Origin of the sequence: Klebsiella sp. CN_Kp073 (genome assembly GCF_040065495.2) — a bacterium.
Lineage (GTDB): Bacteria > Pseudomonadota > Gammaproteobacteria > Enterobacterales > Enterobacteriaceae > Klebsiella > Klebsiella aerogenes.
The window spans coordinates 4116165-4173379 of record NZ_CM198051.1 but is presented as its reverse complement, the minus strand read 5'-3'; the positions used below and the strand labels follow the sequence as shown (position 1 = coordinate 4173379).

The following is a 57215-nucleotide window of genomic DNA, read 5'->3' as shown; positions in this document are numbered from 1 at the left end:
GTTTCGGAGCAACTCGCCCGGCGCCCACAGGAAACCGTTTTTCCAACGGTAGGCCAGCATTTTAAAGGTCGGCATGGTGTAAGAGGCGTGGCTAAAGTAGGGCGCCGCCAGGCGATGCAGCTTGTAACCTGCGGCCTGTAAACGAATGCCCAGCTCCGCTTCTTCGTAGCCGTGCAGGTTGAGGTTGGTCAAATAGCCGATTTTCTCGATCGCTTCACGACGATACAGGCCGCCGCCGCCCAGATGATCGGTGTCGCCCTGCGGATAGATCAGATGCAGGCGCTGCTTGCGCGATTTGAACTCGTAGTTCGAGGCATCATCCATCTCGACGCTGCCGGCGACTCCGGCGTACTCCGGATGCGTCTCCAGGAATTCGACCGCGGTATCGAGAAAACCCGGCTCCAGCTCCATATCGCCATCCAGCAGCAGCAGATAATCGCCTTCGCTATAGAGCCAGCCCAGCTGGTGGCCGATACCGCAGCAGCGGTCGGCGGCGTTATCCAGGCACACCACCATCGCGCCTTTCGCGATAGCCAGTTCGCGGGTGTTATCCGTTGATAAGCTGTCGGCGACGATGATTTGATGTGGGTACGGTTGCAGCTGTTTGCGCACGCTATCGATGGTTTTTTCGATGCCCTGCGCTTCATTCAGAGTCTTGATGCTGACGGTAATTGATGGCGTTTTATTCATAGTGGGTACCGGAGTTAAGACGGACAGCGCGGTGGATGACAATCAGCGCCCCGAGGGCTAACCATAATAAAAACTGTAGCATGGGAATGATCATCAGGATCTGGCTGTACGGCAGGCTGAGCAGACAGCCGATGACAAAAACGTAGAACGCCGGCGCCGAGCTAAGGAGTTGCAGATCCTCAAGCTTGAGATCGTGGCGCGAAAAGGTCTCTTTCGGCCGCATGGCGACCAGGATGGAGGCGATGGTGCCAATGAACAGAATGATGCCGATAATCCCCACTTCCCACAGCAGCATGCTTAAAGCGGTGGAGTCGAGGATCAGGTGATACCAGGCGCCGATATAGCCCGGCGAGACGGTACTGCCGCTGTTGGTGGCGTTAAGGCCGTAACCAAACAGCATGCCGCCCGGGCCGAACAGTTCGTTATGCTGCAGCCAGAAGAAGAGGGTGGTAAAACGCCCCAGTTCGCCGCTTGGCATAATGTAGTTAGTATCAAAAATATAGCCCAGCGAATCGATAAATACCGATAGCGCGCTTTTGGTCGGGTCGCCGCCGAAGGCCGAGGAATAGTTGGAGGCCAGCACGGTAATGGCGACAAAAATTAATAGCGCCATGCCGGCGGCGATGATCAGCAGCGATCGCAGGCTAACTTTACTCACGCCGCTTACGTAGCCTGGCAGGATCCACAGGAGGGCCAGCAGGAACGGCGACAGCAGAATGACGAATTTTACTTCCCCCACCACGCAGAGGAAGAAACCCAGCGCGATGTGGATCACCAGCGATTTAAATGAGCAGATGCCGTGCTTAAACTCCGATACTTTCATGAGCATGATCAGCAGACAGAACATCCCCATCGCCGCGGTGTTGCCGCCGCCCATCGGGTCGCCGCCGAAAGTGCCGACCACCGAGTCCCATTTCTCATCTTCGCCGCGAAACGCCACCCGTTTAGGCACCACGAAAATCACCTGATAGATAGCGACCGGGATCTGCACATAGTAGATCCAGTAGAAAAGCCGCGTCAGACGATACAGTTGTGATTCACTAAACATCCCCAGCAGCATGCAAAACATCAGTAGCGACAGCGCCAGCTCGTTTTTAAAGCCGACGATGGCGGTGACGACCCCTGACTGCAGTACCGTTGAGACCAGCCCGAGTACGATAAAGGTCAGATACAGCGCCAGAATCAGCTTTTCCCGCCCGGTGAGCGCCAGCGGCTGCGGGCGGCTCTGCATCAGGAGCAGCACCGCCATCACCAGCACCAGAAAGAAAGGCAGCCACAGCACGGCCGCGATACCGGTGAAATACTGGACCGTACCGCAGAACACCAGCGTCATCAGGGCATAGGCTTCGAGATAGCGGCCGGTGTTTAGCTGCATATTTTCTGCTCCTGCAGCGAAAGCGTTTTCGCCCGCTGATTCATTTTGAGCAAAATGAATAAGTAACGCGCGAAGGTCAGGAACGAGAAGGCCAGCAGGGCGATTTCATAACTGACGCCAAAGTACGGCAAGGCGATGAAGGCGATGACGATAATCAGTAACTGCTCAATCTGAATGCGCAGGAAGTAGCGCCGGGAGCCGAAGATCAGTTCGATCACCGTCAGCGGGCTGACCGCCAGCGCGGCGAACAGATAAGGCAGCATGTAGCGCGAGGTGGGGATCGAATTCAGCCACTCCTCGCTAAAGCCAAGGCGCATCACCAGCGGATAGAAAATCCAGATACCAAGGATGCACACCGCGGCGGCGCCCAGCAGCAGCAGGCGAACCTTTTTATATTCCGGATAGTTAAAGGTGTGGTTACGAAAATCCATCGACCATTTAGAAAAGATGGAGTTGCGCACGGCGTTACCGATAATCATCACCGGCGACAGGCAGAAACGGCTGACCACCGAAAAGTAGCCGGCGACCAGCGGCGAGAACCAGATGTTAATCAGCATCGTCGGCAGGTTATTACTGGCCATCGCCAGCACCTCGGCGCTGCCGACGCGGCTAATATGCTGCCAGTGCTCGCGTAAAAAACGCAGATTCGTGGCAATCGAAAAGTGGCGCAGCGTTAAGCTTTTGAAGTTAAACAGGCGAATCAGGCAGGCGATCAATAGCAGCAGGATCCCGACCATCCACGCCAGATAAAACAGCGTTGGGTTGGGCATTACCAGCAGCGCAATGGCCACGACCAGCGACACCGCAATGCGCTGGAAAGTCAGGAAAGGATAGTTGCCGCCGCGCAGGGAAAGGTTTTCCGCCACCAGCACTAGCGCATAGCCAAAAGTCAGCAAATAGAGAAACGCAATGTTAAGTTCGAAGATAAGCCCGGTAATGACCGCCCAGGGGAGGGCCATCACCAGGCTCTGCAGCAGGCAGAACACCACGTTTTGCCCAAGCTCGTGATCCTCCTGACGGGGGATTAGCAACTGCGAGGCAAAGGTACAAACCTGCGCGCCGATCAGCACATTGCTGTAGATCATCGCGTAATGGCCGACCTCCGCCATCCCGTAGCGATGAGAGATAAGCCAGACCGAAAAGGCGCCGATCAGCTGCGAAAGCACCGATGAACTGGCGATGGATGAAATACTCTTAATCAGATTCATAGGCGCTATTTCGGAGCAATGAGTTCGCGCATCTGGCGCTCAAGCAGGCGTTTACCTTCCTGCGTTTCCAGATGTTCTTCGCGCACCTGGTTGAGCACGTTTGCCACCCGGCTATTGCCCGCGCTCTGCAGACGTTGTTCCGCTTTACGGATCCGCGGAGCCAGCTCGCCGGCCTTCACCACCAGCAGAGTCATATCGCTTTGTGCCGCCAGCAGCAGACTATCCTGCGCCTGATTGAGCGCCGGAGCGTCGATGATTAGCGTATCGTAAGTCTGATGCAACGTTGCCAGCAGCGCCGGCAGGCGTTCAGAGGTGAGCAACAGCAGCGAAGAGTCGCTGAGTTTGCCGCGAGGCATAAAGTCCAGCTGATCATCCAGTTTGACGACGGACTGCTCCGGCAAGCACTCGCCGTTCAACAGTTGGCTGAAGCCCGCTGTATGCAGAGGAAATTTCGCCGATAATCCCTGAGTGGCCAGGTAGTCGAGGTCAATCAGCAGCGTTTTACGCGATTTGCTGGCTGAGCAGGCCAGCAGTTCGGCAATAAACGAACTGCCGGAACGGGATTGCACCGAAGTCACCAGGATGGTGGCGGGTTTATCGCGCTGATTGAGCAACGCCAGCCGTAGGCTGTGGATCATATCGGCGTAGAGCACGTTATGGAAAATCTGCTGCGCGTTTTCCAGATGCGTCAGGAGCGGAAATTCGCCGCTGGCCTCGAGGGCGGTTTTCGCTTTGAGCTCGCTGAGGCTATTCACCGTTTTATCCAGCGCGGTACTGACGATCAGGTACATGATATACAGCGCCAGCGCCATCAGGGTAATCATCACGATCAACAGGCCGCGCTGGGGTTTAGACGGACGGTCCGGCGGCACGGCGGCGTCGTAAATGACTTCATCCGCTACCGAGAAGGTCTCCGACAATTTCTGCTCGTTAGCGCGCTGGTACAGCGACTTATAAAGCTCTTCGGTTTTATTCAGCGCGGTGGTCATGGTGTTGTACTGGTCGCGCTTGGCGCCGAGCGCCTGGAAATCAGCCTTCTGATCGTTGAGCATTTTTTGGTATTGCTGCTCATCGTCGAGGGCAATTTGATACTGCTGGCGCAGGCCGTTAAACAGCTCGCCCAGCACCTGGCCAAGCTGGGCATTGACCGCCTGCAGCTGCGCCTGAGCCTGCAGATATTTCGGATGCTGCGGGCCGTAGTGTTTGGCCGCTTCGGAAAGATTGCGCCGCGTCTGGATGAGCGCAATGCGTAAATCCTGCACCTGCGGATGGCCAGAGATTTCCGGCAGCGAGATAATCTGTTCTACCGGTTTACCCTGCTGGCGACGGACCTTGTCCCATACCGTCTGCGCTTTCAGACGACGCTGGGTGGCGTCGGCCAGATGGTTAATCACAATCCCCAGCCGCTCGGTCTCATAACCATCCATGCTGCGGAAGGTTAGTAATCCGTTCTGCTTGAGGAAGTTATCGATGTCCGCCTTCTGCTGATCCATTTTGGTTTTCAGGTCGTCCATCATTTTTTCGTTCCAGCCCTGCGCCTGAAGCAAGGTATTTTGCTTCTGCTGCAGGCTGTAATCGATGAAGGCCTGGGCGACGCCGTTGGCGATATCGGCGGCTTTCTGCGGTGATTTCGCTTCCATCGATACGGCAACCAGCTGGGTGGTGCGCACGCCGGAAATGGTCAGGTTTTTTTGCAGCGCCTGAATGGCATTATTGATGCGCGCGGCTTCATCAAGATTATCGCCGCCGTTAAATTCGCTATCTTGCTCCAGCTTTAATTTACGCACCGCGGCATCGAGCACTACTCGTGACCCCATTAACGCATACTTGGTCTCGTAGTAATCGCTGCGCGTGGAATCGTAGTTTTCCAGCCGCGGCAGAGGAGAGACGTCCTGCGACTGCGCTTTGAACAGCACGGTAGCGGTCGCCGTGTAGCTGGAGGACATAAAGCGCGTCAGAATAAATGACGCCACGGCGGCGACAATCACCACCGCCAGGCACCAGATAAGCTTGTGCTTAATTTTGTTGAAATAAGGCGTGAAGTCGATAAAGCCTTCTTTCTTTTTCGCGTTTTCGACCAGTGAAATTGCCATATCAGAAGAAACTCATGCCAATAATGATGGTATCTCCTGCCTGCACGGAGGAGTCGGCGGCGACATTATCCAGCAGCCTTCCGCCGCGGGCCTGTCGAATTTGAATATCATGACGGTCGGCACGGTCGGTAAAACCGCCGGCCAGGGCGATGGCTTTTTCCGCCGTTAAACCCGGCTCCCAGGCATATCCATCCGGTTTTTTCACTTCACCGAGCAGATAAACTTTGCGGTATTCGGCGATGCTCACCGTGACCATCGGCGCCTGTAGGTAGTTACCGCGCAGTTTATCGGCGATTTCATTACTCACCTGTTCAGGCGTTTTGCCTTTTAACAGCAGCGATCCGATATAGGGGTAATCAATGCTGCCGCTATTATCGATTTTTACCCGCATCGTCAGATCCTGCTCCCCCGAGACCGCGATATTCACTTCATCGCCCTGGTCCAAAAGGTAGACGGCGTCCGGCGGCGTTTTAATGGTCTGCGGCGGCGTCGAACAGCCCGCCAGCAGTAGCGCCAGCAGTGGAAGCATCGCCAGGGTCCTGTTTAAAAAGGTCATAGTTGTACCTGCGTCATAAAAATAATGGCCGAATCGTCGTAGCCCAGGGTGCGGTCAACCGCATGCGAGTAGTCCGGGCCAATATAAAAAGTGTCCGTATCTTTATTTGAGTGCATGGTGTTCCATTGCAGCTTCAGCTTAAAGTTAACCGATGGTCGGAAATCATAGTTAAAGGTCAGCGACAGCAGATTGGACTTATCTTTGCGCTTATTACTCTGATGCTTATAGTCTTCGGTGATATATGAATAATCGACCAGAGTTGAGAAACGATCCACCAGCCAGTGATGTTCATAGCCGACGCCGAAATTCGACACCAGGATATAGCCGCCGGAGTCGGTGGGGTCTTTGATGCGCTGGGAGCTGTGTAGATTAACTTTCATTTGCTCCAGCGGTTTCCAGTCGGCGTTGATATCCCAGTTCAGGCCGTTAAAACCCTGCGAGTCCGGGTTATGGATAAAGTCTTTGTAGAGCCAGGCGACGTTACCGTTAATCTCCGTTTTACCCGACAGGCGATTCTTCATGCCGACTAGCAGATAATACTCATTGCTGTCTTTTAACGGGTTCAGCTCGTAGCGGCGCTGGTTGGTGATAAAGCTATAGCGATAGCGCAGCGTTTTGGCTTTCTGGTCGAACAGTTCGGCCACCAGGCTGTTTTCATGCCACTCCTGATCGTGCATGTAATAATTAAAGTCATCGCTGGCGTCTTTGATGCTGTCGAGGTTGCGAAAGCGCAATTGTTTATGCAATAGCGCGACTTCAACTTTACCGCGGCCTTCCGGCGCGCCGTAGCTGTAACGCAGCTCGCTGTTAAAGAAACGGGTGCCGATCGGCTTGTTGATGCCAAACTCTTTAAACTGCTCGGGCAAAAAGCCTTCGGTGGTGTCGCGGCCGCGCTCTTCATGACCCAGCGTCTCATTGAGATCCAGCGACAGCCCGTGCATGCTGCCAAATCGCCATTTGCCGTTAAACATAAAAAAATGGTTGTTGCGATTATCCGCGCTATCGTTGCCATAGTTGCGGTAATCGCCGGAATACATCAACAGGTAGCAGTCTTCATAACGTTCGCCGATGGCTTTGACGATAGGTTTAATATTCTGGTAGCTGGAACCGATTTTATTTTGGTCGTAGCGCTGCCAGGTCACGTTGTCATCGTAACCGATGTCATAACCCAACTGGCTCTCGAAATCGATGCCGGCAACCCCGGTATGCGGTTTTGCCTGCAGGTCGGCGTGTGCGTAAGGCACAGACAGCAAACCGGCCAGAACGGCGAACCTAGAACGCATTTTTGCCAACAAAGCCCCGGAAGAAAGTCAAAAAGACGATTTTGAGATCGAGGAACAGCGACCACGACTGGATGTAGGCCAGATCGTACTGAATTCGCTTCTCCATTTTGTCCAGCGTGTCGGTCTCGCCGCGGAAGCCGTTAATCTGCGCAAGCCCCGTGATCCCTGGTTTAACCTTATGGCGAATCATGTAGTTCTCCACCAGCACGCGATACTGCTCGTTATGCGCCACCGCGTGCGGGCGCGGGCCGACGATCGACATCCGCCCCTGAAGCACGTTGAAAAACTGCGGCAGTTCATCCAGTGAGGTTTTACGCAAAAAAGCGCCGAATTTGGTGATGCGCGGATCGTTGCGGGTCGCCTGAGTGACCACGGCGCTATTTTCCATGACCCGCATGGTCCTGAATTTCCACACTTCTATTTGCTTGCCGTTGAGGCCATAACGATTCTGTTTAAATAAAATCGGCCCCGGCGAGGTGAGCTTGATACCAATCGCCACGAACAGCATCGCCGGCAGGCTAATTAAGGTAAAGAAAGAGCCGAGAATGATATCTTCGATACGCTTGATGATCGCCCCTTCGCCATCAAAAGGCGAAGTGAAGATACTGATAGTCTGCAGATTGCCGAACATGCGCAGCTGGGAAATATGCGAGCTGTAAGAGAATAGATCCGGTACCAGGAATACATCGACGGTCGTATCAGAGAATTCATTAAGAAACTGCTTAATACGCTGCTGTGCAACCATGGGGAGCGCGATATAAATTTCATCAACGCCGCCTGTCTTCGCCAGGGCCAGCAGATCGCGCGAGTTACCTTTTCTTTCAATACTCATCAACCGGCTATCGCGATGGTTGTTGCGGTCTTCAAAATAGCTGATGATGATACCGCGCTGTGAGTACTCTTTTTGTAAAGCCTGCTCGATGGCCAGGCCTGCGGGCGTAATACCAAGAATCGCCACCCGTAACACCGAGTTAAACAGATAATGGGCAGTGATTGCCCGCACCACGAAGACAATCAGAAATATAAATATTGAGCATTTCGCCAGACTGACGGCCAGCGGGATAAAATTAACCACTGGTTGCGTGTTAATTAACCACTCGGCAACGACGAAAAATAAAAATGAAACAATACTGCTTAGGCATACGCTTAATATGAGCGCGGCTGATTTTGCGAAATAGTGGCCTTTAAATTGCCCGGAGTACAATTGAAAATACTCATTAATTCTTATGAATACTAATGAATAGATAATTCCAACGAGCGCGGAAGCGGTAGAGGGTTCGGTGTAAAAATACTTTAAATAGATGAAAATCAAAATGTTGACGGTAAGGAAGTCCAGTAGTTTTATCAACTTGCTATAACGGGAGTGATAAATTTTTATATTGTTATCTGCCATTTTTTGCTCGTTTAAAATGAGTTATTTAAACATCGTTATGCTATTGTTTTTAACTAACTGGAAAGCCTGATAATCATTCACATTTGCAATAAATGGTTATCAATCATCATTGTAGACTATGAGTTGAGTAGTGTCGACAAATCTCAGTTTAAAAATAAAACTGCTTTTTAATGTTCTTTATGAGACTTATTTAAGCGGCAGAGAAAAGTATTACTACCGAAGTATTATGTGTTGTTGAGCGTAAAAGCAGAGAGAAATGCAGGGTGTAGGGTTAATTGCAGGTGAAACAATCGAAAGCGGGAGAGTGAGAATTCTTAGCCCCCGGCCAACTCAAAATGCTGAGTCGCCGGGGCTCTGAAGGGGACCCGACTTTACTTGTACAGTTCCGCGCTCATCGTCACCTTATTCCCCATATGGGCACTGGTGATTTTATAATCAGTCGCATTTAGCTCTTTCGCTTTTTTGGCAATCACCGCTTCAGCGGAGTCAAGCGTATTACCGGTCGCAGTGACGCTATGCGCGGAAGCAGTAAAGGCAAAAAGTGAAAGTGCGGCTGCGGAAAAAAGAGTCGATACGGTTTTCATGTTCATAATCCTGGTAAGTTGTTTCGTTAACGTTGCCCGTTGCAACGTGATGGCGTAAAGGATAGGCCCCGCCCGTTGTCTGAAAAAGACGGCAACGGGCAATAGACTTTTCTTCTTTTGTTCATAAAAGGAATGGCCTGGCCATTCCTAGCAACAATCAGGCGCTAAAGTTATTTTTCAACGCCTGCAGGCCGTCGCGATAAATACCGCTGAACAGCGCTTCGGCATCCGCGTCGCTGACGTTAACCGGCGTGAAGCTGCCGGACCACTCAACGCGGGTGATATTGCTATCGGCAGTTGCCACTACCGCGATCGTGGAGAGGTAATCCACTACCGGGAACGGCGCCTGGATTATCGAGTAGCTATAGCTGCGCTGGCGGTTATCAAACGCCTCCAGACGTTCAATGACCGTGCCGCCATCGGAAGTGGTCAGCGTACGCACGCGTCCTCCTTCGCTCACTACGCTTTTCGGGATGAACGGCAGCCAGTCGGGCAGCGAGTCAAAGCCGCCCATCAGTTGCCAGACCTGGTCGACAGAAGCCGGGATTTCGATAGATACAGTGGTATTAGCCATTTTATTTCTCTCTTTATTGCAGATGATTAGAATTACATTGCCAGGGTGTCGACGACGCCGCCATCGACGCGCAGCGCAGCGCCGGTGGTGGCCGACGAGAGCGGCGAGGCGAGATACACCGCCAGGTTCGCCACTTCGTCGACGTCCGCCGCCCGCTGGATAATCGAGCTTGGACGCGCGATCTTCACAAATTCATCAGCCTGTTCACGCGGGCTGCGGCCAGACTGCGCGGCGGCCTCCGCCAGCATCTCCTGCAAACCTTCGGTGAAGGTGGGGCCGGGCAGAATGGCGTTAACGGTGACGCCGGTACCGGCCAGACGTTTCGCCAGCCCGTGGGAGACCGCAAGGTTGGCGCTTTTGGTCACGCCGTAGTTGATCATGTCGGCAGGAATCGCGACGCCGGATTCCGAGGAGACGAAAATAATGCGTCCCCAGCCGTTGTCGATCATCCCCCGGGCGTAGTGGCGCGACAGCCGCACGCCGGAAAGCACGTTGACGTTATAAAAGTGCATCCACTCGCTATCCGGTACGCTAAAGAAATCTTTATCGTTAAAGATGCCGAGGTTGTTAACCACCACATCAGCATGCGGCTCGGCGGCGAGCAGCGCGCTGACGCCCTCCTCGGTGCTGAGGTCGGCGACCACCCCGCGCAGTTGCGCATCCGGGAGTTCGGCATTAATCGCCGCCATGGCGGTATCAACACCGCGCCGTTGACGGCCGACGATGACCACGGTCGCGCCCGCCTGAGCAAGACCTTTAGCGATGCCAAGCCCGATGCCGGAAGTGGAGCCGCTCACCACGGCGACTTTATGAGTTAGATCCAGTTTCATGGTGTCTCTCTTGTTTTAAGAGGGGCCCTGCGGCCCCGCTAAAATTAACGAATCGGCAGCGGCGCGTTATCCGCCACCAGATTCTGGCTGCGCATCTCTTCCCAGAAAGCGGCTGGGATGGTTGCTTTCAGCGCGGCCAGATCTTCCGCCATACGGCCCGGACGGCTGGAGCCCGGGATCACGGCGGCCACCGCCGGGTGAGCCAGGGCAAACTGCAGCGCCGCGGCTTTCACATCCACCTGATGACGAGCGGCAACGGCCTTGATCTGCGCCACCTGCTGGTGGATCGCCGCAGAGGCTTTCTGGTATTCGAAGTGTTCACCGCCGGCGAGAACGCCCGAGCTGTAAGGGCCGCCGACAACGATATCGACATTCTGTTCCAGCGCTTCCGGCATCAGGCGCTGCAGGGCGCGTTTGTGGTCCAGCAGCGAGTAGCGGCCAGCCAGCAGGAACGCATCCGGCTTCGGCTCGTCGAGCGCTAAGGTCAGTTCGCAAGGTTCGACGCGGTTCACGCCCAGACCCCATGCTTTAATGACGCCTTCTTCACGCAGGCGGGTCAGCGCGCGGAAGGCGCCGGTACGGGCGATGTTGAACTGCTCCAGCCAGCTGTCGCCGTAGAAATCCTGCGCTGGATCGTGGATCCATACGATGTCGAGATGGTCGGTTTTCAGCCGTTTTAAACTGTCTTCAATAGAACGCAGGGTGGCGTCGGCCGAGTAATCGTTGAGGATTTTGTTTTTCAGGCCGTATTCGAAAAGACCGCCTTTCTCACCGAAATCACGCGCGGCCGGGTCTTCCATTTCATCAAGCATGATGCGGCCGACTTTGCTGCTCAGAACGAACTGGTCGCGAGGGTACTGTGAGAGCGCTTCGCCCATCCGGATTTCAGAAAGACCGGACCCGTACAGCGGCGCGGTATCGAAGTAACGAACGCCCAGATCCCAGGCGGAGGCGACGGTGGCGTGCGCCTCGTCTTCCGGGATGTTACGGAACATGTTGCCCAGCGGCGCGCCGCCTAAACCGATGTTGCCTGGCAGAATATGTTTGATGCTCATCTAAGATGTCCTCGATATAGGGTTCCCGTTTTGGGAAGGGTTCTTTGCGAGCGACTTGTGCTGTCGCCCTGTGACGGAGATCACAATACCTTGCGGTGTTATGACTTGATAGGACATAATTCGTCTGACTTAAGTCCTTTGAGGTCTCATATGATTGATTTACGCCAGTTGAAATATTTTGTGGTGGTGGCGGAAGAGGAGCACGTTGGCCGTGCCGCCGAACGCTTACATATTTCGCAGTCGCCGCTCAGCCGCCAGATAGCCCAGCTGGAGGAGCGCCTTGGGCTGATGTTGTTTGAACGTAACCAGCAGCGTATTCGCCTGACGGCGGACGGGCAGACGTTTCTGGCCGAAACGCGCTCGTTGCTGACCCACGCCAATCGTCTCGAATCATTAGGTAAACGACTCGGGCGCGGCGAAGATGGCGGGTTGTGTATCGGTTATATCGAAAACGCCATGCACTCCGGCGTGCTTTCTACCGCGCTGCGCACCCTGCGAACGTCGCGCCCGGACGTGCATATCGCGCTGTATAGCCAGCCGCCCGCTACGCAGATTGAGGGCCTGCGCCAGCGCAGCCTGGATTTCTCGCTGGTAGACATGCCGCCTTCGGCGGGCGAACAGGATCTGGAGTACACCCAGGTGCTTGATGACCGGATGCTGCTGGCATTACCGCAGAATCACCCGCTGGCCGCTGCGGAAAACTTGCAGCCGGCGCAGCTGGCCGATCAGCAGTGGATCGCGGTTATCCATAACGACGATGCCCATTCACGCGATGAGTTCGTCGCCGCCTGCGTACGTGCGGGCTTTAATCCGGATATTCGTCTGGAAGCCGGAGAGCCATTAACGGCTCTGGGGCTGGTGGCGGCGGGGCTGGGCGTGGCGCTGATCCAGCACAGCCTGCGGCATAACGCCCCTGAGGGGGTCGTGCTGCGGGAAATTCCGTGGATGAGCTATTCGACCCAGCTGTGGGCGGTATGGCACAAAGCTAACCAGCGCCCGCTGGTGATGCACTTTCGCGAGGTGTTACGCGGCGAGAATAATTAGGAATATTCCTGGAGTCGGGCGCGGTGGGAAGAAAATCCGCCGCGATCCCTGTTTGAACGGCCAATTCATGTTACCGTTAAATAATTGACCCTAAAATTATAAGACCTTCATGAAATTTGTATTATCTATCAGTTTATTAAGCTTCTTCCTTTCTCCGGCTTTCGCCGGCACAGCGGTAAAATTGTCCTGCTCTTTACGTAAAAACGTGACTATCTCACGTTTCCATTACCAGCTATCAACCATGAAGTGGGACGACCATTTCCAGGTGGCTTCCGGTATGCGTCAGGCGCACACTAAAAATAATATTCCCTATCGGGTGACCAGCTTTCGTAACGGCGACGATCTGGTCTTTTTCCCGGACAGTCAGGAGTACTTTTTCTTCTATTCGGGAATGGCGACGCCGGACCGCTGCGTGGTGGAGGAACACTACGAGTATCCGGTCAAGCAACTGCCGTATTATAAAAAGCCCGCGGCCTGAATCAGGATTGCTGCGCCTGCAGTTTGCCGGCCATCGCCTGTTGGATAATCGGGATGGGAGTCAGTAAGTGCTCGCGCATAAGCGCGCTGGCTCGCTCGGCGTCGCGCGCCAGAATGGCTTCCAGCAGCGTCTGGTGCTGGACATGTTTATCTTCCAGCATTTCTACCGACAGCACGGTGGTGCGCAGCCAGATGAAGCGGTAGCGCGCCGCCAGATCGAACAGCCGTTCGCGCATCTGCAGTAAATACTGCGAACCACAGCCAGCGACGATGGCGGTATGAAACGCCTGATGGCGCTGATCCCATTCATCGAGTAAGCGCTCGCTTGCTTCGCTGGATTCCAGCTTATTAAGCAGATGGGCGCGAGCCAGCAGTTCGGCTTCCCACTCATCGCCGCCGCGCTCAATGGCGAGGCGCACCAGCATGGCTTCCATGTTGGCGCGGGCATCGAAGATATCGAGGAGTTCCGCCTCGGACATCGAGGCGACGCGATAGCCTTTTTGGTTGACCACCGTCACCAGCCGCTCGGCCACCAGTTGCGAGAGCGCTTCCCGCAGCGGCCCGACGCCAAGCTCATAGCGCGACGTCAGCAGGCTCATACGCAGTTTTTCATCAGGCTGATAAACGCCGCGGATGATGTCGTTTTTCAACCAGCGGTATCCATCAATGGCCGTCGCTTGGGGAATGGCGGTCATAGTCATGCTCCTGAATACATTTCCCGGCTTGCGCCGGGAACAGGGTTAACGCGTATTTTGCAGCGGCAGTTTTTGCCACAATAGCAGCTTTTTCCAGCGTGACATAATCGGCACCGTGCAGATGATAGCGATCGCCAGCACGCCGGTGGAAATCACCTCCAGCTGCTGCGCCGGGCGGAACAGCATCACCACCAGTACGAAGGTGATAAAGGCGATAACCAGCCAGGTGAGCCACGGATAGAGCCACATCTTAAGGCGAATTTCTCCGCCTTTCGCCAGCAGGATTTTGCGCATCCGCAACTGAGATACGGCGATGACCAGATAGACCAGCAGGGCGATGGCGCCGGAGCTATCGATGAGGAATTTAAAGACCTTTGCCGGGGCATAGTAGTTCACCACCACGGTTAAGAAGGCCGCGCCGGTGGAGAGCAGCACTGCCACATACGGCGTTTTACTGCGGTTGGTTTTGCCCATTATGGCTGGCGCATCGCCGCGGCGGCTCAGGGAATAGAGCATTCGCGAAGCGGTATACAGCGCCGAGTTCAGGCAACTGGTCACCGACAGCAGGATCACGCCGTCCATAATCAGTTTGGCGTAGGGGATATGCAGTAACTCCAGTACCGAACGGTATGAACCGACGTTCTTCAGCCCCGGCATGTTCCACGGGATCAGCGAGACGACCACGAAAATGGAGCACAGATAGAAGATAGAGATGCGCCAGATTACGGAATTCGTGGCGCGAACGATGTGCTTATCCGGGGTATCCGATTCGGCGGCGGCAATGGTGACGATCTCGGCGCCCATAAACGAGAACATAGTAATGAGCATTGCGCTGAGCACCGCGCCGAAGCCGTTAGGCATAAAGCCGCCGTGATCCCACAGGCGCGAAATCCCGCTCACTTCGGCATACGGATAGAAGCCGGTGATGGCCACCGCGCCCAGTACGATAAAGGCCAGAATGGCGATAACTTTACAGATAGCCAGCCAGAACTCGAATTCACCGTAGTTCTTGACGCTCAGCAGATTACTGCCGGTGAGGGCGAGGGTGATGACCAGCGAGAATAGCCATACCGGTACGCCGGGGATCCATGAGTTGAGAATAATGGCGGCGATATTGGCTTCCAGGGGGATAACCAGTACCCAGAACCACCAGTACAGCCAGCCGATGGTATAACCCGCCCAGCGGCCGATCGCTTTGTCGGCGTAGGTCGAAAAGGAGCCCGTATCCGGGGTGGCGACGGCCATTTCGGCCAGCATACGCATAATCATCACCACCAATAACCCGGCGAACAGGTAGGAGAGCAGCACCGCCGGGCCCGCTTCGGCAATGGCGACGCTGGAACCGACAAACAAACTTGCGCCGATCACGCCGGCAATAGATAACATGGTGACGTGGCGTGATTTCAGCCCGCCCCCTAAATCATGTGATTGCGACAGTTGCCCCATCATTAACCCCTTTTATTGTTTTTTGGCGCCGTTTGCCGGATGGCGGTTGCTCCCCATCCGGCCGACAGGCAACCGGACGGGACGCGCGAGCATCGCCATCCGGTGCAGGAGTGTTAGCGTTGTTTAGCTTCGTTAAAACAGTCGGCGATAATCTGCAGCCCCTGCGCGATCTGCGCATCTTCGATAGTCAGCGGCACCAGAATACGCAGCACGTTGTAGTACGGCCCGCAGGAGAGCAGGATCAGGCCTTTATCCCGCGCGCGGGCGACAATATCCGCCGTCAGTTTGGCGTTGGGTTTGCGGTGATCGCCCTCTTCAAAGAGTTCAATGGCGATCATCGCTCCCAGGCCGCGGACGTCGCCGATTTCAGGATGCGTTTCGGCGATATTGAGCAGGCCCTTACGCAGCTTGTCGCCGAGCTGGTTGGCTTTTTCCAACAGGTTTTCCTGTTCGAAAACCTTGAGTACCGCCAGCGCGGCGGCGCAGGCAATCGGGTTGCCGGCATAGGTGCCGCCCAATCCGCCCGGCGCAATGGCGTCCATGACTTCCGCCCGTCCGGTGACGCCCGCCAGCGGGAAGCCGCCGGCGATGGATTTGGCAAAGGTGGTGATATCCGGCGCCACGCCCATCTGCTCCATCGCGAACAGCGTGCCGGTACGGCCCGCGCCGCTCTGGACTTCATCGGCGATCAGCATGATGCCGTGCTCATCACACAGCGCGCGCAGGCGCTGCATAAAGGCCGGGGAGGCGGCGTAGAAACCGCCTTCGCCCTGGACAGGTTCAATGACGATAGCGGCGATATCTTCCGGCGCGGCGTCATTTTTGAAGATGCGATGGATGCTGGCGATCGCGTCATCATCGCTGATGCCGTGCAGCGCGCACGGGTAGAGCGCGCGATAGACATGGCCCGGCATTAATCCCATGCCCGCGGAGTAAGGGTTCACTTTACCGGTTAACGACAGGGTGTAATGGGTACGGCCATGATAGGCGCCGGTAAAGGCGATGGTGCCGCTACGCCCGGTCGCCGCGCGGGCGATTTTGACCGCGTTTTCCACCGCTTCCGAACCGGTGGTCACCAGCAGGGTTTTCTTGGCGAAATCGCCGGGCACTTTCTGGTTCATCATTTCGCACAGCTGCAGGTAGGGCTCGTAGGCCAGGACCTGGAAGCAGGTGTGGGTCAGCTTCTTCAGCTGGCCTTCCACCGCGGCGATCACCTCAGGGTGCAGGTGGCCGGTGTTCAGCACCGCAATACCGCCGGCGAAATCGAGATATTCACGGCCTTCAACGTCCCATACCCGGCAGTTCTCCGCACGGTCGGCAAAGATAGGGTGAATTTGTCCGACGCCGCGCGGCACCGCGTCGCTACGGCGCTGCATTAACGCTTTATTGCTGGTCATGTCCTGCTCTCCTGTTAAAGGCCGATACACATATATTTGATTTCTAAATAATCTTCGATGCCGTACTTCGAACCTTCACGGCCCAGACCGGAGGCTTTAATGCCGCCGAACGGCGCGACTTCGTTGGAGATAATGCCGGTATTGATACCAACGATGCCGTACTCCAGCGCTTCGCCGACGCGGAAGACGCGGCTCAGGTCGCGGGCGTAGAAATAGGCGGCGAGGCCGAATTCGGTATCGTTGGCCTGGGCAATCACATCGGCTTCATCTTTAAAGCGGAACAGCGGCGCCAGCGGGCCGAAGGTCTCTTCTTTCGCCACTTTGGCGCTGCTCGGGACGTTGACCAGGATGGTGGGCTGGAAGAAGTTGCCGCCCAGCGCGTGCGGTTTACCGCCGGTGACGATGCGCGCGCCTTTCGCAAGGGCGTCGGCAATATGTTCTTCGACTTTAGCTACCGCTTTATCATCGATCAGCGGGCCGGTGGTGACCCCGTCCTGCAGGCCGTCGCCGATGCGCAGCCTTTCCACCGCCTGCTGCAGTTTCTCGGCGAAACGGTCATAGACGCCGTCCTGTACATACAGACGGTTGGCGCAGACGCAGGTCTGCCCGGCGTTGCGGAACTTCGACGCCAGCGCCCCTTCGACGGCTTTATCAAGGTCGGCATCGTCAAAGACGATAAACGGCGCGTTGCCGCCGAGTTCTAACGACACTTTTTTGATGTCTTTCGCACACTGCTCCATCAGCTGGCGGCCAATTTCGGTCGAGCCGGTGAAGGAGAGCTTGCGTACCAGCGGGTTGCTGGTCAGTTCGTTGCCGACGGCCCCGGCGGAACCGGTGACCACGTTAAATACCCCGGCGGGAATACCGGCGCGATTCGCCAGTTCGGCCAGCGCCAGCGCGGAAAACGGCGTCTGGCTGGCGGGTTTCAGCACCATCGTGCAGCCGGCGGCCAGCGCCGGGCCCGCTTTACGGGTGATCATCGCCGCCGGGAAGTTCCACGGAGTGATGGCGGCGGTAACGCCGATGGGCTGCTTAATGACGATCAGGCGCTTGTCGGCCTGATGACCGGGAATGGTATCGCCGTAAATGCGCTTACCTTCTTCGGCGAACCACTCAATAAAGGAGGCGGCGTAGCTGATTTCGCCTTTGGCTTCCGCCAGCGGTTTCCCCTGTTCGAGGGTCATCAGGCGGGCGAGATCGTCCTGGTTCTCCATCATGAGATCGAACCAGCGGCGCAGAAGGGTGGCGCGCTCTTTGGCGGTCAGGGCACGCCAGGCTGGCAGGGCGCGGTTGGCGGCTTCAATGGCTTCGCGGGTTTCGTCGGCGCCCATTTTCGGCACGCTACCTAGCTGCTGGCCGTTGGCGGGATTGGTCACCGCAATCACATCGCCGTTTTGCGCATCGCGCCACTGGCCATCAATTAGCGCCTGCTGGCGAAACAGAGTTGCATCTTTAAGTTGCATAATCGCTTCCTGTCTAAAGGGGTTAACGAGTAAAAGCGGCGTGTAGTGTCTCCACGCTACGTGCCGCACGCAGCGTGCGTCCGGGATTGCTCTGGCTTTCCAGCAGGGTTTGCACCTTGCTGACGATGTGCGCGCCGATCGGGATAGCCGACGTGGCCGCCGGCGACGGCGCGTTACAGGTGTGGATGGAACGCGCGGTAGTGACAAAAAGGAAATCGTCGATCAGCTTGCCCTGCGGCGATACCGCCTGTGCCCGCACGCCGGCAGGCCACGGGCGTAAATCGCTCAATGTCAGGCTGGGGCAGTATTTCTGCACCAGCCGCAGATAGCCGCTTCTGCACAGCGAATTCTTCATTTCGCCAAGCCCGGAGCGCAGGTTGTTTTGTAATACCCGGCGAATGCCGGGCGAGGTCAGGATCTCGAGGGTATCGGTCAGCGAGATATCGCGCTTACGATAGCCTTCGCGCTTCAGCGCCAGCACCGCGTTAGGGCCGACGGTGACGCTACCGTCAATCATGCGGGTCAGGTGGACGCCGAGGAACGGCATCGCCGGATCGGGGATCGGATAGATCAGATGATTAACGATCTGGTTGTGCTGCGGCGCCAGTTGGAAATATTCGCCGCGGAACGGGCAGATGATAAAGCCGGGATCGACGCCGATCATTTTCACCAACCGATCGGCCATCAGCCCGGAGCAGGTAATCAGCGTCGATGCCTCATATTCGCCGCCCTGACGGGTATGGACTACCACACCGCTGGCGTGTTCTTTCAGGGCGCTGACTTCGGCGTCGTAGACGATCGTTCCGCCTTTAGATTCGAAGATCTTCGCCATTGCCGCCGCCACGTCGCGATAGCTGACAATGCCGCTCGAAGGAACGAAGATCCCGCCCAGTCCGCTGATGTTCGGCTCGCGTTCGCGCAGCTCGCCGGCGCTAAGCCACTCGCGCTGCAGGCCGTTAGCGGCGGTGCGATCCCACAGCGCGCGCATCCGCTCCATTTCCAGCGGCGAGGTGGCAACCAGCATCTTGCCGCAGACGTTGTAGCGAATCGCATTCTGCTCGCAAAAGGCTTTGGTGGCGCGGTTGCCGGCGAGGCAAAACTGCGCCTTGAGGCTGCCGGGAGTATAGTAAACGCCGGCGTGGATCACCCCGCTGTTGTGGCCAGTTTGATGGCAGGCCGGACCGGACTCTTTTTCCAGTAGGGCAATGCGGGCGTCCGGGTAAATCTCAATTAACTGCATGGCGGTCGACATGCCGATAATGCCGCCGCCGATAATCACGAAATCATACATCCGCTCAATTCCTTCGCCTGAGAACCCTTATTGATGAGTCTGGTAATGATTCGTGGAATACGCAAAGTAGCCGCGCTGGCGCATCAGTTCGCGACGCAGATCGGGGTGCGGCGTAAAGCGGTCGCGACCGTGCAGCCAGAACAGGTTGTTTATCAACAGGAATTTCCCCACCGGCACCGGCACGGAAAGAATGTTTTTACTGGTTTCCAGCGCGTCGGAGAGGCGGCTCAGCCAGGTGCCTTCTTCGAAATCTTTCGGCTGCACAAACTGGTCGATATAGCGCATTACCGGGCGGCCCTGCTGGTCGACGTCGAAAACCGGATGATAGACATCTTTGCTGACGTTTTTGCTCGGCGGCGCGGCCCAGCGCATCGGACGGCGGGCGAGCGGGTCGCGGAAGAATTCGTCGAGATGTTCCCAGTCATCGAGATGCAACAGCAGTGAATTGCCGCCCTGCATATTTTGCTCATCGATCTTCATCATCAGCACGTAGTCGGTAATTTCTTCGACATAGGTACCGTCATTGTGCAGCTCCATCACGCGGTGCGGCTGGCGCAGGTAGCTATCTGAGTTATCGACGTTTTTCACTACGAAGCGGGCGTAATACTGGCCGCTCATGGCATCAAAGTTGGAACGGCCGATCAAATGCGCCACGGCGGTAGCCAGCTTGACCATCTCATCGGCCTGAGAGACGTTGTCAATGCCGATACCGTTGATCAGCAGCGCGCCCTCCGCGCGATTGAGCAGCGTGTTGATCAGCAGCGGCTGCAGCTGGTTGCCGCACAGATCGTCGAGGATCTTGCCGACCTGAAAGCGCAAGAAGGATTTATATTCCAGCGCCTGCACCGGCCACTGCGCGACCTGTTGAAGAAATTGCGCGGTCGTTTCGGCGGTGAACGTTAGCTCCAGCAGACGCGGCGATTGCGCGGACGGAGCGAAGGAAAAACCGGTGTAGCTGTGGGCCAAATCATCAGCATGGGGTTTTACGGCGGTCAGTGCATTCATCAGAATCATTCCTCGGGTAGAGTCAGAGAGTCGGGGTGATGCTCATTTCGTAGCCATAAATTAAAAATATCTACATTTTTGAAAAATGCGTATGAAATAACCATATTGTTTAATTTTTGTGATCGCTAGCAACAATAAGTTAACAATATGAAAGGCGAGGACAGGCGAGGTGGAAAAAGAAAAACGCCAGAAAATGAATAAGTTGAAGAGAGGACGGACAGCCCGGATAGCGGGGGAGTGGATATCCGGGGAAAAGAGGGGTTATTTTTCGACGCTGGCCACTAAGGCTTCAATGGTTTGTTCCCGCCAGAGGAGCCCCTGCAGGGCAAACCACGGCATGTTTTCCAGCCACTGAAGATGGGCTTCGGTTTCAATACCTTCGACGATCACCTGATACTGGTTCGCCTGAAAATAGTGCAGCAGCGAGTCCATCAACTGCTGGCCGTTTTTCTTTTCCAGCAGGCTCCATAACAGGTTCTTGTCGGTCTTGATAAAACGAAAGGGTTGCGCCGTCAGGGCGGCGAACCCGGCGTAACCGGCGCCAAAATCATCCAGCCAGAAGGAGTATTTGTCCGTCAGGGCGTCGATGGTCGGGGTGCGTTTCACCAGCGTGTTGGAAAATTCATTAACCTCAAAATGCAGGCAGCCGATGGTTTTCACACACTCGGCGATAAAATCATCATGCAGCATATGCAGCGTCGACTCGTCGACGTTGAGGGTAACCATGACTTCGTTGTGGCGGAACCACTGCTGATGCTGCCTGACCAGCTCAATCTGTTCGAGCAGGATGCGGGCGCGCAGTGATTCCGATGCCTCACTGAAAAACCGTTCTATATCTTGCGGACTAGCAGGCTCGTGATGAGCAAACCGGGTCAAACATTCAACCGCGATCATTTTGCCTTCGCGGTTGAACATCGGCTGAAATACATAGCGTAACCCGGTCGGTTCGGTGTTGGTCAGCGGCATTTTGCTTCACTATTTAAAGGTAACGTCGATATTGGCCGTCGCATTAAAGGTGCCGATTTTTGGCTTAACGCTTAGCCATTTCAGGCTGGCCAGGAAGTTGCTTTCTACCACGCTGCCGTTAATCATGCCCAACTGCGTCGGGGTATTCATGGAAAGCCAGGTCGTCGGCGCATCGGCGCGCGAGAGCAGGATACCAAAACCGCTATCGTTGGATGGCAGAATGGTATTGGTGTCCTGGGTCGGCTGCTGGGTGCTGAAGCTGGCCATTAAGGTCTGCCCCTGGCAATCCTGGCCGGCGCCGGTCAGGTCGGCGCGGACGCTGAACGGAACCTGTTTCTCAATGGCGCCGACGACCGCGTTGCGCGCCGGGATGCTGCCGAAGTTTACCGTTGAACCATTGTTCGCCGAGACGGTGATTTTCGGGTTGCAGGCGATAAAGCGGATGTTGCCAAGCCCGTTCACATAGGCTCGGAAGTTACTGCCTTCTTTATTATTCAGCCCGCCCACGCCATCAACCTGAAAGATAGCATAGGTGTTGGTATCGTTAATGGTGCCGTTGGACGGCGGCGGGTTACCGGTCGCCTTAATGTAGACCGAATAGGTCACCGTGAAGGTCTGCGAGATAGCTGGCGGTCGGCAGCGCCCGTTGCGGCGGTCGCAGACTGTGCCAGGGCCGATGTCGGTACGGCTACCTTTCACCGGTTTAATATCCGAACTCAGATAGGTCACCCCGACCTCCAAAGAGTTATGGATGCTCTGCATTCGGCCGAGCGGATCCCAGTACAGATAGGCATCTTCGCCTTCCGGATGGTTCTCGGTATCTTTACAGGTAAACGTCGAAGTAAACGTCGGCGAACGCCACAGCAGGGTTCCCGGCTTCAGGTTAGCGGTCGAAACGTTAATTTGATCGTTCAACGTAATAATCTGGCTGACTTCGGTACCGTTCTTCTTACAGCTCAGCGCGAAGCTGCTGGTGGAGAACAGCGCGCTTGAGAGAACCAGCAGCGTCAGCCCGGTGCGGGATAAGAGGTTAAACTTCGACATAACTAATTGTCCTTTCATGTTATTTACAGGTCAGGGAGACGACCTGATAACCACCGGGTTGATCGGCTTGAATAGCAGGTAGTTCTGGCACCGTCAGGCTGCAGGAGGCGTCGGCATCGTCGCCCCATTTCATCTGCAGACGGTCGCCGCTCTGTACGCCGGAAACGTAGGCTTCGCCGCGGGTACCGACCACGCCGACATGTTCGCCGTTCTGGCCGAAGATGTTGGCGCCAATCACCGGCACGCTGCCGTCCGCCAGTTTGGCGTGGATAAGCAGGCTCTGGCCGAGATGCGTTTCAAAGGTCACGCGGCCGATGGCGCGCTCGGTCGGCACGATATCTTTCGCCGCCAGCGGGATTTCCAGGCCGTTGCCGATATCCGAAGTACGCAGCGCGACGCGGTTGTGGCGATACGGCATCGCAGAAGTGAGCACCGCGTAGCCGAAGCGGTCAATCGCTACCCCAGGCTGGTTTTCCAGACGCACGCCCTGCGCCCCTTTCGCTTTCACCACCACGAAGGTGTTCTGCAGCGGCTGCGACAGGGTGACGCCGCCGGAGTGCGCGACCACGCCGCCGGAGACGTTCAGCGAAGTCTGCTGATAGTTGTTGTTGTAGCTGTAGCCCAGATCGACGTTACCCATGCTGCCCAGATAACCCAGGTTGACCAGGCTGGTATCGCCGCCGTGCTGGGTGTGGCCGCTCTGCACGAAGTAATTCATGCGGTTGTCATCAAGCAGCGTACCGCTCATCCCGGCGCTGTAGCCGCTACCGCTCTGCTTGCTGTTAGAGGCGTTAAAGTTAACCGTGCTTTCGTGGTCCGGGCCAAAGATGTTGATTGGCACCGAGACGTTGAGGTTAACGCTGTTGTCGCTATAGCCGTAGTTACTGCGGCTGTTCTGGTAAAACACGCCGACGCTGACGCGATTCCAGGTGGTGTTGAAACCGGTCTGGATGGTGCGGTCGTAAGCGGAGGTGTTCCAGTAGTTCTGACGAATAAAGGTCGCGTACAACGAAGCGCCGGCGATGTGCTGGTTGACCGTCATCTCGACGCGCTGGCGTTTGTTGTTGTATTGCTGCGAGTCGTAGTAACGACGGCGCTGGTTTTGCGTCGCCCAATCCGGCGCACCGGTTTTATCGTCGCTCTGATCGTAATACTGGGTGTGGTAGAAACCGTTCTGCCAGTTGTTACGTTCAGCTACCGCATCGGAGAAGTCATAGAAGCCTGATGTCGAATAACGGTAGCCGGCGATCTGCACATCGGTACCGAGGGTATTGAGCGATTTGGAATAGAGGAAGCGCACGCTGGCGCCGCGTTTGTTCTCGCCGGAAGCCAGATCGGTATCAGACCATGAGGCGTCAACGGAGGCCGCCCCGTATTCGCCCATGTTTTTACCCAGCCCGACCACGCCGGAGCGATAGTGCTCGGCCATGATAATCCCGCCATATGGCGTATAGTCGGAGCCGGCGCCATGTGCGACGGTACCCTGGATAAATTGCGGCTGATAATTATTGGTGCCGTCGTGATATTTACCCGCCGTCACCTGATACTCCCAGATCCCGTCGCGCAGCATATTCGGCACGGAGGAGTAAGGGAGTGTGAAGCTATGGCGTGAGCCATCCGCCTCGATAACCGTTACGGCTAAGTCGCCGCTGAGGGTGCTTGGCGAAATATCGGTCAGCGCGAACGGCCCCGGCGGCACCACGGTGCTGTATACGGTGTAGCCGTTCTGGCGCACTTCGACGCGGGCGTTGGTGTTGGCGACGCCACGTACGACCGGCGCGTAGCCGCGGCGGCTGTCCGGCAGCATTTCCGGGACGCTGGAAATCTGCGCGCCGCGGAACTGGAAGCTGTCGAAAACGTTATTATTGGTGTTGCTCTGGCCAATCTGAATACGGCTACGCCAGGAGGCGATGTCGGTTTCCGCCCAGGTGGAAATCGGATTCCATTGCTCTTTTTGCCCGGTCTGTTTTGACAGGGAAGAGGTATTGCGAAAACGCCACGCGCCGACGTTTAGGCCGTTATTGAGGCTCAGGAAGTAGTAGTCGCTGTCCTGTTTGCCGCTACCGCTGGCAAAACGGGAATGACTGCCGCTGAAGGCATAGTTAACGAAACCGGCGTTGATACCGTCGTCATAGACCAGCGGCGAAATCTCGCCCTGCGGTCGCGCTTCGAGATCGGTTTGCGGCACGGAGATGTTCAGCTCCTGCAGCGCGGCGTTCCAGCTCACGCTACTGCCCGGAATATTTTTTACCAGATCGTAACAGGCGCTGCTACCGGCAGTGTCCGGCACCAGAACGCCGTATGAACGATAGCTGTCGGCATCTAAACAGAAATAGCCCGGGGTGTTAGGCGAATCTTTTTTAAATTCTATTTCCCGGTGATCGACGCGATTTTTATTCAGGTAAATATCGAAGGCATATTTACCTGGTAAAATATCGTCGCCGGTAGAGAGGTTTTGCACCAGCGAGGCGTTATTCGCCCCGCGGATGAAAGAGGTATTGAATTGCTCTTCGGCATTGACAAATGGTGTCGCCAGTAATGACATTGTCGAGGCGTAAACAGCAAAGCGAACATGCTGCGCCAGACATCCAGGGATCGTCCTTATTTTGTTATGGCTAGCCATTGTATTGCTCTCTTACTGAATGCGGATATCTTTAATTTCCGTATGTCCGCCAAAATCATTGATAAAAGTGAATGACATCTGATCCGCTGCCGCCGCGCCGGCTGGCAATTTGATGTTCAGAGAGTCCATGGGATTAACCATGTCAGCATTCACTTTCCAGGTCTTCGCGCCGCTCTTTAGCGTCAGTACGCCGAAAGTCACGTGCAGCGGACCTTTGTTAGTCACGACCAGCTCATTACCTTGCTTGCGCCAGGTCAGGGCCTGCGCTTCCTTTTGCAAGGTGGTTTTCAGCGTGGTAGGGCGATAGAACAACTTCACGCGGGTGCGGATCGCAATTTGCAGCACGTTTTCTTGCTTCGCCGAAGGCGGAATTTCCTGCACGTTGATCCAGTACACGGATTCGCGGTCGGTTGGTAGTCCGCTGCCGGAATAAACAAAGCGCAAAATAGCGTCTTTATTTCCCGCCAGTTTTAAAATTGGCGGAATAGCCTGCATCGGTAAATTAGTTGGCGTTGCGGTGGCGTCACCGGTATCAAGCCAGGTCTGAACCATCCATGTTTCATCGGTATCATTGTGAATGGATAACGCCGCAGATTTTTCCCCGCCGTTATAAATAACCCGAGTCTGATCGACCTGAATACCCGCAAAAGTATCCAGCGAGACAAATAACAATAAAGCGGTTAATAACTTTTTCATTTCACGTTCCAAATAATGTTACCAGCCATCCATGGCCAAAACGTCTACCCTAAAACGGGATTATCCGTATTATTTGTATTCGATGGTGAAGGTGGCGTTTGCGTTAGCAGAACCAGCAGTCACATCCTTCAGGAAGGATTTGTAGCGAGCTTTCAGGTTGAATACCGCGGTGCCGCTGTTGTCGTCAGACGCTGCAACGTTAACCCACGGGGAATTGTCGTCTGCGCTCTGGTTGATTGGGACGATTTTTTCGTCGTTGGTCAGGATTTCGATACCTACGCCGCCAGCGTTATCAACGGACAGCAGGTTCGGGTTACCGGCAACGGTCGCACCGTCGAAGCGCAGGGAGTAATCACCGGCTTCACATTTTTCCAGGTTGATGGTGAACGCTTTAGAAGCGGTAACATCGCCAACAGCGTTGAACGCGGTAGTCGGGTATTTACCGATGAAAACGTCTTTGTTCTGGTCGGAAGAAGTCACAGTACAGGTTGACTGGATGATTTCACCGGTAAAGTTGACCTTGCCGTTAACTGCGTAAGCACTGGTGGCGGACGCGGACAGGATCAGTGCTACAACAGGCAGTAATTTCTTATTCATTTTAACTCCATGTACTTAAGGGGATAACCATTGTGGTAATCAAACACGGCAAGCGAATACCGTGCAGATGGGTATCCAGATAACCTATGTTGGCGTGTTGATCGCGATGAAATATACAGCAACAGTTTTCGCGGTTTGATTGCTTCGGTGACTTAATTACAGGAAATTAATAGACATAAACGATGCACTTGATCGGACTTATCTGATAACGGCAACGATAATAATTTTATAGCCAGCGGGCGCTGGGGAGGATGCTATGGGGAAAGGTAAATAATTAAGGTGTTGTTTTTAAACTGTTTTATTGTTTTTGTTTCTCAGGGGGGTAAACGTTTCTGCGCAAGCCAGGGCAAATTAAAAACGCTGATTTATCCAGCGCTATGCATAATGTGTAAGCGTTATTTCCAAATATTTCCTGTTTCCTTCGGGAGCGCCTTCTGATGGCGGATTACTCCGCCGAATTAACCCCTTTTAAGGCCTCCGCCAGCCAGCGGGAAAAATGCAGCATCGCGGGCGTTTCCGTGCGTGATTGCAAACGTGTCAGCCAATAGTTGCCGAGATCGATATGAATCTTAAACGGCTGCACAATGCGTTTTTCTTCCAGCAGATGGCTGAACATTTTTACCGGGGCGATAGCTACGCCTAAGCCTGCCTGCGCCGCCTCCAGCATGGTCACTGATGAGTCGAAGACAATAACCCGATGGGTTGGCGAAGGCGGAAGTTCTCCCGCTGCCTGCATCCACGCCGACCATTCGTCGCGGCGATAAGAGCGGAGCAGCGTGAACTGCAAAATATCCTTCGGTGTATTTAGCCGGGCAGCTAACGACGGAGCGCACAGCGCGGAGAGCGGGGCGGCGCACAGATACTGCGCGGCGGTATCGTGCCAGGCGCCGCCGCCGAAGCGAATCACATAATCCAACCCCTCGGCGGCGGGATCGACGCGATTATTATGGGTGGAGATCTGCAAATCGATATGCGGACACTCGCGCCAGAAGGCTGGCAGCAACGGGAACAGCAGGCCCGTAGCGAAAGTGCCGACTACGCCGATCTTGAGCTTCTCCTGCGCCTGGTGACCGGTAAAGCGGTCGAGCATCCCGGCTATCCTTTCAAACGACTCATTGAGTACCGGTAACAGGCCTTCGCCTTCGGTGGTGAGCTTGAGGCCGCGCGACACGCGAACGAACAGCTGGCAGTTAAGGTGTTCCTCCAGCGTCTTCACGTGCTGGCTGATGGCGGAGTGGGTGACGTTGAGCTCAATCGCCGCGCGGGTAAAACTGAGATGCCGGGCGGCCGCTTCAAACGCCCGCAGTGAATTGAGAGGAAGATAGCTGCGTGTCATAACATTATCCGTTAGAAAAACTAAAGCCTGCTGCTAAATTTAACAGTTTGTCAGCGCTGTGCAAAACACCGACACTGAGCGCGTCTGAAGGGCCCGGACGAGAGTGGATATTGAGCGAGAACCGATAATGGAAAAATACTTCATGATGAAAAAATCCCTTACAGGCGTACTGCTGCTGGGCGCCTCATTTTCGACGTTTGCCGCGCCGCAAACGGCGGAGCAGCTGCGCGAACTGGTCAATCAGACCATCACCCCGTTAATGAAAGAACAGGCGATACCGGGGATGGCGGTGGCGGTGATCTATCACGGCAAACCCTACTATTTCACCTGGGGCCAGGCCGATGTCGCCGGGCAGCGTCCGGTGACGCGACAGACGTTGTTTGAGCTGGGCTCTGTTAGTAAGACTTTCACCGGCGTGCTTGGCGGCGATGCGGTGGCGCGCGGTGAAATTAAGCTCAGCGATCCGGCGCAGAAGTACTGGCCGCAACTCACCGGCCAGCAGTGGCAGGGGATTTCGCTGTTGCATCTCGCCACCTATACCGCAGGCGGTCTGCCGCTGCAGGTTCCGGACGAGGTGACGGATGAAGCGGCATTACTGCGTTACTATCAGAACTGGCAACCGCAGTGGGCGCCAGGGAGTAAGCGGCAGTACGCCAATACCAGCATTGGCCTGTTCGGCGCGCTGGCGGTAAAACCTTCCGGCATGAGCTTTGAACAGGCGATGAGCCAGCGGGTATTGCAGCCGTTAAAACTGAGCCACACCTGGATTAACGTACCGTCCGCCCAGAGCAAGGATTACGCCTGGGGTTATCGCGACGGTAAAGCGGTACACGTTTCGCCGGGGCAGCTGGACGCTGAGGCTTACGGCGTGAAGTCGAGCATTGAGGATATGGCGCACTGGGTGCTGGCGAATATGAACCGCGAGACGGTGCAGGATAAAAACCTGCGGCAGGGGATCCAGCTGGCACAGTCGCGCTACTGGCGTGCCGGGGGGATGTATCAGGGACTTGGCTGGGAGATGCTGAACTGGCCGGTGTCGGCCGAGGTAGTAATTAACGGCAGCGATAATAAGGTGGCGCTCGCCGCGACGCCGGTAACGGCGGTCAATCCGCCCGCGCCGCCGGTGAAGGCCTCCTGGGTACATAAGACCGGCTCCACCGGCGGATTCGGCAGCTACGTGGCCTTTATCCCGCAACAGGATCTCGGCATCGTGATGCTGGCGAATAAAAGCTACCCCAACCCGGAGCGGGTGAAGGCGGCGTATCATATTCTTGAGGCGCTGCAGTAAGGACGTTTGCGCTGCGCTGTGCTTAGCGGGGCCAAGGTTGGCGCTAACTGAGAAAAACCCCGGTCGCGCTTACGCTTACCGGGGCTACAAGTTGGCACTAACCGGTAGCCCGGATAAGGCGCAGCGCGCCGCTATCCGGGGGAGGGCCTCTTTATTTTCAAACAACTAACGATACAGCCATCTCCCAGCCTGTGCTGACGCAATGAGCATCGCGAGTGTTAACGGCTCCGGTGTGCGCGGAGAAATGCGTTTGGATTTCGGTAATAGGAAATTAGGGAGGAAACCCTGTTCGGGAGGCCAATAATTAAATAAATCAAATGCATCTTGCTTTACATTAAACTGACGGAAATACGATTGCATGATGTCATCGCCACTTTCTCTGGCCCAGGGATAATCGCCCGTATTGAGTGATAAATCCGCATTCACCTGCTGCTTTTTGCCGGTAAGTGTCGGCTTGTTCCATTGCGTTTCATACCATGCCAGAACGGCTGCTGCGATATTGTCTTGATCTACCATAATTTAATCGTCACCTCTGGCAATGGCGTTGTATCTAGTGGTTGCTTTTATTGATACATAAATTACATCCCCTGTCAGGTAAATAATCCCGAGGATGGGTATCCAGCGTCCAACGAATGCTCCCAGATTGGTGACATAGCTCCATCTAAGATTACGGATGGATTGGTTGGTTAACGTCGGGAGCCTGACTTTTAAGTCATTGTGTAAAACCTTCCGTAACTCATGGCTCAAAATGCTCGTCCCTTTAGTCGCTCCGCCTGGTTTTGTCCGGGTATTTTTTATAGGTTGACCAAGCATGATTAACGCAATGGTCATGATGTCATCTACTCCAAAATGAATGGCTGCAGTATCGAGAAAAACCCAAAAAAGAAGTTCATGGGACGAGAGGTTTGACTTGCCATTGTAATAATATGTTCCATTAATTTGTTCTGTTGTGTCCATTTTTATATCCCAGTAATGCTATTTTTACGCAATGTAGCTGCCTGGTTTATTGGAAACAATAACTGTTGATATAAACGTTTTCTGAAAAATAGCTCTTATTAAATGTTCTGTTAAATCATTTAATCAATTAATAAAAATTTCTTTTCTCATCTATTTTTATTTGTTCAGCTAATATTCCCTGGTGAAGTTAGCACATGATGATTTAAAGCGAACTGCTACTTGCGAATAGACGCAATCTGCTGAAAACTATCAGCGAGATGGTGAACCACAGGGAACGGCAATGGCTGGACGTATTGACTATCAGATTGAAAAATTTCAGTTCATCGAGCGCAACGAATCCCCACGTATTACCCGCCAGTGGGCGGAAGTTATTGCTGAATGTCAGCAGGAAAAGGCGAACAGTGAAACGCGTTTGCGTACTGCATTGCTGAATGTCGACTACGCCACCAGCTTCGAACTGCCGTTTCGTTTATTGCTTATTCGCGCCCCGCAGCTGGTGGATCGCTTACGCCATGCGCTGGCGCTGAATCAAAAGAACGTGGTGATTAATGGTAAGAAGCGCGGCTGCGTTTACAGCCTGAAAGCCGATCTCAGCGCCGTTCCGGATGAGTTTCGTTATCGCTTTGTGAGCCGGATTATTCGCAGCGGGCCGGATGCGGTTTCCGCCGCGCCCTATCAGCAGCTGGCAAAAGAGATAAAGGCGCCGCGCGAGCGGTTACGTTTGGCGCTGGAAAGTGGCCTGCAGGTCAATGCGCTGGATGGGCTGTTCTGGTTTGGTATCCAGCGTATCGCCGCGGATATTTCGGCGCTGCGTTCTGCGGGAATGGCGATTACGACTGCGGAAGTGGAGGTGGCGGATAGCCTGACCAGAACGACGCGAATGATAGCGGCGTATCAGGTGGGGACCTGCTCCCGTTGATTAATACACACCGATGTTAGTAATGTCTTCATAAGCTCCATGAGGATATCCCCATGAAAAAACTAATAAAGGCTCTTGCCTTTATGCCAAAACCTTTAACACGGACGATCAGTCATAGAGCCAGCGCCCGGCTTTAGCACTTTCAATAAACATTTGTACCGTCAATGGTTCTGGTTTGTGGTGGTCTGTTTTGAGGTATTCAGGAAGAATGGCGTTTGGAAGAAACCAAATACCAGTATTGGGAAAATAGCGACGAAAGTTAAAACTTTGGATATCTACATTCAATGATTCAGAGTAGTCATTTAGAAATGAGTCCATATCCTCTGGAAGTACTACATGATCACCATCACTCAGTGATGTATCATTGTCCATCTTCCAAAAGTGCTTTTCGATCAGTCCGTGAACAGTAGCATCAATATCCATGCCTATTTCCCCGTAATTAATCGATAACGGTGAACAACATTAGTAGTAATGACACCAATATCATAAACAGTGACCACAACACCAATCCACGGTACCCAACGTCCAATGTAGCCGCCAATACTGGTAGTGTATGCCCAATCCTTGCGGAGTATCGACTTAATGGTAAGTGTCTTTTTACGTGTTTCAAAAGAGCCTGTGAACACCTTACGGAAAACAAGAGATAGAGGACTTGTGCCTTTGGTTGCACGGCGGTAATCAATCTTACCTCGTACAGGGACTAAAGGCAGACTAAGAATCATTGAGCCCCACGCAAAGTAATCCAGCAAATCACCAAACTGTTTATAACTCTCATCCATGAGTAACCAAAATAACAGTTCGCTTTCGCTTAAATTTGACTTCCCATCAAAATAATATCCGTTTACCTGTTCTGTAGTATCCATCCTACCCCCCATAAACATTAGCCATTCGATGATATTAGAAACAGTTAATAGATGCTTGCGTGATTAATCCTAAATCATGGCTGGTTTTGGACAATACCAGCCATCAAGCCCCGTTAGATAAACTTCCTTGCATCAGAGACAAGTTTTAATACAGCCTCTTCAACCTTCTTCAGTTCTAACCATGCTTTGCAACGTCATCTTGTAAGCACACCTGTTTTAGTTCCACGCACTTTTTGAGAGTTCCGTTTTTTTGACCTTGGCCCAAATTCAGTGCAGTGCTAAATCAGAGATCTTCGTCTTTTTGCAGACTCCGGATAAATTCAGCCGGAGTCATGTCATTTAGTGATAAATGCGTCCTCTCATGATTATATTCCCTGCGCCACTTGTCGAGTTTGTCCTGCGCATCTTCCAGTGACAGGAACCAGTGAATGTTCAGACATTCGTCCCGCAGGCTGCCGTTAAATGACTCAATAAACGGGTTATCGGTCGGTTTCCCGGGACGGGAGAAGTCCATCGTGACACAGTGCTCATACGCCCATTTATCCAGACTTTTCGAGATGAACTCGCTGCCGTTATCCGTCTGGATACGCACCGGCAGGCGTTTATCCAGCACCCGTAATGCTTCCACTATGCTGACCACATCCTCGCCTTTCAGCGATTTTCCGGCATGGATCGCCAGACACTCCCGACTAAAATTATCCACTACGGTCAGCGCCCGAAAACGCCGCCCGTTAAACAGACTATCCGACACGAAATCCATACTCCAGCACTGATCGATATGCGTCAGGGCCGGGCGCTGCTGGCGGCGTGCGGCACTGACATGCCTGCGGGGGCGCTTTCTGCGCAAATTCAGGCCTTCCAGACAATAAATCCGGTGTGTTTTCTTGTGGTTAATCTGCCAGCCTTCCCGCCGCAACTGGATATGAATACGCGGGCAACCGTACCGTATCCGGGTTTCCGCTATTTCCCGGATACGCAGGGTTATCGCCCGATCGTCACGCCGGCTCTGCCAGTGGTAGACAGTTCTGCTCTGCATCAGCAACCCGCATCCCCGGCGGACACTGATATGATAGGCCTCCAGCAGAAAATGCACCGCCAGGCTCTTCTGAGCCGGCCTCAGAACTTTTGTTTCAGTACCTCCTGCAGCATCTCCTTGTCCAGACTCAGGTCTGCCACCAGTTTCTTCAGCCGCTGATTTTCATCCTCCAGTTGCCGCAGACGGCGCAGTTCCGTTACGCCCAGACCGGCGAATTTCTTCTTCCAGTTGTAAAACGTGGCCTCAGAAATGCCCATCTTTCTGCAGACTTCCCTGACGCGGGTGCCGGTTTCGGCCTGTTTCAGCGCAAACGCGATCTGTTCTTCGGTATAACGGGTCTTTTTCATGGCGATGTGCCTCTCTGTGAGATGGAAGAAAGACCGGATACTTCAGTTTAGACTGGTACTGTTTTCAGGGAGGAGATCAATGCAGCTAAGGAAAAAATCAACCCAATTTTATTTAAAATGAAGTTAACAACCCCTGATGTCAACTCAATCATTTCTTAATCTTCTTTTAATCCATGTAAAGAATTCTTAATTTTATTACGGATAAATAAGTTAGCATTTACTGGGGGCGGTGCGCCCCTTATTCGTACAACCATCTTCCGGCTTTAGCTGATTCGATCAGCATACCAACATTGAAATCTGGTACAGGAACAGGCTCTGTTTTCTTAAATGGATTCCATGAAACAGGCTGATCAGGATAGTAAGTTTCTATTTTAAAGTTTCCCCGTTCAACCTTGAACGCATCGAAAAACTTATCCATTAACTCACCAGCTTCAAGCTCATCAAGACTCAAATCAGTATCAAGATCCGTTTCAGGTGTTAGCTCTACTTTCTTGAACTTGAATAGGTACGTGCCAGCGTAAGGCCGTACAAGCTCATAAACGCGCTGCTCAACATTGTTTACCATAACTTATCGTTACCCCGCGCTATAGCGTTGTAGTCTCGGATAGTGCGATAGGTGATTTGAGAGATATCAGAAGCTAAGATAACCCACCCCACGACAGGAATAGCCCTGCCCGTAAAGGTTCCAATGTTAGCTACCGCCCTGATTCTGATTGTAGAAGGTGGATAACCACCAATAACGGAAGGTAGTTTGATACCGAAAGGGAACTGCGCTTTTTTGAACACTTTTCGCGAGGCTTTAGACGCATATGATGTTCCCTTTTCAGCACCGTTTGGTTTTGCCCTTGTAGGGAGAGTATTACGCCCAGATACAATGGCAACTACAGCACCGAAATCAACAAGACCTAAACCAAGTTGATCAACAACATTTTCACAGAAGACCATGAAAAATAGCTCGGAGGCGGTGAGGTTTGAACGCCCCGCATAGAAGTATGTTCCGTTAAGTTCCTCGACTGTATCCACGTCCAAATCCTTTTGACTCTGAATGTATTGCAATCATAACGGCTGCTTTTCATACAGTCACCTCTAAAACATGTTGTTAGCCGCTCGTGCCAGCTTGATTTCCTCTCGCTTTCAAGCCAGGCTTTCCCCTCTGGTGCTGCCCGGAATTTACGAGCGTGAATCTTACGGTTGTTGCGCTTCGTAGCTGCTTTTTGGTTAGCTTTTGACATGATATCTCCTCCGCTGAATCTGCCAGCGCGCAACGTACAGCAGAGAGACAGTACAACGAAAGTTACAATGGTGCAGATAATAGATGACCATTACGTGCCGTGTTGGGCACATAAGAAAAGGCGGCGCGTAGCGCTTCCGCAGGTTGAATCCCTTCGCAGGGAGGATAAAGCCTTAGCATGTTCTCTTATCAGGTGATCGTTATACTCCGGTGATCGAAACCGTGGCAGAGCCGGATTCATTCCCGATCCGGTTAGTCTTCCCAACATTACGCCTGTTTATTCTCTGCGACCTTTCACAAGGTATAGCATCATTGAGCGCCGCACGAAGCGCGGAACGTATCGCTAAGGGTTCAAGTGACGTGTTTAGAGAGTCCGGCAACTCTTTCAGCTTCAAGGGATGGCAAAATTTCTAATGCTGTTCGGGCTTGAGCCTGGTAACTACCCGCCAGTACGTTGTACAATACTTGAGCCGATACAACGCAAAAGCATTTACCAAGAGTTATCAAGGATGATAATTGAAGATACAATCCGTTAGATTTTTTACGCTAAGTGATTGATTTTATTAGATAGTGATAATGGGAACAAAACACACAACACAAGCTACTGTATTATAAGAGATTATCTTGTTTTGTATAAACTAATACCCCCAAAAGTACCCCCACATTCTTTTACGCAGTTTAATTTTTATACAAAAAAATTATCTAAACGCAGTTTAGTTACCGATCACTACTAGTTACTTAATTGATAGGCGATGCTTAAATAAATTTTTAAACCCTCTAATTTTACAGTTAATCAGAGGGTGGGTAACATAGATCGTATATTTCTTATTTTTCAAAGAAATAAATGTCAAGATAAGCTGCACATTCTCGCCAGCTTTCGCTATCTAAACATATTCTTTATCATCAAGCATTGCGGGCAACTTTCTAAATCAGCCTTTCTAAGGAAATCGCTTTTGGCGATAATCACAGAGTTATTCATACCTGAAAATTGAAGCTGTCCAAATAAATTAACCTTGGACTTTTTCTCAGAATACTTTGATGCTCCTTTCCTCTGTTCATTTCCGTCAACGACATGCAATTCCTTTGTCCTTTCGTCGTCTAATACATGTTCAGTCAAAAATTGAGAAACATGTTCTAATAAGTCTTGGTCTTTACTTGCAAAATGACCAATCAAAATATCTTCAAGAACACCTGTATCACTCTGATTAGCATGGTAAATGTAGCACCCGACTTCATAATTACCTTTAGTCGCCACAGCGCCATTTGATAATGGTTCAGTTAATTCTAACTCTTCTCTAATTTGTGTCAGTCGCGTTTGTACACCTATATCATCAGCATCAAAAAAGAATAAGAATCTAAAGTCGTAATTTATATCAACTGAAAAATCATCATCTCCAATCAGACCTGAATACAATGAAATTAATTTACTTCTTTCAACACTGCGACCATCACCGCTAAGGCTATGCAGGAAAACAATTTTCCCATCCATTTCAAGAGCAACTGAGGGCAAAAGAAAATTAGGGCTCTGATACCCTAACTTCCTATCAGCCAATATCATTTTACTCGCTATTCCAGCAAAAAGAGCATTAAAAGGGCTTGGGAAATCTTTAATCTTCCTATTATCCGTTTTAAATCCAGCTGTATGTAGAATTCTACTTATAAACGATATATCGTGTTGTCCCTCGCACACAACCACGACTACTTTATTTTTTATAGTCATATCAACCCCTAATATCCAGAGCAATAGTTTCCACAAGATACTTAAAACGCTCTCCAACTATTCTTTTTGAGATTATTTGATTACCTTGATTCACCATCTGGAAACCAGTAACATCCTGAGTTTTATATCCATTTTCTACAAATGCTTCTATACATTCGCGTGAATGAGAGGTTAAAAAAACTTGGACATTAAATGTTTCTGCAAGCTCTTGGGTTAAGCGTGTAAATTCTTTTAATAGACTGAAGTGGATTGCTGTTTCAAACTCATCGATTAGAATGACTCCGTTTCTACAAGAAGCAAATGCTAAAGCTATGTAAAAAATACGTTGAATACCCTCACCGTAGGTAGTTAGATCAAAACTACGCTCTGAGGAGTATTTCGATTCAACCAAGAAACGTTTTACATCCATGTCCTCGGTATAACGTATGTCAACGACACTTTCTTCTACACGCTTCATAAAGTCGATTACAAGATTGATTGCGGTCTGTGAAAGACCTTCGCTAGATTGAACTTTTAGTTCAACGCTTCGATTGTAATCACTAATAGAATCTTCTATATCATAGAAATATGGACTCTTGAAAGAGGACGAACAAAGATGAGATACCTGATCAGATATTCTTATCATACTTTCATGGACATATGTATGAACTAAGTTCGAAATTACTGTACCATCTATTTGTGAAGTGAGTTTATATGAAGCGATATAATCATCTTTTTTATCAACAGTTGGTTCGTCGAACTTCTCCATCCGAACAGAAACTTCGACATCATTGAAAATCCCATCAATAGCTATTTTATCTTGGAAAACAGCATTTAAAAAGACAGGACTTAATGAATTGAACTTGTTTTTCTGTCTAATAAGTTTGAAATGTGAGGCCATATCATTTCTTTGTGTTAGAAGATATATAGCTTCCAGCAAAGTTGTCTTACCGGTATTATTAAAACCAGCAAATATATTGACCCTATTCAGACCATTAATTTCAAAACCTTTTAACTTCTTATATTTATGGATCTTTATGCTCTCAAAGTGCGATTTCACACCATATTCGAATACTGTAGTAAAATTACCCCCTTCGATATTTAAGCTATTTTTCTTAGGGATGATCTTTGATAAATTATCCTTAGCCTCATCCAAAAACTTTGTGTCATCAGCACTTATCAACGTTCTATAAGTAGCCAAACTACGCAATGACTCAGAAAGACTTGAAAGAGCATTTTGATAATTTTGTTTATCAACTGAACCACTAGATACCAAACCTCTAGCAAGACTTCTTTCATCTTCCATCACTTTCAATGCGTGCTCATTTTCTATGAAAAGAGCAAGATCACGAACCTCAAGTGATTTCGTTATTATCGGCTCGAGTTCTTTATAATCGTCGTCATTGTTGAAATCATTTTCTTCGTCAGCCTCTTGTGGTTCTGCATATACTTCAGTCTTAGAGATCCATGAAAAAAGCCTTTCTAAGTTTGTTTCATTAGTTGCAAAATAACCCGAATCATTCCATCCTAACCAGTTTTTAATAACTGGTTTTTTCATAATCTCTTCAAAAATACCCACCATCTCAGGTGAAAATTGCTCACTAAAATCACTCATCTTGTAAGACTGGATGAGATTATAAACACGCAACATCGATCTTAAACGGTGCTTTGTTATTCCTAGTGAGTTTACTAACTCGTTTTCCTTATTAATATAATCTTCACGAGGAGAGCTTTCATAAGGCTTTAAAAAATCATAGAGTAACTTTGACTGATTAAAAGTAGACCATTTTTTATTCCCACTGATGTGTTTTAAACCCATTACAATGAGATGTTTCTCGTTTTCCTCTTTACTATGAATTTCAAATGGAACGCTTCTGAAGATCGAAGGATCAAGATTGCCAATATCGAAACCGCTTTCATAAAACTCTTGTAAAACCTTAAGGGCTGTTACTCGGCGATTGCCCTCCAATACTAAATATTTATTATCACCTAACTCTCTAACCTGAATAATATCTACATCTAAAAACCCATTTGCTTTGAAACTTGCCAAGAGATCCCGGATATTTTCCTGCCCGCGACCTTCGATAAAAGTGCGAGTTCTCTTCTGCACTTGAGCATCTAGAAGATTATCTTCTCCCACAAATTTGTGATTTTCATTGTCAACAAATCGATAATTATTCGGATCTAAATAAAGATTCTTTAGATTCCTGCTCAGTCGAGTACTTCTCGGTATATCTTTAACTGATTCTGTAGTCATGGTAACCACCTGTTTTCTTTTGATTCAATCTATAATAGCAGCAACAATTGTTCAACTACCGCGCTCTCTCAGTAGCTTACTTCTAAGCAAGGCATTCGCCACGAGTATGCTTTCTTGGGAAGTGCCAAACAACAATCCTGACATTGTACTACTCAAGCACATCAGGCTATTTAAAAAATAGCCCCTAAAATTCCTGACTTAAGCAACTGTAACTTAGAACGCGTCTGGACAAAAATCCCCGTTGGCGGTGCCGGTGAGTGACAAGTTTTGACAGATGCATCCAACGAGCTGCACCTGAAGTTTTCTGAAGGGGGAGCGATTGTCACTTTTCCCTAGTTTTCCCTAGTTTTCCCTAGTAAGGCATAACAAACCATAACAGGCTGACACCTGCCCTGCTTCGCATCAGGATTAACAAAAGCTAACAGCCAAGGCTAAACAAATCTCAACGCCAGCCCTTTACACTTCTGCTGTAGCTGCTGTTCGTAGGCGTCAGGATCCGTTATGTTGGGTTGACACTTTTCCCAGTTTCTCGCGAAAAAGTGTCAAGTTTGAGGGGCTGGGGGTTTACAGTTTTTCGCCGTCCAGCAGGCAGAGTGACATTAAACCAGTTTTGTTCCAGTCATCCAGCGTATCGGGGTGCATTGTGGCAACGTAAGCCAGCTCAGAACGAAGAAACCGTAAAGCGCCTGCTGCACGGTCTTTGCCATAGAAGCTGTGGGTTTCTTCATCTGGCCGGAAGAGAATCAGCAATAGTTCATCGGGCTCGTGCTGAACATCAAAACCCAGCTCAGCGGCTGCGGCCTCTATTCGCAGGCCAGCATCATTATCAGCCGGCAGCTCTTTCCCGCCGTCATGCTTCCATATCTGAAGCATACCCAGCAGACCATTTTTTTAGTTTGTTGCTGTGCCACTCAAGGGCAATATCTTTGAAGGTGTTGTTTAACTGCGTTTCACGGGCGATCTTGTCTTCCCGTTTCGCTTCCATAGGATCGATACCCCCAGCGATACCCCTTTTGGCTTCTTCACGTTTTGCCCGAGCATCGGCCAACGTGACTTCAGGATACACACCCAGCGCTAACAGCTTCTCTTTACCGGCTACACGATACTTGAGCCGCCAGTATTTGCCGCCATTAGGTTTAATCAGGAGATACAAACCACCACAATCAGCCAGCTTGAAAGGCTTATCTTTAGGTTTGGCGGCGTCCACCTGCCGGGCGTTTAGTTTCACTTGGGGGTACCTCCTCTAGACCGAACAGCAAATACCCCCATAAGTACCCCCAAACGACCGTAGATTTCAGGGAACTTTAGTAGACGTAGAAATACTAAAAGGGGCTGCAAAGCGCAGAGTATAAGGGGTTTTAGTGAACTTTAGTAGACTTGGGGAGACGTTAGAATGGTGCCGATAATAGGAGTCGAACCTACGACCTTCGCATTACGAATGCGCTGCTCTACCAACTGAGCTATATCGGCCCTGAAAGGACGCGTTCACCTGCGTGAAGCACGGGGTAGAAGGTTAAAACTAAGTGGGTGATGCGTCAATGCCCTTTCGAATCAAACGGCTACTTTTGCATCACCCGCTTAGCGTTAAGCACGAATGGTATCGTCGCCGAAGCCAATCCACTTATAGGTGGTCAGCGCTTCAAGACCCATCGGCCCGCGGGCGTGCAGCTTCTGGGTGCTGACCGCCACTTCCGCGCCGAGGCCGAACTGGCCGCCGTCGGTGAAGCGGGTAGAAGCGTTAACGTATACCGCCGACGAATCCACTTCATTAATAAAGCGATTCGCATGGCGCAGGGTACGCGTCAGAATGGCATCGGAATGCTGGGTGCCGTGCTCACGAATATGGGCAATCGCCTCATCGAGATCGGCAACAACTTTCACGTTCAGATCCAGCGATAAATACTCATCGTCGTACTGCTCCGCTTTCACCGGCTCCACCTTCGCCGGACCGTGCTGCAGAAGGGGCAGGGCGGCCGGATCGGCATGCAGCGTCACGCCGCTCTCCGCCATCTGTTTGCTCAGCGCAGGCAGGAAGGTATCGGCGATATTACGATGTACCAGCAGCGTCTCGGCGGTATTGCAGGTGCTCGGGCGCTGGGTCTTGGCGTTCACGATGATCTTCAGCGCCGGTGCGATCTCTGCCGAATCGTCGACAAAAATATGGCACACGCCGATACCGCCGGTGATCACCGGGATGGTGGATTGCTCGCGGCACAGCTTATGCAGGCCTGCGCCGCCGCGCGGGATCAGCATATCGATGTATTTATCCATCTTCAGCATTTCGCCGACCAGCGCGCGATCCGGGCTCTCGATTGCCTGCACCGCGGCAGCCGGCAGGCCGCACTCCTGCAGCGCTCGCTGAATCACTTTCACCGTCGCGGCGTTGGTGCGCCAGGTCTCTTTACCGCCGCGCAGAATAGCCGCGTTGCCGGTCTTCAGGCACAGAGAGGCGACATCGACGGTCACGTTCGGCCGCGCTTCATAAATCACGCCGATCACTCCCAGCGGCACGCGACGACGTTCGATACGCAGGCCGCTATCCAGCAGACCGCCGTCAATCACCTGGCCGACCGGATCCGCCAGGCTACACACCTGACGCACGTCATCGGCGATGCCGCGCAGGCGCGCCGGCGTCAGCGCCAGGCGATCGAGCATCGCGTCGCTCAGGCCATTGGCGCGGGCGTCGCTGAGGTCTTCGGCGTTGGCGCGCAGGATCTCTTCGGTCTGCGCTTCCAGATAATCAGCAATCTTGTTCAGAACCTGATTTTTCTCGCGGCTGGAAAGCAGCGCGAGTTGGTAAGAGGCCGCTTTGGCCGCAATGCCCATTTGTTCCAGCATTTTCAGCTCCTTAACGGGTAATCATATCGTCACGATGGACGGCCACCGGGCCGTATTCATAGCCGAGGATGGCATCGATTTGCTGCGAGTGCTGCCCGGCGATCAGGCGCAGGGCGTCACTGTTATAGCGGCTCACGCCGTGGGCGATATCGCGGCCTTCGCTACTGCGGATTCGGATAACTTCGCCGCGGGAGAAATTCCCGCTGACGGTTTTGATGCCTTTTGGCAGCAATGAGCTTCCTCTTTCCAGAATAGCCTGGGTCGCCCCGGCATCGACGGTGATTTCACCGGCCGGCGGCGCGCCGAAGATCCAGCGTTTGCGGTTCTCCAGCGGTGATTCCTGAGCGTGGAAACAGGTGCCCACCGGCAGGCCTTCCATCGCGTGGCCGATAACGTCCGGGCGGTTGCCGGCGGCGATAATAGTATCGATGCCAGCGCGACAGGCGACGTCCGCGGCCTGCAGTTTGGTGCCCATGCCGCCGGTGCCGAGGCCGGAAACGCTATCGCCTGCGATGGCGCGCAGCGCGTCATCGATGCCGTAGACATCTTTAATAAGCTCGGCCTGCGGATTGCTGCGCGGGTCGGCGGTAAAGAGCCCCGGCTGATCGGTCAACAGCAGCAGTTTATCGGCGCCGGCGAGAATGGCCGCCAGGGCGGAAAGATTATCGTTGTCGCCGACTTTGATTTCAGCGGTGGCGACGGCGTCATTCTCATTAATGACCGGCACGATGTTGTTATCCAGCAGCGCGCGCAGGGTATCGCGGGCGTTGAGGAACCGCTCGCGATCTTCCATATCGGCACGGGTCAGCAGCATCTGGCCGACATGAATGCCGTAAATAGAGAAAAGCTGTTCCCACAGCTGGATAAGACGGCTTTGGCCGACTGCCGCCAACAGCTGTTTTGAGGCAATGGTGGCGGGCAGTTCAGGGTAGCCGAGGTGTTCACGTCCGGCGGCGATGGCCCCGGAAGTCACAATCACAATGCGGTGCCCCATGGCATGCAACTGCGCGCACTGGCGCACTAACTCAACGATATGGGCGCGGTTCAGGCGGCGGGATCCGCCCGTTAAAACACTGGTGCCCAGTTTTACCACCAGCGTTTGGCTATCACTCATGATTTTCTGCCGTTCAAAAGGAATATCGAGATCGAGCTGATGTTGTAACAGGAGTCAGGCCGCTTGCCAACTGCTGGCGTATTGGTCAAGCCATTTTATTGCGCGGATCGGGCATTCTGCGCAGGCAAGGTGACATATTTATGACGGAAATATTTAAACATTCTTTTTTATAAAAAGTTCCATTTCGTCATAAATATTTAACACTACAGCGTTAAAAAACCTCCAGTTTTTGACGGGGCCTTCGCCCGGAATTGATTAGCGCGTGTAGATAAATCACCAGGACCACATAATGAAAAAGCGTTCACTGGCATTAATGATGATGGGTTTTGTTGCTTCTTCGGCTTCACAGGCAGCGGAAGTATACAATAAAGACGGCAATAAACTGGACGTGTACGGCAAAGTGAAAGCCATGCACTACTTCAGCGATTATGACAGCAAGGATGGCGACCAGACCTACGTTCGCTTCGGTATCAAAGGCGAAACGCAGATCAACGATCAACTGACCGGTTATGGCCGCTGGGAATCCGAATTCTCCGGCAATAAAACCGAAAGCGATTCTTCGCAGAAAACCCGTCTGGCGTTTGCCGGCGTGAAGTTAAAAGAGTTTGGATCATTTGACTATGGTCGTAACCTCGGCGCGCTGTACGACGTTGAAGCCTGGACCGATATGTTCCCGGAGTTCGGCGGCGACTCTTCCGCGCAGACCGATAACTTCATGACCAAACGCGCTAGCGGCCTGGCGACCTACCGCAACACCGATTTCTTCGGCCTGGTCGATGGTCTGAATATGACCCTGCAATACCAGGGTAAAAACGAAGGCCGCGAAGCGAAAAAACAGAACGGCGACGGCTTCGGTACCTCTTTAAGCTATGATTTCGGCGGCAGTGATTTCGCCGTCAGCGCGGCTTATACCAGTTCTGACCGTACCAACGATCAGAACCTGCTGGCGCGCGGCCAGGGCTCCAAAGCGGAAGCCTGGGCCACCGGTCTGAAATACGACGCCAACAATATCTACCTGGCGACAATGTACTCTGAGACCCGCAAGATGACGCCGATCAGCGGTGGTTTTGCTAATAAAGCGCAGAACTTTGAAGTGGTCGCCCAGTATCAGTTCGATTTCGGCCTGCGTCCGTCTCTGGGTTATGTACTGTCGAAAGGCAAAGATATTGAAGGTGTCGGCAGCGAAGACCTGGTCAACTATATTGACGTCGGCCTGACCTACTACTTCAACAAAAACATGAACGCCTTTGTCGATTACAAAATTAACCAGCTGAAGAGTGATAATAAGCTCGGTATTAACGATGACGACATCGTCGCGCTGGGGATGACCTATCAGTTCTGATAAAACTGAGCGCAAGAAAAATAAAAACCGCGGCCCTGAGCGCCGCGGTTTTTATTTGTCAGGATTAGCGGTTTTTCGCCAGATGCAGATTGTCGTTATTCATAGTGATCTGCGCGTTATATTCCTTCGGCAAGCGCCGCGCCTGATAAAATACGCGGTTCCAGTACGGATTATCCAGCGACGAACGCATGACGCCCTGGCTTGCGGAGGCGTGCAGGAAGTTATGGTCGGTATCGTAGAAACCGACGTGCATGCCGCCGTGAATGCGGAAGAAGACTAAATCGCCAGGCCGCAACTGCTGCTTGCTAACGCGCACGCCCATATGCAGAAGATCGCCGGTGGTCACGCGGTCCATTGGCAGATTGAAGCGGTCCTTCAGCGTACGCCAGACGAAGCCGGAACAGTCAACGCCGCTCTGGTCGGTGCCGCCCCATTCATAAGGGGTGCCGTCCCAGGTATGCATCTGATCGTGCAGGGCGGCCAGCACCGGTATCAGATCGTCGGAGCCGCTGTCGATAGGCTCGTAATGATGCTGCGCCACCGCCTTGGGCGGTTTTTTTGGGGAAGATGAACATCCTGCCAAAATCAATAAAGGAACAAGTAATAAAGCGTGGGTGAGTTTGGGCTTCATGTCGTTATTTTCATGTTAGGGATCGACCGTCGCCATTTATAACGTATTCACGGAAACGTCAGAATGATGAAACGCAAAATTTACGAAAACTTACGTAGCACAGGCATAAATCCGCCGGTGCTGTAATTAGCAAATTTGTCAGACATTGAACGCGGTGATTTTATTTATTAATAAATGTTTGCTATCTAAATCAAAATATAACAGGCCAGAATCAGGATGTTCTTATTTATCTGGCGCGAGAGGCAGGCGTTCCTCCTTTAAGATGGCGGATAAAAGAGGCTGGCGCATAGCCCATCGCTTTGCGAAACATGGCGGTAAACGCCGCCGGATGCTCATAGCCAAGGCTTAATGCCACGTCGGTAATGCTACGGCCTTCGCGCAGGGCGCTGAGGGAGTACATCAGGCAGGCTTTATGACGCCAGTCGCGAAACGCCATCCCGGTCTCCTGCAAAAAGCGGCGGTTGAAGGTGCGCAGGCTTTGACTCATCTTTTTGGCCCACTGCTCCGGCGTACTGTGAATGTCCGGCTGAAGGAGAAACGCGCTGCATAAGTCAGCCAGCCGCGGATGTTGCGGTAACGGGGTGAACAGCGGCAGCGGCGGGGCGGCCTGCAGTTCAAACAGTAATAGGGCGATAAGCGCCGCATCATGCCCGCTCTCTTCATACAACAGCGGCAGCTGGCAGGCGGCCAACAGCAGTTGATGCAGCAGCGGCGAAACCTGCAACACTTCGCAGCGTACCCCGGCGCGCGGCGCATCCTGCGGTTCGATATACAGGCTATGGGTGCTCACGCCCGGCATCCAGACGCGATGCGGTTTGTTAGCGGGTATCCATACGCCGCTGAACGGCGGCACCAGCCACTGACCGTCATCGGTTTCGACTTTCATCAAGCCATTCACGGCATAAAGAAACTGCGCTCGCCGGTGATGATGGCGCGGTAAAAGGGTGTCAGGCGGATAATCGCTCCCCAGACCCAATACCCGGCGCGGCAGATGATCGACTTCGTTAATCGCGATATTACGCATGCATACTCCCCTGGCTGAAAATCGTAATATATTGGCCATTAATCGTAAGTCAGCCATTCCGCTATTCTATATCGTTACCTCCCTGAATGGAGGAACGGTAGATGATATTTGGGCTTTTTGTTTGCGGACTGTTGTCCGGGATAACCACCTGGCTGTTTGGTTTCGGCGGCGGCTTTGTTACCGTGCCGCTGCTTTACCTGCTACTGAGCCATCAGGGCGCAGTAGGCGGTCAGGCGATGCAAATAGCGGTAGCAACGTCGGCGCTGGTGATGCTGTGCACGTCGCTGTTGGCAAGCGGCCGTCACCTGCGCGCCGGAACGGTTCACTGGCGCGCCCTGCTGCCGATACTTGGCGGCATCGCCATCGGCGGTATTGCCGGCGCGGCGCTGGCGCTGAGGGTCAACGGCGAGTGGATCCGCTGGCTGTTCATTTTGTACCTGGCGGTGACCATCGTGGATTGCTACGTTCGCCCCGGCTTTATGGCGCCGTCGGCGGCTTGCGCACCGTCGAGCGCGGGGCGCGAGACTATTCTTGGCGGCGGAATTGGCCTGATTGCCGCCTTCCTTGGCGTTGGCGGCAGCGTGATGACCGTGCCGCTGATGCGCCGGCGTGGCGCGACGATGGCGCAGGCCGCGGCGATGGCCAACCTGCTGACCCTGCCGCTGGCGGCGACCGCCAGCCTGGCGTGGCTGCTGATGGCGCCGATGGCGACGCTGCCCTCCGGTTTCATCGGTAATATCTGGTGGCTGGCGGCCGGACTGCTGGTGGCCGGGAGCTGGCTGGGATTGCGGGGCGCATCGTGCTGGTTGGCAAAACTTCCCGATCGCTGGCACGTGCGGATCTACCCGCTACTATTGCTACTGGTGCTGCTGGCGATGGGCTTTGGCGGGGTAGGCTGAAACGCAGCCGGATCATGCTCCTGTCATCTTCTTTATACATGCTCTCGCAGGCTTATATTGCTGATTATGGAAAATGACCGATGTCTAATGCTGTGACGATTTTCGATCTGGATAACACCCTGATTAAAGGGGACAGTAGTACGCTGTGGAGCCAGTTCATGGTGCGTGAAGGCTGGGTGAGCGACCCGGAATATCTGGCGCGCGAAGCGCTGCTGATGGCGGATTACGACCGCGGGGAAATGAATATCGCCGATTATGTCGCGCTGATTCAGGCGCCGCTGATTGGCATCCCCCAGGCGCAGGTGGATACGCTGGTGGCGCGATTCGTGCGCGAAAAGGTGTTGCCGCGGGTCTACCCGCAGGCATGGGACGTTATTCGGACCCTACAGGTGCGAGGGGAAAAAATGTTGGTGATCTCCGCCTCGGTAACGCTGCTGGTGCAGGCGATAGCCGCCGAGCTGGGGATTGAACAGGCGTTGGGTATTGATGTTGAAATGGCGGATGGCGGCTACAGCGGTGTGATTGCCGGAACCCCGAGCTATCAGCAGGGTAAAGTGACGCGCCTGGCGCAGTGGCGCGAGGCGCATCCTGACTATGCTGGCGAAGTCACTTTTTATACCGATTCGATAAACGACCTGCCCCTGTGCCTGCATGCGGATCGCGTGCGGTTGGTCAACCCGTGTCCGCAGCTGCTGGCAGCCAACGCCCGGCACGGCTGGCCGGTGCTGGCGTGGCGGCTCGAATAACGAGACGTTTTCCCTGATTCGTAGCCCCGGTAAGCGCAGCGCCACCGGGGGAGGGGGTTATTGCTGACTTTGATACAACGGCACCACGTTGCCGCCAATATAACGGCGGCGTAGCCAGGCGGAGAGGGTATCCATCACCATGACCACCGCCACCAGCAACAGGGTAATAAACATCACCACGTCCCAGTTCCACAAACGCATATTTTCCGCGTAGATAAGGCCAATCCCGCCCGCGCCGACAAAACCTAACACCGCGGCGGAACGGGTATTGGATTCAATCTGATATAAACTCAGCGCCAGGAAAGTCGGGAACGACTGGGTGAAAATGCCGAAGCGGTGTTTCTGCAGACCATTAGCGCCGACGGCGGTGAGGCCGCGGCCAGGCGAACGGTCTACCGCCTCGTGGCCTTCAGCATACAGGCGGCCCAGCAGGCCGGTATCCTGCATAATAATCGCCAGTACCCCGGCCAGCGGCCCAAGCCCTACGGCGCGCACGAAAATGAGACCCCAGATAGCCATATCGATACCGCGCAGCATGTCGAACAAGCGGCGCATCAACATGGCGATAATGCCGGGAATCACGCCGCGCATAATATTGCGCGCGGCCAGGAATGACAGCAACAGCGCGATGACCGTCGCGGTAATCGTCCCGGCGAAGACGATAGCAAGCGTAATGGCGATTTGCGTGAAGTAATAGGCAAACGGCCAGTTCCAGAAGTCGTGCCAGACGAACATCCGTAGCAGATAGCGTCCCATCTGCTGTAGACCGGTCGCCAGTTGTTCGCTGCTAATACCGAACTGCATAAAGAACCAGGCGTAATAAAGTACGCTCGCCAGCGCCAGCAGGCCGACATAGCGCAGGTATCGCCCCTGGGTCTTATACAGCGCCTGATGCTGGCGGCGGCTGGTGGCGATATCCGGTTGATGTTGCCATTGACTCATTTTTTCCCCTCCAGAACCCACTGGCGCAGGCGGCCGGAAAGCATATCCAGCAGCGACACCACAATAATGATCAGCAGCAGCGTCATGCTGACCTGATCGTAACGATCGAGCTTAATGTTGGTCATCAGCTCCTGGCCGATCCCGCCGGCGCCCACCAGACCAAGAATGGTGGATGAGCGGAAGTTAATCTCAAGGCGCATGAAGCCGTAGGAGAGAAAAATCGGTTTCACCTGCGGCCACAGGGCAAAGCGCACCTTCTGCAGCGCCGATGCTCCGCAGGCCGCCAGCCCGCGCACCGGTTTATCCTGCGCGCTTTCCACCGCTTCATAGAACAGTTTGGTCAGGCTGCCAACCGTATGCAGCATCAGCGCCAGAAAACCGGGGATCGCCCCGATACCGAACGCCATGACGAAAATGACCGCCCAGGCCAGCTCTGGCATGGTGCGTAAAAAGGCTACCAGCACGCGAACGGCGAAGCGTAGCGGCGCGGGTGACCAGGCATTATTGGCGGCGAGGAAAGCCAGTATGGTCGCTACCGCGACCGCCACCAGCGTGGAAGCCAGCGCCAGCTGCAGCGTCTCCCAAATCAGCGGTAGCTGAATCGGCAGGCGATAGCCCCAGTACGCCAGCGAGCCTTTGGTATGTGAATCGGCTAACAGAACGCCCGGATGCAGCGTCGGCAGCGTCTCGAACATATAGTCGAGAAAGTTTGGCAGAGAACGCCAGATGGTGAACAGATTAAACTCGGCGGCGTGCCCGGCGGCAAAGTAGAGCGCCAGCAGCACCAGCGACCAGCCGAAGGTATCGCGCTTTTGCCGCGTCCTGACCTGCTGGTAGTAACGTTCGAATTCGGTATAGGTATTATTCATGCGGCGAAAAGGTCTTTAACGTAGCGTCGCCGTCCGCATTGACTTGCGGGCGGCGGCATCGGTGCGGGATTAACGCGCGCTAACCAGCTCGCGTTTCATATCAATGATCTGCTGGAAATCGGCCACGCTGCCCGGGCCGATGTGCTGGGTTCCGCCCATCGCTTTCACAAAACAGGCGTGATCGTCGGTATCCAGTTTTTTAAGCGCGGTGACGACTTTGGCTTTGAAGTCCGCCGGCAGCGCATTGCTCACGAGGATCGGGCCGTTCGGGATCAGCGGCGATTGCCAGATAATCCGGATTTGCTTCATCAGATCCGGATGATCCATGCGAATCAGGCGATTGAAAGCGCCCACGCTGTAGCCGCTGTTGTAGTCGCCGACCATTGAGGTCCAGGTGACCGCGCCGGCAAACTGGCCGTTCAGTACGCCGAGAATGTCCTGCTCGTGGCCGCCGGAGAAGGTGACGCTGGAGAAGAAGTTATTGTATTTATTGTCCGCGTCGCCGCCGAATTTCTGTTTAAAGGCGTGGTTCGGAATTAAATAACCGGAAGTGGAATCCGGGTCGGCGAAGCCAAAAGCTTTGCCTTTTAAATCGTCCAGCGTTTTATACGGGCTGTCAGCTTTGACGATGACCACCGAGTGGTAGCCGCGGGACTGATCTTTATCATCAACGGCGATACCGACAATATCGACGGCTTTCGGGTTATTGATATAGACCGAGGCATAAGAAGAAGGCGACATACTTAATACGACATCGACTTTACCGCCCAGCAGTCCCTGAATGACGCCAGAATAATCGGATGAGTTACGTAATTTGGTATCGACCTTCAGCTCTTTATCAAGAAACTGTTTCACGCACTGGTTATCGCCAATTTGCTGCGTGGCGTTTTGACCGCCGAGGATCCCCAGATTTAATTCCTTCGGCTGTTCAGCGGCGCTCGCTTGCCACGTCAGTAACAGAGCTGCGATTGCTGCGGATAAACGAACTGCGCCATTAATATGTTTGTTCATTATTTTGCCCGTGTGTTTTTAACTAAAGGAAATTAATGCAACTGGCTAATTTCATCGCCATACAGCTGATGCAGAACATCCTGAGTCAGCCGTGCGGGATGATCGTCGAAAATGATGCGGCCTTTGGCGACGCCAATCACCCGCGTGCAGTACTCTTTGACCAGTTCGACCGAATGCAGGTTGACCATCACGCTAATCCCCTGGCCGCTGATTTCCCGCAGTACGTTCATAATTCGCTGGGTGTTTTTGGGATCGAGCGAGGCGACGGGTTCATCCGCCAGCAGGATCCCGGGGTTTTGCATCAGGGCGCGGCAAATCGCTACGCGCTGCATCTGGCCGCCGGAGAGGTTTTCCGCCCGCTGTAGGGCGTGCGGCAACATATTCATCCACTCGAGAAGAGAGATGGCGCGTGCCCGGTCGGCGTCGGGGAAAACCTTAAACAGCGACTTCAGGGTTGAGGTCTGACTCAGGCGACCGAGCAGTACGTTAGTCAGCACATCAAGACGCGGTACGAGGCAGAAATCCTGGAAAATCATCCCGCACTCGCTGCGCCAGGCATTGAGCGCGCGTCCTTTCAGGCGTGAAACATCATGCGGCATACCGACTTCCGGAAAGCTGAGAATTTCACCGCCGGTGGCGCTGTGAGTGCCGTTCAGGACATGCAGCAGGGTGGATTTCCCGGCTCCCGAGCGGCCAATCACTCCCACCAGCTCGCCGGCATGGAGGTCAAAGCTGATGTTATCGAGAACGGTTTGCTGCGCATTATAAGATTTACTCAGGTTGCGCACGCTTAAGACTTTCCGCTGCCGGGTTGGGGCGATGGGCGTAATTAGCGAAAATTCGGTTTCCGCCACCGCGGCAAGAGAGCTGTTCATAAGAGTGTCCTGGTTCGTCATAAACTGGTCACTATTAATCGCGTTTTGTGTGAACTTTCGATGACGGTAAGGCGAAAAAATAATGAAAGCGTGATGAAACGCTTATCTGCAAGGTAAAAGAAACATGCCAGCGGCAAACATAGCGTGATGGGCTACACTAATGAAAATGAGAGCAAATAAGAAAGAAATATGAGAACTAATCTCATTCTCTTAGATATCATTCTTTCATGGGATTAATAGTCCTCTGCAAGCGGTTTTTTTGTTTATGTTTAGGCATTTTGTGCGGTGCTTAAAACCATTCATGCAGCTTATGATTGAGTTGATCGTCTTATAATTTGCTATTTTATGGTATTATATTCTTACTTTTGTGTGTTATTAAGATTTTTCGCAACGTCATTTATCTTATCTATTAAGAATATTCCTAATGAAATAGGGTTATGATCCTGGACTATATAATAACCGATTAGGATTGTAGGAATTTTCGATCAATAACCACATGAAATTAAATGTTTTTTGTTTTTGAGCAAAAAATAGGATTTCGCCAAAAAGCAAAAAATTGACATAAATGAGAATTAGCTTCACATCCTGCTTGTTGACACTTAATCAGAAAAAACCTAAATTTGAATCCAACAAAAAATATAAATCGATAAATAATTTCGGCATTATTAATGATTAAATAATGGCGCTGGTATTTTATTATAAATAATTTCAACAGGGGTTAATTGCAGGTTTAGACTCTGCAGGCCTGGCTATCGGCAATGGGGTGAAAGGTAGTATTTCCAGGATGAAGAGGATAAACAGTATATGGACGATCAATGCTCCCTTGATAAGTGTATTTGGCCAGCACATGATACTTATTTTTTAAAAGGCTTATCGGAACTCATTTTAGACATTGAAGAGCTTCTTTATTTGTCATTGGATAAAATATGTAAGGACTTTTTGTTTATCAATCTGAGTACTAATGCATTAAATTACTTTATTCGCTATGACAACGACTGGTTAGCTAAGGCCAAGGGCAAACAAATCATTTTGATTGCCGCGAGAAAGTCAGAAGCGTTAGCCAATTATTGGTATTACAACGGTGATATTCGCGGCGTGGTGTATGTCGACCTCGCGCGCGATATAAGAAAAGAACTGGCCTATGTAATTAATGGACGGTTTCTGCGCAAAGATATTAAGAAAGAAAAAATTACTGACCGGGAAATGACGGTGATCAGAATGACGGCCCAGGGAATGCATCCGAAATCTATCGCCAGAATTGAAAATTGCAGTGTGAAAACTATTTACACCCATCGGCGAAATGCTGAGGCCAAGCTGTATTCGAAAATTTATAAATTAGTTATGTAACGTTTATTTAGTGGTACACCGGGACGACTTGTCCTTAATTAAACTCAGGATGAAAAAGCTATGAAAAAAAAGGTTATTGCTATTGCTCTGGTAACGGCGTTTGCTGGAATGGGTGTTGCTCAGGCTGCTGATGTTACTGCTCAGGCCGTGGCTACCTGGTCTGCAACCGCGAAAAAAGACACTTCAAGCAAACTGGTTGTTACCCCGCTTGGCAGCCTGGCTTTCCAGTATGCCGAAGGGATTAAGGGCTTTAACTCACAAAAAGGTCTGTTTGATGTTGCGGTTGAAGGCGATACCACGGCGACTGCCTTCAAACTGACTTCACGTCTTATCACTAACACGCTGACCCAGCTGGATACCTCCGGCTCAACGCTGAGCGTGGGCGTGGATTATAACGGCGTCGCGGTAGAGAAGACTGCTGACACCATTATGATCGACACCGCTAACGGCGTGCTGGGCGGCAACCTCAGCGCGCTGTCTAACGGCTACAACACCGCAGGCCGCACCACCGCGCAGGACGGCTTTAACTTCTCCATCATCAGCGGTACCACCGACGGCGCCACCGCGGTAACCGATTACAGCACGCTGCCGGAAGGGATCTGGAGCGGTGACGTGAGCGTGCAGTTCGACGCCACCTGGACCAGCTGATTTTCTCGTAGCACCGGGCAGGGGGACTCCCCCTGCCTCTTCAAGGACTGAACGCTTATGAAAAAACATCTTCTGGCCATTGGCCTGCTGCTGGGGCTGGCGAATCCGGCGCTGGCGCTGGATGTCGGCGATATCTCTTCCTTTATGAACAGCGGCAGCAGCACGCTAAGTAAAGAGATCAAAAATACCACCGATAGCGGCCGCTTAATCAACATTCATCTGGAACGTCTCTCTTCACCGCTGGAAGGCGGCAAGGTTATCCCGATGGATAAACAGGACGAAATCCTGCTGACTCCCGCCAGTTTGTTGTTGCCTGCAAAGGCCAGTGAAGTGGTGCGCTTTTTCTACAAAGGTCCGGCGGATGATAAAGAGCGCTACTACCGCATTGTCTGGTTCGATCAGGCCTTAAGCGATGCCCAGCGCAATGGCTCCCAGCGCAGCGCCGTGGCCACCGCTTCAGCCCGCATCGGCACCATTCTGGTGGTGGCGCCGCGTCAGGCTAATTTTCGCTATCAGTTTGCCGGCGACACGCTGACCAATACCGGTAACGCCACCCTGCGCATTATCGCCTACGGCCCGTGTCTGAAAATCGCCGATGGCAAAGAGTGCAAAGAAAACTACTACCTGATGCCGGGGAAATCGCGTCGCTTCACGCGCGTCAATATTGCTGACAAAAAAGGACGGGTCGCGCTCTGGCAGGGCGAGCAGTTTGTTCCCGTGAAATAGACATGTGTGCTGATGGATTAAGACTATGCCTTTACGACGGATCACCCCTGGACTGAACGCGCTACTTGCCTCCGGCATGGTTCTTTTGCTGGCGCCTTATAGCGACAGCATGGCCGCCGAGCGCGTGCAGCAAATCGGCGGCGTGATTATCCCGCAGGCTTTCAGCCAGGCTTTGCAGGACGGCATGAGCATTCCTCTGTTTATTCATCTTGAAGGCAGCCGCGATAATCAAAACGATCAGCGTATCGGCGCCGCGTATATCTGGCTTGATGGCGATGTGCTGCGGGTCCGGCAAATCACCCTTGAAGAGGGCGATGACAACGCTCGCGTCAGCGACGAGACGCGTCAACAGCTCAGCCGTTTATCCAATGAGGCTTTCAACGACGCGCTGAAGATCCCCTTAACCGATGCCGCGCAGCTGCAACTTAGTCTGCGCCAGCTGCTGCTGCAACTGGTGGTGAAACGTGAGGCGCTGGGAACCGTACTGCGGTCGCGCAGCGAGGATATTGGCCAGTCGAGCGTTAAAACTTTCAGTAATAACCTCACCTATAACCTCGGGGTCTACAACAACCAGATGCGTAGCGGCGGCAGCAATACCTCCAGCTATCTGTCACTCAATAGCGTTAGCGCGCTGCGCGAGCATCACGTGGTGCTCGACGGCTCGCTGTACGGTATCGGCACCAGCCACCAGGACAATGAACTGTATAAAGCGATGTACGAGCGCGACTTCGCCGGGCACCGTTTTGCCGGCGGGATGCTGGATACCTGGAACTTACAATCGCTGGGGCCGATGACCGCGATTTCGGCCGGTAAAATCTACGGCGCGTCGTGGGGAAACCAGGCCAGCTCTACGGTATTTGACAACAGCCAGTCGGCGACGCCGGTGGTGGCATTCTTACCGGCGGCAGGCGAGGTCCACCTGATGCGCGACGGGCGCCTGTTAAGCGTGCAGAACTTCGTCATGGGGAATCATGAAGTTGATACCCGAGGCCTGCCGTACGGTATTTACGACGTTGACGTCGAAGTTATCGTCAACGGAAGAGTGGTCAGCAAACGCACCCAACGCGTCAACAAGCTGTTTACTCGCGGACGCGGCGCGGGCGCGCCGCTGGCCTGGCAAATATGGGGCGGCAGTTTCCATATGGACCGCTGGTCGGAAAGCGGCAAAAAGACGCAGCCGGCGAAAGAGAGCTGGCTGGCGGGGGCGTCGGCTTCCGGATCGCTGAGTACGCTCAGTTGGGCGGCCACCGGCTACGGCTACGATAGCAACGCCGTCGGCGAAACGCGCATTACGCTACCGCTAACCGAGGCGGTGAATATCAACCTGCAAAACATGCTGGCCAGCGACAGCTCCTGGAGCAGTATCGGCAGCGTTAGCGCCACCTTGCCCGGCGGCTTTAGCTCGCTGTGGATTAACCAGGAAAAGACCGTTATCGGCGATAAGCTGCGCCGCAGCGATGCCGATAACCGGGCGATCGGCGGCACGCTGAACCTGAACGCCCTGTGGTCAAAACTAGGCACTTTCAGCATCAGCTACAACGATGACCGCCGTTACAACAGCCATTACTACACGGCGGATTATTACCAGACGATTTATAGCGGCTCTTTTGGCTCGCTAGGCCTGCGCGCGGGCTTACAGCGCTATAACAACGGCGATAGCAACGCCAACACCGGGAAATATATCGCCCTCGATTTATCACTGCCGCTGGGCAACTGGTTCAGCGCCGGGATGACCCATCAGAACGGCTATACCATGGCCAACATTTCGGCGCGTAAGCAGTTTAATGAAGGGGCGATTCGAACCGTCGGCGCCAATATTTCGCGGGCGATTTCCGGCGATACCGGCGACGACAAAACCTTAAGCGGCGGCGCTTATACGCAGTTCGAAACGCGCTACACCAACGGCACACTGAACGTTAACAGCGGCGCCGACGGCTACGTGAACACCAACCTGACCGCCAGCGGCAGCGTCGGCTGGCAGGGGAAAAACATCGCCGCCAGCGGGCGAACCGACGGCAACGCCGGAGTGATCTTCAATACCGGGCTGGAAGACGACGGCAAGCTCAGCGCTAAGGTTAACGGGCGCATCGTGCAGCTCAGCGGTAAACGCAACTACCTGCCGCTGTCGCCGTACAGCCGCTATGAAGTCGAACTGCAGAACAGTAAAAACTCGATCGACAGCTACGACATTGTCAGCGGCCGTAAGAGCCACCTGACGCTTTATCCCGGTAACGTGGCGGTGATCGAGCCGGAAGTGAAGCAGATGGTCACCGTCTCCGGGCGCATCCGCGCCGAAGACGGCACGCTGTTGGCGAACGCGCGCATTAATAACCATATCGGGCGCACCCGTACCGATGAGAACGGTGAATTTGTCATGGATGTCGATAAAAAATATCCCACCATCGATTTTAGCTACGGCGGAAATAAAACCTGTGAAGTGGCGCTGGAGCTCAGCCAGGCGCGCGGCGCGGTGTGGGTAGGGGACGTGGTATGCAGCGGTCTCTCTTCATGGGCGGCGGTGCAGCAGACAGGAGAAGGTAATGAAAGCTAAGTGGCTACTCGCTTTGGCGACGCTGACGATTGCGCCGCTAGCGATGAACGCTAAGGCGGCGGTGACAAAATATTCTGAAGCCGCTGCTCCGGCGCGCGAATTTGTCTTTGTCGAGAACAACTCTGATGACAACTTCTTTGTCACCCCTGGCGGCGCGTTGGATCCCCGTCTGACCGGCTCAAACCGCTGGACCGGATTAAAATCAACCGGTTCTGGCGATACCGCGTACCGTCAGGTCAGTCTGGGTTATATCGATGATGGTCACAACCATGGGATCTCCGCTAATTACCGGTTTGATATGTGGCTGGATAATGCGCCGGTCTCTCACCCTTTACTGGGTTTACGGTGTATTAACTGGTACTCGGGATGCGATCTGGCAACCAGCCTGATTTTACCCCAGTCAACAGATGCTAATGGATTTTACGGCGTCTCAACGGGGAGCGGGACGAAATGGCGTCACGGGATGATGTCCGATGCCTTTTATCAATACCTGCAGCAGATGCCGATCGGCGGTAGTTTTACGATGACGATTAATTCCTGCCAGACATCGGTCGCTTACGATGCGAGCAAAGGCGAGCGTTGTAAAGATCAGGCGTCAGGTACCTGGTATATCCGCGACGTAACCCATACCAAAGCGGGGCACTTACGCCTGATAAACACCCACTCACTGGCGGAAGTGTTTATCAACAGCGACGGCGTGCCCACGCTGGGTGAAGGCAATGCCGATTGCCGTACACAAACGATTGGTTCTCGCTCCGGTTTAAGCTGCAAAATGGTTAACTATACGCTGCAAACTAATGGATTAAGCAACAGCTCGATTCACATTTTCCCGGCTATCAGTAACTCTGCGTTGGCATCGGCGGTAGGTAACTACGATATGCAGTTCAGTCTTGATGGTAACTCATGGAAACCGGTCAACGGCATTCTGCAGTATTACACTTTTAACGAGATGAAGAGCTCTGATTCTATCTATGTCTTTTTCTCCAGTAACTTTTTCAAGCAGATGGTGGCGTTGGGCATTAGCGACATTAACACCAAAGATCTGTTTAACTTCCGTTTTTATAACACCACTTCGCCGGAATCCGGCTGGTATGAATTCTCGACATCCAATAGCCTGATTATCAAACCGCGTGATTTCAGCATCAGCATTATCTCCGATGAGTACACCTCGGCGCCTACGCGTGAGGGTTACGTCGGCAGCGGCGAACCGGCGCTGGATTTCGGCTACATCGTCACCACCAGCGGCAAAACCGCCGCCGATGAGGTGTTGATTAAAGTGACCGGCCCGTCACAGGCGATTAGCGGGCGCTCGTATTGCCTGTTTAGCTCGGCGG

The 57215-nt window shown here is 53.0% G+C and carries 52 protein-coding genes, 1 tRNA gene and 2 pseudogenes (2 of these 55 cut by a window edge); 12 read left to right on the top strand and 43 right to left on the bottom strand.

Features of this window, described 5'->3' with window-relative positions; all coding sequences use genetic code 11:
* From ABLV66_RS20245 to ABLV66_RS20195, 11 genes are all read right to left on the bottom strand, one after another.
* A protein-coding gene (locus ABLV66_RS20245) for a glycosyltransferase family 2 protein (protein WP_045391122.1) crosses the window boundary here: on the bottom strand, window positions 1-690 show its 5' portion. 336 nt of this gene lie to the left of the window's left edge; the window shows 690 of its 1026 coding nt (coding positions 1-690); the start codon lies at window positions 688-690; the stop codon falls past the left edge of the window.
* Window positions 683-2065, bottom strand: a complete 1383-nt coding sequence (locus tag ABLV66_RS20240) for a hypothetical protein (RefSeq protein ID WP_045391119.1) — start codon at window positions 2063-2065, stop codon at window positions 683-685. The genes ABLV66_RS20245 and ABLV66_RS20240 overlap by 8 nt, the downstream gene beginning before the upstream one ends.
* Window positions 2056-3273: a lipopolysaccharide biosynthesis protein gene (locus ABLV66_RS20235; protein WP_045391116.1), complete on the bottom strand. Its 1218-nt coding sequence runs from the start codon at window positions 3271-3273 to the stop codon at window positions 2056-2058. Before ABLV66_RS20235 ends, ABLV66_RS20240 begins: the two co-directional genes overlap by 10 nt.
* A gap of 5 nt (window positions 3274-3278) precedes the next feature.
* Window positions 3279-5366: a GumC family protein gene (locus ABLV66_RS20230; RefSeq protein ID WP_315709411.1), complete on the bottom strand. Its 2088-nt coding sequence runs from the start codon at window positions 5364-5366 to the stop codon at window positions 3279-3281.
* Between the two features lies 1 nt (window position 5367).
* A complete protein-coding gene (locus ABLV66_RS20225; RefSeq protein WP_047046082.1) occupies window positions 5368-5922 on the bottom strand; it encodes a polysaccharide biosynthesis/export family protein in 555 nt (184 codons plus the stop codon).
* Window positions 5919-7205, bottom strand: a complete 1287-nt coding sequence (locus ABLV66_RS20220; protein ID WP_348876155.1) for an outer membrane beta-barrel protein — start codon at window positions 7203-7205, stop codon at window positions 5919-5921. Before ABLV66_RS20220 ends, ABLV66_RS20225 begins: the two co-directional genes overlap by 4 nt.
* Window positions 7195-8598 (bottom strand): undecaprenyl-phosphate glucose phosphotransferase, encoded by a 1404-nt coding sequence (locus ABLV66_RS20215; RefSeq protein WP_047046076.1) that lies wholly within the window; start codon window positions 8596-8598, stop codon window positions 7195-7197. The genes ABLV66_RS20220 and ABLV66_RS20215 overlap by 11 nt, the downstream gene beginning before the upstream one ends.
* A gap of 371 nt (window positions 8599-8969) precedes the next feature.
* Window positions 8970-9182, bottom strand: coding sequence for a YdgH/BhsA/McbA family protein (locus ABLV66_RS20210; protein WP_045391105.1), 213 nt, complete (start codon window positions 9180-9182; stop codon window positions 8970-8972).
* 157 nt (window positions 9183-9339) lie between these two features.
* Entirely contained in the window at window positions 9340-9756 is a 417-nt protein-coding gene (locus ABLV66_RS20205; RefSeq protein WP_045391102.1) for an SRPBCC family protein, read from the bottom strand.
* 32 nt (window positions 9757-9788) lie between these two features.
* Window positions 9789-10586, bottom strand: coding sequence for an SDR family NAD(P)-dependent oxidoreductase (locus ABLV66_RS20200; RefSeq protein WP_047046073.1), 798 nt, complete (start codon window positions 10584-10586; stop codon window positions 9789-9791).
* Between the two features lie 44 nt (window positions 10587-10630).
* Window positions 10631-11641 carry an aldo/keto reductase gene (locus tag ABLV66_RS20195; RefSeq protein WP_348876153.1) on the bottom strand — a complete coding sequence of 337 codons (1011 nt, stop codon included), beginning with the start codon at window positions 11639-11641 and terminating at the stop codon, window positions 10631-10633.
* Window positions 11642-11791: 150 nt separating this feature from the next.
* Between ABLV66_RS20195 and ABLV66_RS20190 the strand changes: the two genes are divergently transcribed.
* Together ABLV66_RS20190 and ABLV66_RS20185 are read left to right on the top strand one after the other, a co-directional pair.
* Window positions 11792-12685 (top strand): LysR substrate-binding domain-containing protein, encoded by an 894-nt coding sequence (locus tag ABLV66_RS20190; protein ID WP_047046068.1) that lies wholly within the window; start codon window positions 11792-11794, stop codon window positions 12683-12685.
* Window positions 12686-12794: 109 nt separating this feature from the next.
* Entirely contained in the window at window positions 12795-13163 is a 369-nt protein-coding gene (locus ABLV66_RS20185) for a hypothetical protein (RefSeq protein WP_047046065.1), read from the top strand.
* 1 nt (window position 13164) lies between these two features.
* Here the strand turns inward: ABLV66_RS20185 and csiR are convergent, their stop codons facing one another.
* The 12 genes from csiR to ampR all read right to left on the bottom strand — a co-directional run bounded on the left by csiR (window position 13165) and on the right by ampR (window position 27721).
* Window positions 13165-13857: a DNA-binding transcriptional regulator CsiR gene (csiR, locus tag ABLV66_RS20180; protein ID WP_047067979.1), complete on the bottom strand. Its 693-nt coding sequence runs from the start codon at window positions 13855-13857 to the stop codon at window positions 13165-13167.
* Window positions 13858-13902: 45 nt separating this feature from the next.
* Complete coding sequence (gene gabP, locus ABLV66_RS20175) at window positions 13903-15303, bottom strand: GABA permease (protein ID WP_045391085.1); 1401 nt, start codon at window positions 15301-15303, stop codon at window positions 13903-13905.
* 113 nt (window positions 15304-15416) lie between these two features.
* Window positions 15417-16700, bottom strand: coding sequence for a 4-aminobutyrate--2-oxoglutarate transaminase (gene gabT / locus ABLV66_RS20170; RefSeq protein WP_045391082.1), 1284 nt, complete (start codon window positions 16698-16700; stop codon window positions 15417-15419).
* Between the two features lie 14 nt (window positions 16701-16714).
* The gene (gabD, locus tag ABLV66_RS20165; RefSeq protein WP_103825620.1) at window positions 16715-18163 is read right to left on the bottom strand and encodes an NADP-dependent succinate-semialdehyde dehydrogenase; all 1449 of its coding nucleotides are present in this window, start codon (window positions 18161-18163) and stop codon (window positions 16715-16717) included.
* A gap of 22 nt (window positions 18164-18185) precedes the next feature.
* Complete coding sequence (gene lhgD, locus ABLV66_RS20160; RefSeq protein WP_348876152.1) at window positions 18186-19454, bottom strand: L-2-hydroxyglutarate dehydrogenase; 1269 nt, start codon at window positions 19452-19454, stop codon at window positions 18186-18188.
* Window positions 19455-19481: 27 nt separating this feature from the next.
* Complete coding sequence (glaH, locus tag ABLV66_RS20155; protein WP_047078694.1) at window positions 19482-20459, bottom strand: glutarate dioxygenase GlaH; 978 nt, start codon at window positions 20457-20459, stop codon at window positions 19482-19484.
* Between the two features lie 261 nt (window positions 20460-20720).
* Window positions 20721-21425, bottom strand: coding sequence for an EAL domain-containing protein (locus tag ABLV66_RS20150; RefSeq protein WP_047046057.1), 705 nt, complete (start codon window positions 21423-21425; stop codon window positions 20721-20723).
* A 9-nt stretch (window positions 21426-21434) separates the two neighbouring features.
* Window positions 21435-22469: a fimbrial protein gene (locus ABLV66_RS20145; RefSeq protein WP_047042450.1), complete on the bottom strand. Its 1035-nt coding sequence runs from the start codon at window positions 22467-22469 to the stop codon at window positions 21435-21437.
* A gap of 19 nt (window positions 22470-22488) precedes the next feature.
* Window positions 22489-25014: a fimbria/pilus outer membrane usher protein gene (locus ABLV66_RS20140; RefSeq protein ID WP_049059518.1), complete on the bottom strand. Its 2526-nt coding sequence runs from the start codon at window positions 25012-25014 to the stop codon at window positions 22489-22491.
* 90 nt (window positions 25015-25104) lie between these two features.
* Window positions 25105-25788, bottom strand: a complete 684-nt coding sequence (locus ABLV66_RS20135) for a fimbrial biogenesis chaperone (RefSeq protein ID WP_045391067.1) — start codon at window positions 25786-25788, stop codon at window positions 25105-25107.
* A 69-nt stretch (window positions 25789-25857) separates the two neighbouring features.
* A complete protein-coding gene (locus ABLV66_RS20130; RefSeq protein WP_045391064.1) occupies window positions 25858-26385 on the bottom strand; it encodes a fimbrial protein in 528 nt (175 codons plus the stop codon).
* Between the two features lie 445 nt (window positions 26386-26830).
* The gene (ampR, locus tag ABLV66_RS20125) at window positions 26831-27721 is read right to left on the bottom strand and encodes a LysR family transcriptional regulator AmpR (protein ID WP_045391061.1); all 891 of its coding nucleotides are present in this window, start codon (window positions 27719-27721) and stop codon (window positions 26831-26833) included.
* A gap of 142 nt (window positions 27722-27863) precedes the next feature.
* On the opposite strand from ampR, the gene ampC-Kaer reads away from it, so the two are divergent.
* Complete coding sequence (gene ampC-Kaer, locus ABLV66_RS20120; protein ID WP_320482333.1) at window positions 27864-29009, top strand: AmpC-Kaer family extended-spectrum class C beta-lactamase; 1146 nt, start codon at window positions 27864-27866, stop codon at window positions 29007-29009.
* A gap of 165 nt (window positions 29010-29174) precedes the next feature.
* Here the strand turns inward: ampC-Kaer and ABLV66_RS20115 are convergent, their stop codons facing one another.
* Entirely contained in the window at window positions 29175-29525 is a 351-nt protein-coding gene (locus ABLV66_RS20115; protein ID WP_047078690.1) for a DUF1493 family protein, read from the bottom strand.
* Window positions 29519-29966, bottom strand: a pseudogene (locus tag ABLV66_RS20110) (STM2901 family protein). Before ABLV66_RS20110 ends, ABLV66_RS20115 begins: the two are co-directional and overlap by 7 nt.
* Window positions 29967-30246: 280 nt before the next feature.
* On the opposite strand from ABLV66_RS20110, the gene ABLV66_RS20105 reads away from it, so the two are divergent.
* Window positions 30247-30885 carry an ECs1377 family protein gene (locus ABLV66_RS20105; RefSeq protein ID WP_047046043.1) on the top strand — a complete coding sequence of 213 codons (639 nt, stop codon included), beginning with the start codon at window positions 30247-30249 and terminating at the stop codon, window positions 30883-30885.
* A 108-nt stretch (window positions 30886-30993) separates the two neighbouring features.
* Here the strand turns inward: ABLV66_RS20105 and ABLV66_RS20100 are convergent, their stop codons facing one another.
* The 12 genes and pseudogenes from ABLV66_RS20100 to proB all read right to left on the bottom strand — a co-directional run bounded on the left by ABLV66_RS20100 (window position 30994) and on the right by proB (window position 42270).
* A complete protein-coding gene (locus ABLV66_RS20100; RefSeq protein WP_032712691.1) occupies window positions 30994-31308 on the bottom strand; it encodes a DUF1493 family protein in 315 nt (104 codons plus the stop codon).
* Between the two features lie 2 nt (window positions 31309-31310).
* On the bottom strand, window positions 31311-31748 hold the full coding sequence (locus ABLV66_RS20095; RefSeq protein ID WP_032712692.1) for an STM2901 family protein: 438 nt from the start codon (window positions 31746-31748) through the stop codon (window positions 31311-31313).
* A 283-nt stretch (window positions 31749-32031) separates the two neighbouring features.
* Window positions 32032-33131, bottom strand: a protein-coding gene (locus tag ABLV66_RS20090; protein WP_348876148.1) for an IS3 family transposase whose coding sequence is annotated in 2 segments (ribosomal slippage) — window positions 32032-32876 and window positions 32876-33131 — 1101 coding nt in all. Because the reading frame shifts where the segments join, the coding sequence is not laid out codon by codon here.
* Between the two features lie 238 nt (window positions 33132-33369).
* Window positions 33370-33696: a DUF1493 family protein gene (locus ABLV66_RS20085; protein ID WP_015704508.1), complete on the bottom strand. Its 327-nt coding sequence runs from the start codon at window positions 33694-33696 to the stop codon at window positions 33370-33372.
* Window positions 33690-34154, bottom strand: coding sequence for an STM2901 family protein (locus ABLV66_RS20080; RefSeq protein ID WP_015704509.1), 465 nt, complete (start codon window positions 34152-34154; stop codon window positions 33690-33692). Before ABLV66_RS20080 ends, ABLV66_RS20085 begins: the two co-directional genes overlap by 7 nt.
* 1088 nt (window positions 34155-35242) lie before the next feature.
* Entirely contained in the window at window positions 35243-36082 is an 840-nt protein-coding gene (locus ABLV66_RS20075; RefSeq protein WP_348876147.1) for a DUF3226 domain-containing protein, read from the bottom strand.
* 1 nt (window position 36083) lies between these two features.
* Window positions 36084-38318, bottom strand: a complete 2235-nt coding sequence (locus ABLV66_RS20070) for an AAA family ATPase (RefSeq protein ID WP_348876146.1) — start codon at window positions 38316-38318, stop codon at window positions 36084-36086.
* Window positions 38319-38882: 564 nt separating this feature from the next.
* Window positions 38883-39191: a hypothetical protein gene (locus ABLV66_RS20065; RefSeq protein ID WP_348876145.1), complete on the bottom strand. Its 309-nt coding sequence runs from the start codon at window positions 39189-39191 to the stop codon at window positions 38883-38885.
* Window positions 39178-39546 (bottom strand): annotated as a pseudogene (locus tag ABLV66_RS20060) (tyrosine-type recombinase/integrase); the annotation flags it as partial. The gene ABLV66_RS20065 and the pseudogene ABLV66_RS20060, both read right to left, overlap by 14 nt.
* A 166-nt stretch (window positions 39547-39712) precedes the next feature.
* Window positions 39713-39788, bottom strand: a tRNA-Thr gene (locus tag ABLV66_RS20055).
* A 114-nt stretch (window positions 39789-39902) separates the two neighbouring features.
* Window positions 39903-41156 (bottom strand): glutamate-5-semialdehyde dehydrogenase, encoded by a 1254-nt coding sequence (gene proA / locus ABLV66_RS20050; RefSeq protein ID WP_348876144.1) that lies wholly within the window; start codon window positions 41154-41156, stop codon window positions 39903-39905.
* Window positions 41157-41166: 10 nt separating this feature from the next.
* Complete coding sequence (gene proB, locus ABLV66_RS20045) at window positions 41167-42270, bottom strand: glutamate 5-kinase (protein ID WP_015368077.1); 1104 nt, start codon at window positions 42268-42270, stop codon at window positions 41167-41169.
* Between the two features lie 289 nt (window positions 42271-42559).
* On the opposite strand from proB, the gene phoE reads away from it, so the two are divergent.
* Complete coding sequence (gene phoE / locus ABLV66_RS20040) at window positions 42560-43612, top strand: phosphoporin PhoE (RefSeq protein WP_348876143.1); 1053 nt, start codon at window positions 42560-42562, stop codon at window positions 43610-43612.
* Window positions 43613-43676: 64 nt separating this feature from the next.
* Here the strand turns inward: phoE and ABLV66_RS20035 are convergent, their stop codons facing one another.
* Window positions 43677-44243, bottom strand: a complete 567-nt coding sequence (locus ABLV66_RS20035) for a C40 family peptidase (RefSeq protein ID WP_032707509.1) — start codon at window positions 44241-44243, stop codon at window positions 43677-43679.
* Between the two features lie 226 nt (window positions 44244-44469).
* Window positions 44470-45267 carry an AraC family transcriptional regulator gene (locus ABLV66_RS20030; RefSeq protein WP_063414158.1) on the bottom strand — a complete coding sequence of 266 codons (798 nt, stop codon included), beginning with the start codon at window positions 45265-45267 and terminating at the stop codon, window positions 44470-44472.
* Between the two features lie 101 nt (window positions 45268-45368).
* Between ABLV66_RS20030 and ABLV66_RS20025 the strand changes: the two genes are divergently transcribed.
* Together ABLV66_RS20025 and ABLV66_RS20020 are read left to right on the top strand one after the other, a co-directional pair.
* Entirely contained in the window at window positions 45369-46166 is a 798-nt protein-coding gene (locus ABLV66_RS20025; RefSeq protein WP_348876142.1) for a sulfite exporter TauE/SafE family protein, read from the top strand.
* An 80-nt stretch (window positions 46167-46246) separates the two neighbouring features.
* On the top strand, window positions 46247-46912 hold the full coding sequence (locus tag ABLV66_RS20020; protein ID WP_047056114.1) for an HAD family hydrolase: 666 nt from the start codon (window positions 46247-46249) through the stop codon (window positions 46910-46912).
* 57 nt (window positions 46913-46969) lie between these two features.
* On the opposite strand, the gene phnE (ABLV66_RS20015) is transcribed toward ABLV66_RS20020, so the two are convergent.
* The 4 genes from phnE (ABLV66_RS20015) to phnC all read right to left on the bottom strand — a co-directional run bounded on the left by phnE (ABLV66_RS20015) (window position 46970) and on the right by phnC (window position 50609).
* Window positions 46970-47854 carry a phosphonate ABC transporter, permease protein PhnE gene (gene phnE / locus ABLV66_RS20015; RefSeq protein ID WP_316423057.1) on the bottom strand — a complete coding sequence of 295 codons (885 nt, stop codon included), beginning with the start codon at window positions 47852-47854 and terminating at the stop codon, window positions 46970-46972.
* Window positions 47851-48723: a phosphonate ABC transporter, permease protein PhnE gene (phnE, locus tag ABLV66_RS20010; protein ID WP_045391034.1), complete on the bottom strand. Its 873-nt coding sequence runs from the start codon at window positions 48721-48723 to the stop codon at window positions 47851-47853. Before phnE (ABLV66_RS20010) ends, phnE (ABLV66_RS20015) begins: the two co-directional genes overlap by 4 nt.
* A gap of 69 nt (window positions 48724-48792) precedes the next feature.
* The gene (phnD, locus tag ABLV66_RS20005; protein WP_015368085.1) at window positions 48793-49734 is read right to left on the bottom strand and encodes a phosphonate ABC transporter substrate-binding protein; all 942 of its coding nucleotides are present in this window, start codon (window positions 49732-49734) and stop codon (window positions 48793-48795) included.
* 32 nt (window positions 49735-49766) lie between these two features.
* On the bottom strand, window positions 49767-50609 hold the full coding sequence (gene phnC, locus ABLV66_RS20000) for a phosphonate ABC transporter ATP-binding protein (protein ID WP_045391032.1): 843 nt from the start codon (window positions 50607-50609) through the stop codon (window positions 49767-49769).
* A gap of 804 nt (window positions 50610-51413) precedes the next feature.
* On the opposite strand from phnC, the gene ecpR reads away from it, so the two are divergent.
* The 5 genes in view from ecpR to ecpD are tightly spaced (at most 60 nt apart) and all read left to right on the top strand, a layout consistent with a single transcriptional unit that may run on beyond the window.
* A complete protein-coding gene (ecpR, locus tag ABLV66_RS19995) occupies window positions 51414-51956 on the top strand; it encodes an ECP biosynthesis operon DNA-binding transcriptional regulator EcpR (protein WP_047046016.1) in 543 nt (180 codons plus the stop codon).
* A 60-nt stretch (window positions 51957-52016) separates the two neighbouring features.
* A complete protein-coding gene (gene ecpA, locus ABLV66_RS19990; RefSeq protein WP_047046013.1) occupies window positions 52017-52604 on the top strand; it encodes a common pilus major fimbrillin subunit EcpA in 588 nt (195 codons plus the stop codon).
* 57 nt (window positions 52605-52661) lie between these two features.
* The gene (locus ABLV66_RS19985) at window positions 52662-53330 is read left to right on the top strand and encodes an EcpB family pilus assembly chaperone (RefSeq protein ID WP_045391028.1); all 669 of its coding nucleotides are present in this window, start codon (window positions 52662-52664) and stop codon (window positions 53328-53330) included.
* Between the two features lie 25 nt (window positions 53331-53355).
* Entirely contained in the window at window positions 53356-55881 is a 2526-nt protein-coding gene (locus ABLV66_RS19980; RefSeq protein ID WP_047046010.1) for a fimbrial biogenesis outer membrane usher protein, read from the top strand.
* Window positions 55882-55924: 43 nt separating this feature from the next.
* Window positions 55925-57215: the 5' portion of a fimbrial adhesin EcpD gene (gene ecpD, locus ABLV66_RS19975; RefSeq protein WP_227505038.1), read on the top strand. The gene runs 302 nt beyond the window's last position; only the first 1291 of its 1593 coding nucleotides appear in the window; it begins with the start codon at window positions 55925-55927; the stop codon falls past the right edge of the window.

Excerpts from the sequence above, each read along its gene's own strand:
- ABLV66_RS20200 (WP_047046073.1), bottom strand. The coding sequence starts at position 10,586 with ATGAAACTGGATCTAACTCATAAAGTCGCCGTGGTGAGCGGCTCCACT.
- csiR (WP_047067979.1), bottom strand. The coding sequence starts at position 13,857 with ATGACCGCCATTCCCCAAGCGACGGCCATTGATGGATACCGCTGGTTG.
- ABLV66_RS20115 (WP_047078690.1), bottom strand. The coding sequence starts at position 29,525 with ATGGTAGATCAAGACAATATCGCAGCAGCCGTTCTGGCATGGTATGAA.
- ABLV66_RS20095 (WP_032712692.1), bottom strand. The coding sequence starts at position 31,748 with ATGGATACTACAGAACAGGTAAACGGATATTATTTTGATGGGAAGTCA.
- lhgD (WP_348876152.1), bottom strand. The coding sequence starts at position 19,454 with ATGTATGATTTCGTGATTATCGGCGGCGGCATTATCGGCATGTCGACC.
- ampC-Kaer (WP_320482333.1), top strand. The coding sequence starts at position 27,864 with ATGATGAAAAAATCCCTTACAGGCGTACTGCTGCTGGGCGCCTCATTT.
- proA (WP_348876144.1), bottom strand. The coding sequence starts at position 41,156 with ATGCTGGAACAAATGGGCATTGCGGCCAAAGCGGCCTCTTACCAACTC.
- ABLV66_RS20075 (WP_348876147.1), bottom strand. The coding sequence starts at position 36,082 with ATGACTATAAAAAATAAAGTAGTCGTGGTTGTGTGCGAGGGACAACAC.
- ABLV66_RS19985 (WP_045391028.1), top strand. The coding sequence starts at position 52,662 with ATGAAAAAACATCTTCTGGCCATTGGCCTGCTGCTGGGGCTGGCGAAT.
- phnD (WP_015368085.1), bottom strand. The coding sequence starts at position 49,734 with ATGAACAAACATATTAATGGCGCAGTTCGTTTATCCGCAGCAATCGCA.
- ABLV66_RS20210 (WP_045391105.1), bottom strand. The coding sequence starts at position 9,182 with ATGAAAACCGTATCGACTCTTTTTTCCGCAGCCGCACTTTCACTTTTT.
- ABLV66_RS20145 (WP_047042450.1), bottom strand. The coding sequence starts at position 22,469 with ATGTCGAAGTTTAACCTCTTATCCCGCACCGGGCTGACGCTGCTGGTT.
- ABLV66_RS20135 (WP_045391067.1), bottom strand. The coding sequence starts at position 25,788 with ATGAAAAAGTTATTAACCGCTTTATTGTTATTTGTCTCGCTGGATACT.
- ABLV66_RS20150 (WP_047046057.1), bottom strand. The coding sequence starts at position 21,425 with ATGCCGCTGACCAACACCGAACCGACCGGGTTACGCTATGTATTTCAG.
- gabD (WP_103825620.1), bottom strand. The coding sequence starts at position 18,163 with ATGCAACTTAAAGATGCAACTCTGTTTCGCCAGCAGGCGCTAATTGAT.
- ABLV66_RS20025 (WP_348876142.1), top strand. The coding sequence starts at position 45,369 with ATGATATTTGGGCTTTTTGTTTGCGGACTGTTGTCCGGGATAACCACC.
- ABLV66_RS20030 (WP_063414158.1), bottom strand. The coding sequence starts at position 45,267 with ATGCGTAATATCGCGATTAACGAAGTCGATCATCTGCCGCGCCGGGTA.
- ABLV66_RS20070 (WP_348876146.1), bottom strand. The coding sequence starts at position 38,318 with ATGACTACAGAATCAGTTAAAGATATACCGAGAAGTACTCGACTGAGC.
- ABLV66_RS20035 (WP_032707509.1), bottom strand. The coding sequence starts at position 44,243 with ATGAAGCCCAAACTCACCCACGCTTTATTACTTGTTCCTTTATTGATT.
- ABLV66_RS20195 (WP_348876153.1), bottom strand. The coding sequence starts at position 11,641 with ATGAGCATCAAACATATTCTGCCAGGCAACATCGGTTTAGGCGGCGCG.
- ABLV66_RS20130 (WP_045391064.1), bottom strand. The coding sequence starts at position 26,385 with ATGAATAAGAAATTACTGCCTGTTGTAGCACTGATCCTGTCCGCGTCC.
- ABLV66_RS20220 (WP_348876155.1), bottom strand. The coding sequence starts at position 7,205 with ATGCGTTCTAGGTTCGCCGTTCTGGCCGGTTTGCTGTCTGTGCCTTAC.
- ABLV66_RS20225 (WP_047046082.1), bottom strand. The coding sequence starts at position 5,922 with ATGACCTTTTTAAACAGGACCCTGGCGATGCTTCCACTGCTGGCGCTA.
- ABLV66_RS20085 (WP_015704508.1), bottom strand. The coding sequence starts at position 33,696 with ATGGTAAACAATGTTGAGCAGCGCGTTTATGAGCTTGTACGGCCTTAC.
- ABLV66_RS20230 (WP_315709411.1), bottom strand. The coding sequence starts at position 5,366 with ATGGCAATTTCACTGGTCGAAAACGCGAAAAAGAAAGAAGGCTTTATC.
- gabP (WP_045391085.1), bottom strand. The coding sequence starts at position 15,303 with ATGGGGCAACTGTCGCAATCACATGATTTAGGGGGCGGGCTGAAATCA.
- phoE (WP_348876143.1), top strand. The coding sequence starts at position 42,560 with ATGAAAAAGCGTTCACTGGCATTAATGATGATGGGTTTTGTTGCTTCT.
- phnE (WP_045391034.1), bottom strand. The coding sequence starts at position 48,723 with ATGAATAATACCTATACCGAATTCGAACGTTACTACCAGCAGGTCAGG.
- phnC (WP_045391032.1), bottom strand. The coding sequence starts at position 50,609 with ATGAACAGCTCTCTTGCCGCGGTGGCGGAAACCGAATTTTCGCTAATT.
- ABLV66_RS20215 (WP_047046076.1), bottom strand. The coding sequence starts at position 8,598 with ATGGCAGATAACAATATAAAAATTTATCACTCCCGTTATAGCAAGTTG.
- ABLV66_RS20140 (WP_049059518.1), bottom strand. The coding sequence starts at position 25,014 with ATGTCATTACTGGCGACACCATTTGTCAATGCCGAAGAGCAATTCAAT.
- ABLV66_RS20205 (WP_045391102.1), bottom strand. The coding sequence starts at position 9,756 with ATGGCTAATACCACTGTATCTATCGAAATCCCGGCTTCTGTCGACCAG.
- gabT (WP_045391082.1), bottom strand. The coding sequence starts at position 16,700 with ATGACCAGCAATAAAGCGTTAATGCAGCGCCGTAGCGACGCGGTGCCG.
- ABLV66_RS20185 (WP_047046065.1), top strand. The coding sequence starts at position 12,795 with ATGAAATTTGTATTATCTATCAGTTTATTAAGCTTCTTCCTTTCTCCG.
- ABLV66_RS20190 (WP_047046068.1), top strand. The coding sequence starts at position 11,792 with ATGATTGATTTACGCCAGTTGAAATATTTTGTGGTGGTGGCGGAAGAG.
- ampR (WP_045391061.1), bottom strand. The coding sequence starts at position 27,721 with ATGACACGCAGCTATCTTCCTCTCAATTCACTGCGGGCGTTTGAAGCG.
- ABLV66_RS19980 (WP_047046010.1), top strand. The coding sequence starts at position 53,356 with ATGCCTTTACGACGGATCACCCCTGGACTGAACGCGCTACTTGCCTCC.
- phnE (WP_316423057.1), bottom strand. The coding sequence starts at position 47,854 with ATGAGTCAATGGCAACATCAACCGGATATCGCCACCAGCCGCCGCCAG.
- ABLV66_RS20235 (WP_045391116.1), bottom strand. The coding sequence starts at position 3,273 with ATGAATCTGATTAAGAGTATTTCATCCATCGCCAGTTCATCGGTGCTT.
- ABLV66_RS20240 (WP_045391119.1), bottom strand. The coding sequence starts at position 2,065 with ATGCAGCTAAACACCGGCCGCTATCTCGAAGCCTATGCCCTGATGACG.
- ecpR (WP_047046016.1), top strand. The coding sequence starts at position 51,414 with ATGGACGATCAATGCTCCCTTGATAAGTGTATTTGGCCAGCACATGAT.
- ABLV66_RS20065 (WP_348876145.1), bottom strand. The coding sequence starts at position 39,191 with ATGCTTCAGATATGGAAGCATGACGGCGGGAAAGAGCTGCCGGCTGAT.
- ecpA (WP_047046013.1), top strand. The coding sequence starts at position 52,017 with ATGAAAAAAAAGGTTATTGCTATTGCTCTGGTAACGGCGTTTGCTGGA.
- ABLV66_RS20020 (WP_047056114.1), top strand. The coding sequence starts at position 46,247 with ATGTCTAATGCTGTGACGATTTTCGATCTGGATAACACCCTGATTAAA.
- glaH (WP_047078694.1), bottom strand. The coding sequence starts at position 20,459 with ATGAATGCACTGACCGCCGTAAAACCCCATGCTGATGATTTGGCCCAC.
- ABLV66_RS20100 (WP_032712691.1), bottom strand. The coding sequence starts at position 31,308 with ATGGATATTGATGCTACTGTTCACGGACTGATCGAAAAGCACTTTTGG.
- ABLV66_RS20105 (WP_047046043.1), top strand. The coding sequence starts at position 30,247 with ATGGCTGGACGTATTGACTATCAGATTGAAAAATTTCAGTTCATCGAG.
- proB (WP_015368077.1), bottom strand. The coding sequence starts at position 42,270 with ATGAGTGATAGCCAAACGCTGGTGGTAAAACTGGGCACCAGTGTTTTA.